At 59.9% G+C, this 42,089-nt stretch carries 55 protein-coding genes and 1 tRNA gene; 27 read left to right on the plus strand and 29 right to left on the minus strand.

Translation table 11 applies throughout. The features are described from left to right. Positions 1–241: 241 nt before the first annotated feature. The 3 genes from BRAS3843_RS07970 to BRAS3843_RS07980 form a co-directional block, all read right to left on the minus strand. The gene (locus tag BRAS3843_RS07970; protein ID WP_008968294.1) at positions 242–1,183 is read right to left on the minus strand and encodes a hypothetical protein; all 942 of its coding nucleotides are present in this window, start codon (positions 1,181–1,183) and stop codon (positions 242–244) included. 69 nt (positions 1,184–1,252) lie between these two features. Then, positions 1,253–2,716: a DUF2213 domain-containing protein gene (locus tag BRAS3843_RS07975; protein ID WP_008968295.1), complete on the minus strand. Its 1,464-nt coding sequence runs from the start codon at positions 2,714–2,716 to the stop codon at positions 1,253–1,255. Between the two features lie 11 nt (positions 2,717–2,727). After that, a complete protein-coding gene (locus tag BRAS3843_RS07980; RefSeq protein WP_008968296.1) occupies positions 2,728–2,982 on the minus strand; it encodes a hypothetical protein in 255 nt (84 codons plus the stop codon). Between the two features lie 569 nt (positions 2,983–3,551). Here BRAS3843_RS07980 and BRAS3843_RS07985 point away from each other — a divergent pair. After that, positions 3,552–5,408, plus strand: a complete 1,857-nt coding sequence (locus BRAS3843_RS07985; RefSeq protein ID WP_008968298.1) for a pentapeptide repeat-containing protein — start codon at positions 3,552–3,554, stop codon at positions 5,406–5,408. A 150-nt stretch (positions 5,409–5,558) separates the two neighbouring features. On the opposite strand, the gene BRAS3843_RS07990 is transcribed toward BRAS3843_RS07985, so the two are convergent. After that, on the minus strand, positions 5,559–5,996 hold the full coding sequence (locus BRAS3843_RS07990; RefSeq protein WP_008968299.1) for a hypothetical protein: 438 nt from the start codon (positions 5,994–5,996) through the stop codon (positions 5,559–5,561). Positions 5,997–6,475: 479 nt separating this feature from the next. On the opposite strand from BRAS3843_RS07990, the gene BRAS3843_RS07995 reads away from it, so the two are divergent. Beyond that, the gene (locus BRAS3843_RS07995; protein ID WP_008968301.1) at positions 6,476–7,405 is read left to right on the plus strand and encodes a hypothetical protein; all 930 of its coding nucleotides are present in this window, start codon (positions 6,476–6,478) and stop codon (positions 7,403–7,405) included. Between the two features lie 239 nt (positions 7,406–7,644). Here BRAS3843_RS07995 and BRAS3843_RS08000 read toward each other — a convergent pair whose 3' ends face one another. From BRAS3843_RS08000 to BRAS3843_RS08020, 5 genes are read right to left on the minus strand one after another with little or no spacing between them, the layout of a single operon-like run. Further along, positions 7,645–8,451: a phage minor head protein gene (locus tag BRAS3843_RS08000; protein WP_008968302.1), complete on the minus strand. Its 807-nt coding sequence runs from the start codon at positions 8,449–8,451 to the stop codon at positions 7,645–7,647. Continuing rightward, on the minus strand, positions 8,451–8,693 hold the full coding sequence (locus tag BRAS3843_RS08005) for a hypothetical protein (protein ID WP_008968303.1): 243 nt from the start codon (positions 8,691–8,693) through the stop codon (positions 8,451–8,453). Before BRAS3843_RS08005 ends, BRAS3843_RS08000 begins: the two co-directional genes overlap by 1 nt. Next, positions 8,690–10,381 (minus strand): DUF1073 domain-containing protein, encoded by a 1,692-nt coding sequence (locus BRAS3843_RS08010; RefSeq protein WP_210161390.1) that lies wholly within the window; start codon positions 10,379–10,381, stop codon positions 8,690–8,692. Before BRAS3843_RS08010 ends, BRAS3843_RS08005 begins: the two co-directional genes overlap by 4 nt. A 2-nt stretch (positions 10,382–10,383) precedes the next feature. Further along, the gene (gene terL, locus BRAS3843_RS08015) at positions 10,384–11,835 is read right to left on the minus strand and encodes a phage terminase large subunit (protein ID WP_008968305.1); all 1,452 of its coding nucleotides are present in this window, start codon (positions 11,833–11,835) and stop codon (positions 10,384–10,386) included. Next, positions 11,822–12,298 (minus strand): DUF2280 domain-containing protein, encoded by a 477-nt coding sequence (locus BRAS3843_RS08020; RefSeq protein ID WP_008968306.1) that lies wholly within the window; start codon positions 12,296–12,298, stop codon positions 11,822–11,824. The genes terL and BRAS3843_RS08020 overlap by 14 nt, the downstream gene beginning before the upstream one ends. A 134-nt stretch (positions 12,299–12,432) precedes the next feature. Here BRAS3843_RS08020 and BRAS3843_RS08025 point away from each other — a divergent pair, with 134 nt between their 5' ends. The 3 genes from BRAS3843_RS08025 (at position 12,433) to BRAS3843_RS08035 (ending at position 13,611) form a co-directional block, all read left to right on the plus strand. Then, the gene (locus BRAS3843_RS08025) at positions 12,433–12,780 is read left to right on the plus strand and encodes a GrlR family regulatory protein (RefSeq protein ID WP_008968307.1); all 348 of its coding nucleotides are present in this window, start codon (positions 12,433–12,435) and stop codon (positions 12,778–12,780) included. A 100-nt stretch (positions 12,781–12,880) separates the two neighbouring features. Next, on the plus strand, positions 12,881–13,276 hold the full coding sequence (locus BRAS3843_RS08030; RefSeq protein ID WP_008968308.1) for a hypothetical protein: 396 nt from the start codon (positions 12,881–12,883) through the stop codon (positions 13,274–13,276). Positions 13,277–13,335: 59 nt separating this feature from the next. Beyond that, entirely contained in the window at positions 13,336–13,611 is a 276-nt protein-coding gene (locus BRAS3843_RS08035; RefSeq protein WP_035981102.1) for a hypothetical protein, read from the plus strand. Positions 13,612–13,618: 7 nt separating this feature from the next. Here BRAS3843_RS08035 and BRAS3843_RS08040 read toward each other — a convergent pair whose 3' ends face one another. Beyond that, on the minus strand, positions 13,619–14,734 hold the full coding sequence (locus tag BRAS3843_RS08040) for a GNAT family N-acetyltransferase (protein WP_008968310.1): 1,116 nt from the start codon (positions 14,732–14,734) through the stop codon (positions 13,619–13,621). A 523-nt stretch (positions 14,735–15,257) separates the two neighbouring features. Between BRAS3843_RS08040 and BRAS3843_RS40595 the strand changes: the two genes are divergently transcribed. Further along, positions 15,258–15,854, plus strand: coding sequence for an SLATT domain-containing protein (locus BRAS3843_RS40595; protein WP_008968312.1), 597 nt, complete (start codon positions 15,258–15,260; stop codon positions 15,852–15,854). Positions 15,855–15,946: 92 nt separating this feature from the next. On the opposite strand, the gene BRAS3843_RS42480 is transcribed toward BRAS3843_RS40595, so the two are convergent. Next, the gene (locus BRAS3843_RS42480; RefSeq protein ID WP_277996474.1) at positions 15,947–16,078 is read right to left on the minus strand and encodes a hypothetical protein; all 132 of its coding nucleotides are present in this window, start codon (positions 16,076–16,078) and stop codon (positions 15,947–15,949) included. 28 nt (positions 16,079–16,106) lie between these two features. Here BRAS3843_RS42480 and BRAS3843_RS42075 point away from each other — a divergent pair, with 28 nt between their 5' ends. Further along, entirely contained in the window at positions 16,107–16,757 is a 651-nt protein-coding gene (locus BRAS3843_RS42075; protein ID WP_050886386.1) for a hypothetical protein, read from the plus strand. 117 nt (positions 16,758–16,874) lie between these two features. Here the strand turns inward: BRAS3843_RS42075 and BRAS3843_RS08050 are convergent, their stop codons facing one another. From BRAS3843_RS08050 to BRAS3843_RS08070, 6 genes are all read right to left on the minus strand, one after another. Continuing rightward, the gene (locus BRAS3843_RS08050; RefSeq protein WP_008968315.1) at positions 16,875–17,066 is read right to left on the minus strand and encodes a hypothetical protein; all 192 of its coding nucleotides are present in this window, start codon (positions 17,064–17,066) and stop codon (positions 16,875–16,877) included. Then, the gene (locus BRAS3843_RS08055; protein ID WP_008968316.1) at positions 17,063–17,890 is read right to left on the minus strand and encodes a hypothetical protein; all 828 of its coding nucleotides are present in this window, start codon (positions 17,888–17,890) and stop codon (positions 17,063–17,065) included. The genes BRAS3843_RS08050 and BRAS3843_RS08055 overlap by 4 nt, the downstream gene beginning before the upstream one ends. A gap of 506 nt (positions 17,891–18,396) precedes the next feature. Beyond that, complete coding sequence (locus tag BRAS3843_RS40605; protein WP_139024770.1) at positions 18,397–18,663, minus strand: hypothetical protein; 267 nt, start codon at positions 18,661–18,663, stop codon at positions 18,397–18,399. A 9-nt stretch (positions 18,664–18,672) separates the two neighbouring features. Continuing rightward, the gene (locus BRAS3843_RS08060; RefSeq protein ID WP_008968318.1) at positions 18,673–19,119 is read right to left on the minus strand and encodes an NUDIX domain-containing protein; all 447 of its coding nucleotides are present in this window, start codon (positions 19,117–19,119) and stop codon (positions 18,673–18,675) included. A 47-nt stretch (positions 19,120–19,166) separates the two neighbouring features. Beyond that, a complete protein-coding gene (locus tag BRAS3843_RS08065) occupies positions 19,167–20,240 on the minus strand; it encodes a di-heme oxidoredictase family protein (protein ID WP_139024771.1) in 1,074 nt (357 codons plus the stop codon). A gap of 8 nt (positions 20,241–20,248) precedes the next feature. Beyond that, positions 20,249–21,385 (minus strand): beta-propeller fold lactonase family protein, encoded by a 1,137-nt coding sequence (locus tag BRAS3843_RS08070; RefSeq protein WP_008968320.1) that lies wholly within the window; start codon positions 21,383–21,385, stop codon positions 20,249–20,251. A gap of 623 nt (positions 21,386–22,008) precedes the next feature. On the opposite strand from BRAS3843_RS08070, the gene BRAS3843_RS08075 reads away from it, so the two are divergent. Next, on the plus strand, positions 22,009–22,335 hold the full coding sequence (locus BRAS3843_RS08075) for a hypothetical protein (RefSeq protein WP_008968321.1): 327 nt from the start codon (positions 22,009–22,011) through the stop codon (positions 22,333–22,335). Positions 22,336–22,786: 451 nt separating this feature from the next. Here the strand turns inward: BRAS3843_RS08075 and BRAS3843_RS08080 are convergent, their stop codons facing one another. The 4 genes from BRAS3843_RS08080 to BRAS3843_RS08095 form a co-directional block, all read right to left on the minus strand. Beyond that, positions 22,787–23,506 (minus strand): hypothetical protein, encoded by a 720-nt coding sequence (locus BRAS3843_RS08080; protein WP_008968323.1) that lies wholly within the window; start codon positions 23,504–23,506, stop codon positions 22,787–22,789. Positions 23,507–23,736: 230 nt separating this feature from the next. Continuing rightward, positions 23,737–24,012, minus strand: coding sequence for a hypothetical protein (locus tag BRAS3843_RS08085; protein ID WP_008968325.1), 276 nt, complete (start codon positions 24,010–24,012; stop codon positions 23,737–23,739). Further along, entirely contained in the window at positions 24,009–24,563 is a 555-nt protein-coding gene (locus BRAS3843_RS08090) for a hypothetical protein (RefSeq protein WP_008968326.1), read from the minus strand. The genes BRAS3843_RS08085 and BRAS3843_RS08090 overlap by 4 nt, the downstream gene beginning before the upstream one ends. 113 nt (positions 24,564–24,676) lie before the next feature. Continuing rightward, positions 24,677–24,976, minus strand: coding sequence for a hypothetical protein (locus BRAS3843_RS08095; RefSeq protein ID WP_008968327.1), 300 nt, complete (start codon positions 24,974–24,976; stop codon positions 24,677–24,679). A 170-nt stretch (positions 24,977–25,146) separates the two neighbouring features. Between BRAS3843_RS08095 and BRAS3843_RS40610 the strand changes: the two genes are divergently transcribed. Both BRAS3843_RS40610 and BRAS3843_RS08100 read left to right on the plus strand, forming a co-directional pair. Continuing rightward, positions 25,147–25,374, plus strand: a complete 228-nt coding sequence (locus BRAS3843_RS40610; protein WP_139024773.1) for a hypothetical protein — start codon at positions 25,147–25,149, stop codon at positions 25,372–25,374. 69 nt (positions 25,375–25,443) lie between these two features. Continuing rightward, entirely contained in the window at positions 25,444–25,746 is a 303-nt protein-coding gene (locus BRAS3843_RS08100) for a hypothetical protein (RefSeq protein WP_008968329.1), read from the plus strand. An 82-nt stretch (positions 25,747–25,828) separates the two neighbouring features. Here BRAS3843_RS08100 and BRAS3843_RS08105 read toward each other — a convergent pair whose 3' ends face one another. Further along, positions 25,829–26,062, minus strand: a complete 234-nt coding sequence (locus BRAS3843_RS08105) for a helix-turn-helix transcriptional regulator (RefSeq protein ID WP_008968331.1) — start codon at positions 26,060–26,062, stop codon at positions 25,829–25,831. Between the two features lie 86 nt (positions 26,063–26,148). Between BRAS3843_RS08105 and BRAS3843_RS08110 the strand changes: the two genes are divergently transcribed. The 14 genes from BRAS3843_RS08110 (at position 26,149) to BRAS3843_RS08170 (ending at position 35,238) form a co-directional block, all read left to right on the plus strand. Then, positions 26,149–26,481 (plus strand): helix-turn-helix transcriptional regulator, encoded by a 333-nt coding sequence (locus BRAS3843_RS08110; RefSeq protein WP_008968332.1) that lies wholly within the window; start codon positions 26,149–26,151, stop codon positions 26,479–26,481. Between the two features lie 332 nt (positions 26,482–26,813). Beyond that, positions 26,814–27,209 (plus strand): hypothetical protein, encoded by a 396-nt coding sequence (locus BRAS3843_RS08115; RefSeq protein ID WP_035981113.1) that lies wholly within the window; start codon positions 26,814–26,816, stop codon positions 27,207–27,209. A gap of 123 nt (positions 27,210–27,332) precedes the next feature. Further along, the gene (locus BRAS3843_RS08120) at positions 27,333–27,716 is read left to right on the plus strand and encodes a hypothetical protein (protein WP_008968335.1); all 384 of its coding nucleotides are present in this window, start codon (positions 27,333–27,335) and stop codon (positions 27,714–27,716) included. Next, positions 27,716–27,868: a hypothetical protein gene (locus tag BRAS3843_RS41385; RefSeq protein WP_008968336.1), complete on the plus strand. Its 153-nt coding sequence runs from the start codon at positions 27,716–27,718 to the stop codon at positions 27,866–27,868. The genes BRAS3843_RS08120 and BRAS3843_RS41385 overlap by 1 nt, the downstream gene beginning before the upstream one ends. Before the next feature lie 14 nt (positions 27,869–27,882). After that, a complete protein-coding gene (locus BRAS3843_RS08125; protein ID WP_008968337.1) occupies positions 27,883–28,155 on the plus strand; it encodes a hypothetical protein in 273 nt (90 codons plus the stop codon). 3 nt (positions 28,156–28,158) lie between these two features. Beyond that, on the plus strand, positions 28,159–28,809 hold the full coding sequence (locus tag BRAS3843_RS08130) for a siphovirus Gp157 family protein (RefSeq protein ID WP_008968338.1): 651 nt from the start codon (positions 28,159–28,161) through the stop codon (positions 28,807–28,809). A gap of 9 nt (positions 28,810–28,818) precedes the next feature. Beyond that, positions 28,819–30,135, plus strand: coding sequence for a phage recombination protein Bet (bet, locus tag BRAS3843_RS08135; RefSeq protein WP_083841341.1), 1,317 nt, complete (start codon positions 28,819–28,821; stop codon positions 30,133–30,135). A gap of 101 nt (positions 30,136–30,236) precedes the next feature. Next, entirely contained in the window at positions 30,237–30,629 is a 393-nt protein-coding gene (locus BRAS3843_RS08140; protein ID WP_008968340.1) for a hypothetical protein, read from the plus strand. Between the two features lies 1 nt (position 30,630). Next, complete coding sequence (locus tag BRAS3843_RS08145) at positions 30,631–31,362, plus strand: hypothetical protein (protein ID WP_008968341.1); 732 nt, start codon at positions 30,631–30,633, stop codon at positions 31,360–31,362. Beyond that, positions 31,359–32,468: an AAA family ATPase gene (locus BRAS3843_RS08150; protein WP_008968342.1), complete on the plus strand. Its 1,110-nt coding sequence runs from the start codon at positions 31,359–31,361 to the stop codon at positions 32,466–32,468. The genes BRAS3843_RS08145 and BRAS3843_RS08150 overlap by 4 nt, the downstream gene beginning before the upstream one ends. A 28-nt stretch (positions 32,469–32,496) precedes the next feature. Continuing rightward, on the plus strand, positions 32,497–32,961 hold the full coding sequence (locus tag BRAS3843_RS38830) for a hypothetical protein (protein WP_008968343.1): 465 nt from the start codon (positions 32,497–32,499) through the stop codon (positions 32,959–32,961). Next, entirely contained in the window at positions 32,951–33,496 is a 546-nt protein-coding gene (locus tag BRAS3843_RS08160; RefSeq protein ID WP_035981115.1) for an NYN domain-containing protein, read from the plus strand. The genes BRAS3843_RS38830 and BRAS3843_RS08160 overlap by 11 nt, the downstream gene beginning before the upstream one ends. Continuing rightward, positions 33,493–33,672, plus strand: coding sequence for a hypothetical protein (locus tag BRAS3843_RS08165; RefSeq protein WP_008968345.1), 180 nt, complete (start codon positions 33,493–33,495; stop codon positions 33,670–33,672). The genes BRAS3843_RS08160 and BRAS3843_RS08165 overlap by 4 nt, the downstream gene beginning before the upstream one ends. Positions 33,673–33,948: 276 nt before the next feature. Next, positions 33,949–35,238, plus strand: a complete 1,290-nt coding sequence (locus BRAS3843_RS08170) for a putative Phage integrase (RefSeq protein WP_008968346.1) — start codon at positions 33,949–33,951, stop codon at positions 35,236–35,238. 64 nt (positions 35,239–35,302) lie between these two features. Here BRAS3843_RS08170 and BRAS3843_RS08175 read toward each other — a convergent pair. The 3 genes from BRAS3843_RS08175 to BRAS3843_RS08185 all read right to left on the minus strand — a co-directional run bounded on the left by BRAS3843_RS08175 (position 35,303) and on the right by BRAS3843_RS08185 (position 37,148). Next, positions 35,303–35,379, minus strand: a tRNA-Pro gene (locus BRAS3843_RS08175). Between the two features lie 154 nt (positions 35,380–35,533). Further along, positions 35,534–36,187, minus strand: coding sequence for a cold-shock protein (locus BRAS3843_RS08180; RefSeq protein WP_008968347.1), 654 nt, complete (start codon positions 36,185–36,187; stop codon positions 35,534–35,536). Positions 36,188–36,386: 199 nt separating this feature from the next. After that, the gene (locus BRAS3843_RS08185) at positions 36,387–37,148 is read right to left on the minus strand and encodes a Sir2 family NAD-dependent protein deacetylase (protein ID WP_008968348.1); all 762 of its coding nucleotides are present in this window, start codon (positions 37,146–37,148) and stop codon (positions 36,387–36,389) included. A gap of 375 nt (positions 37,149–37,523) precedes the next feature. Between BRAS3843_RS08185 and BRAS3843_RS41390 the strand changes: the two genes are divergently transcribed. Continuing rightward, a complete protein-coding gene (locus BRAS3843_RS41390) occupies positions 37,524–37,685 on the plus strand; it encodes a hypothetical protein (protein ID WP_175361094.1) in 162 nt (53 codons plus the stop codon). A gap of 62 nt (positions 37,686–37,747) precedes the next feature. Here BRAS3843_RS41390 and BRAS3843_RS08190 read toward each other — a convergent pair whose 3' ends face one another. Beyond that, positions 37,748–38,032, minus strand: a complete 285-nt coding sequence (locus tag BRAS3843_RS08190) for a hypothetical protein (protein ID WP_008968349.1) — start codon at positions 38,030–38,032, stop codon at positions 37,748–37,750. A gap of 989 nt (positions 38,033–39,021) precedes the next feature. Next, positions 39,022–39,324, minus strand: coding sequence for an HU family DNA-binding protein (locus tag BRAS3843_RS08195; protein ID WP_008968350.1), 303 nt, complete (start codon positions 39,322–39,324; stop codon positions 39,022–39,024). A gap of 688 nt (positions 39,325–40,012) precedes the next feature. Between BRAS3843_RS08195 and BRAS3843_RS08200 the strand changes: the two genes are divergently transcribed. Both BRAS3843_RS08200 and BRAS3843_RS08205 read left to right on the plus strand, forming a co-directional pair. Continuing rightward, on the plus strand, positions 40,013–40,465 hold the full coding sequence (locus BRAS3843_RS08200; protein WP_008968352.1) for a VOC family protein: 453 nt from the start codon (positions 40,013–40,015) through the stop codon (positions 40,463–40,465). Between the two features lie 283 nt (positions 40,466–40,748). Continuing rightward, entirely contained in the window at positions 40,749–41,390 is a 642-nt protein-coding gene (locus tag BRAS3843_RS08205) for a glutathione S-transferase family protein (RefSeq protein ID WP_008968353.1), read from the plus strand. Positions 41,391–41,416: 26 nt separating this feature from the next. Here BRAS3843_RS08205 and BRAS3843_RS39480 read toward each other — a convergent pair whose 3' ends face one another. After that, on the minus strand, positions 41,417–41,680 hold the full coding sequence (locus tag BRAS3843_RS39480) for a porin (RefSeq protein WP_008968354.1): 264 nt from the start codon (positions 41,678–41,680) through the stop codon (positions 41,417–41,419). A 51-nt stretch (positions 41,681–41,731) separates the two neighbouring features. Then, positions 41,732–41,986 (minus strand): PilZ domain-containing protein, encoded by a 255-nt coding sequence (locus tag BRAS3843_RS08210; protein WP_035981116.1) that lies wholly within the window; start codon positions 41,984–41,986, stop codon positions 41,732–41,734. Positions 41,987–42,089: the final 103 nt, after the last annotated feature.

The following is a 42,089-nucleotide window of genomic DNA, read 5'->3' on the forward strand; positions in this document are numbered from 1 at the left end:
GCGTCCATGGCCATCTGGATTTCAGCCGCCGAGTCCATCGCCAGCTGATAGTTATGGCCGAAGCCATCGGGGGTATAGCCGATGACGTCCGGCAGGAACACGCCGCGCTCGGCCAGATGAGCCTGGTCGGCCCGCCAAGCGGCAATTGCCTCTTGCAGATTCATGGTTCTCTCACTCCGCTTGCTGCCGGGCTTTTCTGGCCGGCGAGACTGTTACGATGTTGGGGGAAGGCCTTCGGCGGTTAGCCGTAGATCGTGGCGTCGATCTTCACGAGCTCACCCGGCGCGCCGGCCGAGCGGGCATAGAAGCCGGTCTCGATGGCGATGCCGACGGTGATGGTGCCGGCCGCAAAGGTCTGCGTCGGGTCGACCACGTAAGTGCCGAGACCACCGTTGCCGGTGATGAACGCGGTGATCGAAGTGCCGGCAGTGATGCCGGATGCGCTGATCGAGTCGCCGAGCGCCAGCTTGCCGGAAGCGACCGCAGTGACGCTCAGCACGCCATAGGTTGCGTTGATCGCTTCGCCCTGGACGTTCTGCTCGCCGATGTTCAGGGCATAATCGCCGACGCCGCCGGGAATGCCGTCCAGCTGCTCGACGATCTTGGTGCCCGCGGCAACGCCCGCGCCGCCAATCGTCGCGCCCGGGTAGAGCGTGCCATTGGTGACGGCCGACACGTTCAGGATGTTGTCATTGATCGAGCCGGTAACCGCCGCGGTGGCCGGGGCGATCGAGCCCGTCACCGAGGCGCTTTCGACGGTGCCCGACGGCGCGAACAGCACGGTGCCGTCAGCGAAGTTCGCATAGGCCTTCATGCCCGGCAGCGCTTCGGTGTTGCCCGCATTGCGCGCCCAGAGGCCCGCGCGAGCCATCAAGCTCATCTGGAAGCCCCGCGGAATGACCATGCTCGATTCCTGCAGATAGCCGGTGATCAAGCCCTGCTGTTCACGATGAACGAAGCCGGCCGGGCTGCCCGAGCCGAAGTTGTTCACGACGGCCGGCGCGTCGTTGGCGTCGACTTCCTCAAAACTGAGCCACGCGAAGCGACCGACAATCGCGCCCTGATCGCCAGCGACCAGGCCGCCGGGACCTGCGTCGACAGAGAAGCGCGGATTGGCGTTGCAGAAGTCACCTTCGACGGCGGGCGCCGGCTGAGTGTTCACGACAGTCTGAAAACCACCCATTGGGGTTTGTCCTTTCAAGTCAGATGTTTGCCAGACGAATCTGGCGCGTCAGTTGAGGGAGATGGCCCCTTAGGCGAGCTTGATGCGGCTGGCTTCGGGGAAGCGGTCGGCGAAGCCCTTGGCGCTTGCCGCGTCCATTGCGACGGTGGGCGTCGGCTTCGGCTTGCTGCCGGGCAGCGGCTGCATCTCGAGGATGGTCGGCAGCGCCGAGGCGTGCACACCCTTGATCTTGTCGCCGAGGCCCATTGCACTGAGCGCGGCGCGATAGACGCCCTCCGCGCTGTCGCATGCGATCGCTAGTTCGCCGACATAGGGGCGGACCTTGCGTTCGGCGTCGCGGATCTCGCGCTGAGTTTTCGTGACCTGTGCAGTGGTGTCGGCAACCGCCTTTGCGATCGCCGCATCCATGGCGGGCTTGTCGACCATTTCTTTATCCTTGTCTTCGTCGAGCGCCGGGGGCGCGGTGGTGGTGTCGTCGTCGAGCTCGTCGGCAGCGCCGCCGCCGTCGATCATCGCGCAGACCTTCGCGATATCCTCATCGGACAGCTTGCCCGTGAGAAACTGGCGGACGCCTTCAGCACCGGCGTCCATGGTGGTCTCATTCGGGCCCTGCCCGACCACCGGCAGGCCCTCGGTCGCGTCATTGTCGGCCGCGGCGCCTTCCGCCGGGTCGACGCCATCGAGGCTATCGAGCAGCGCCGCCACGTCATCGATCGAGGCGTCCTGCGCCAACTTGCCGGCCGTCAGCTTCGTGATGCCTTCGACGATGCCGGCTTTCTTTTCCTTGAAGTTCTTGGACGTGACGCCCTTGAACAGCGGTGCCAGATCGATCTTTGCGTCCATCGCCAGCTTGGGGCGCAGCGCGATCATCAGCGCGCCCATAGCGACGGCGCCCTTGCGGGTCAGCAGGTCTCTCTTCGACATTAGAAACAACTCCTCGAGTTTTGGGATTGCCGCATCACCGACGACGACATCGCTGCCGGCGCGGCCCTCGCGGACAGTCGCTACGTGATTTCCGACGATGTCCCGCATGACGCCGTGATAATCTTCACCCTCATAGGTGCCGGGCGTCATGTCGGCGCGGTAGCGGTACGCGCTGGACAGTTCCTTCTTGACGTCGTTCTCGACGTCGTCGATTGCATCGCGCGCCCAGATCACCAGGCTGTTGCGCAGAAACGGGGCTTGGAAAACTGCGTCCGTGCCGGTCGAGCCGATCACAAGATCCGGCTGATGATCATCAGCCGTGACGGGCTTGTGCCGCGACAACAGCGGGATGTTGTTGAAGGTCGGCGCGGCCTTCGCGAGCTCATCCGGATCGCGGAGAAGCTTATAGACCTTGTCCGGATCGAGCCCGAGCGATTGCCAATCCGGAATCTCGCGGCCGATGTACGGATTGACCGTCGCCTTGCTGATGTTCGTGATCTCGACGTGCAAGCGGCCGTCGCGGTCATAGGTCCGCACGCTCGCGCGGTCGAAGGCAAGCCCGTGCGGCCGCGCCTCCGCGCGGTGCTGGCGCTCGGAGACAGGCGACATAGGCAGGACTCTTACTTCTTCGCGGGCGCTTCGGGCTTCGCTGCGGCCGTGGGGGCCGCGGCCTTCGGCGTCTGCGCCTGCAACTGGTTCTGCAGCTCGAGCAGAAGCGGCGCGGCCGTCTCATACGGCAATTTCATGATGCCCTGCCCGATCGTCTGCAGATCGGCGCGCGTCACGTCGAGCTTGACGTGATCGGTCGGCGCCTGCGCGAAAGCAGCGCCGGCAGACGCGAGCGAGAGGGTGGCAGCAAGTGCGAGCTTCAGCATGTTGTCTCCGTGGCTATGGTGGTATCGAACGCGCGGACGTTCCAAGCTCGGCGGACTTATTGGTCAAGCAATAGAATCCGAGGTGACCGTCGAGCGACCGCGGCGATCCAGGAGGCGGTCGGCTCTGCGAATGGCAGCGCTAGAGGCGGGAAAGAAGCCGGCTATCTCGCATTAGTCGTGCTTCTTAAGTTGTGCAGTCATAAAGCGGTCGGCGCCGCTCCGCTTGTCCCCTGATGGCGGCGCAACAGCTCCCTTCGCCGAGGTTTCAGAAGGGCTACAATCCAACGTCGGCGTTCACATTTTACCGCTGCGCCACTATCGTCGCCGTTGTGGGTCCCCCATTTCGCCCCCCCGGCCCGTTGCCGATCTGTCGGACACCGTCTTACTAGCGTCACACGTCGCGCGCGATTGTGGTATCAATGGACGCAACGTGGAGTTTAAAGTAAAAGGTTCACTCGATGCAGTGTGTCCCACCAACAGGAGGGGCATCGGCCTTCGTCACTCGGCCCCGCTGAGGTGTCCAAGCGGCGACGCCAATGTCCGGGAAAACGGGAGTGCAATAGATCGACATGCCGACTGATCCCAAGGATATCGGTGAGCTACAAAAAGCTCTAAACGACGCGTCCGCTAAAGCGTCCGTACTCTGGATCACATTTGTAACCTTTGAACTCTATCTAGCGATTGCGTTCGGCTCTGTGACACATCGCAACCTCTTTCTCGAAGAACCAATCAAACTGCCGCTCTTGAATGTCGATCTTCCATTGGTCGGCTTCTTCGTGGTAGCCCCCAGCGTCCTACTTGTGTTTCAATTCTACATTTTCCTTCAGCTTCTTGCGCTCGCGTACAAGGCTACAGATTTCGATGGCCTCTTGAGAAGGGAATTCCCAAGCGAACATAGTAGCGAGCTTCTGCGGCAACGGCTTGATCCATTTTTGATCTTGCAATTCCTCGTTGGCACAAAGTCTCAGAGGAGAGGTCCGATAAGCGTCTCGCTACGTTTCATAGCGTGGATCACGCTCGCGGGCGCACCAGTCGTTATTTTGCTACAGGCACAGTTAGCCTTTTTACCTTATCACTTGGCCGAGGTTCAGTGGTTCCTGCGTCTTTGTGTGGTCGTCAGTCTCATCATTATCTGGTGTTTTTGGGACCCGGTCCGGGCCGACGATCAGCCGGTATTCAAGAATATTTCTCCACGGGCTTGGTGGATAGTCGGCGGCGCAGGCACTTTTCTTGTCGCTATCTTTAGCATCTTCGTAGCTACCTTCCCCGGAGAGTTCTTGAACGATCGATTTTCCGTCCCGTTTCGGGCTACACTCTTCGACGGAGACATGCACAATGGGCGACTAAGCAGCCCATTTTCAAATCGTCTTGTTTTAGCTGATCAGTCATTTATCGACCCCGATAAGCTAGAAAAGCTCGAAATCAGTCGGTCCTTCCGTGGACGCGACCTGAAGGGTGCTATTTTAGACAGGGCAGACCTGCGGAGAGCCGATTTCACCGGTGCGATGCTCGATCAGGCCAGTTTATCTGGTGCCCACCTTCAGCGGGTACGTTTCGGCTGCTATGGCGGGACAGCCGCACGACCGGATCCCATCCCATGGCCTCGTGATGAATGTACTTGGCTGCGCGATGCGGACTTACGATTTACGGAACTAGACGGAGCTAATTTTAAGTCTGCACGCCTTGATAGTGCGGCGTTCGATTTTGCAGCGGGACGGAACGTCGATTTCGAGTATGCACAATTGGCACACGCTTCGCTCCGGTCTGCTGATTTGCTGGAAGCCACCCATGATCGCGCACGATTGGAGGATGCGCATTTCGATGAGGCGAACCTAATCGGAGCGTCAATACAGTACGCTCATTCTAGTGATGCGCATTTTAACTCCGCTAAGCTTCAAGGAGCCAATCTTATGGATGCCAAATTCGAGAGAGCCAACTTTTTTGGTGCTAATCTTCAGGCCGTCAATCTTAGCTTAAGTGATCTCTCGAAGGCCACACTCGATTATGCACAATTGCAAGGAGCGTCGCTTTTCAAAGCCACTTTAGAGAGAGCGACTTTTGTTGAAACCGGCCTGCAAGGCGCATCAGTGATCGGTGCGCACCTTGCCGGCGTCAAGCTAGATAAGGCGTACCTGTGGCGCGCAAGCGGTTCGCCTGAGGACATCGATCCAACTGTGCTTGAAGGCGCGAATTTTTCAACACGGCCGTGGGGTGAGATATCCAATTTTGACCAATGGTTGCAACCGTTGATTGAAGCGATTCCGGATCCCAAACGCGCTGCCTTTGCAAGCACTTTATCGGGGCTTTCGCCCACCGCGGCCGAGCCGGAGTTTCCGCTAGGTAGACCCGTTGCTTTCCCGCGCAACAACTCGTCAACATCGATCTCTCACGAGGCGCCTCGTTCGGTCTCGAATAAAACTCGGTAAACTTCCGGCGCAAATAGCCATTCCGCTTTCTGCGCTCGCAGTAGTCGAGAAGTGCGGACAGTCCGAGGCTGGCTGGGGCGGCCGACACGCTTTGCCGGCCGGCTGAGGACTGCGATTACCTCGACCGTTCGCGCCACCGGCTCCTTGCCCTCAGAAAAAGCGTAGCTTGCTCTCGATCTTCGAGAGGCGATCCGAAATGATCGGGTCGACGGTATTTATAACGTGCTGAACCACTGTCGCGAACTTCGGCGCCAGCGTTTCTGCGAGCGCATCGCCGAGCTGCCGCAGCGCCTGCGGCGTGACGAAATCGGCTGCCTCGAGCTTGTCCAGCCGGGCGCCCTGCGCGGTCTGCGCGTCGAGCAGTTCGTGCAAATCACTGTGCAGCGGATCCACGTTAGTGCCCAGCTGCGTCTGCACCTCCTGGCGGAAGGCGTCTAGCTGGGCATTCACCTGCGCCATGAACTGCGCCGCCAGCTGGGCGAAACGCTCATCGATCGCGAGCGCGTTCACGGAGGCCGCGGGCGAGTTTGCTACGGGTACGACGGGTGCTTTGGCCGCCGGGGCGGCCGGCGCTTTTGGGTCAAGCATGGCTGTTTCCTTGGAGGGGCGTGCTCGTCAAAGAACCGAGGTCGGCTCTTGGGGCCTAAGCGGAATTCATTGCTTGATCAGACTATTGCGGCCTTTGACCCAAAGCAGATATCCGACCAGCAACGCGCAAGCCCTTCGTGTGCAAGGCAAGGAAAGCGAAGTCTGGATTGACGTCCACCGTTGTATAACCACTGAGCGCGAACGCGGTCGTCAGACTGCTCTATCCAAAGGCCATGTCGGCGATCCTTACCCACTCCGGCGGACTACAATGTCTGGCTGCGGGCTACAGAGGACGACGCAAACGCGCCGCAGCGGCCGTTGCGCGACCACTGCGGGCTGTCACCCTTAGCGCTCTAGGAAGATCCAGAGCCTACCTGACTTTTCTTATTGCGTTCTCTGTAAAGGCGCCCTTTGATATAGACATATCGTGAGATACTGCACACGGAGTTCGGTGGGCAGTATGTGGCATGGGGAATGGCATGTCGATTGCTGACGGCGATTTCAAAACCCTGCTTGATACGTTGGAGAAAAGCTCCAACCGGACCCGTTCAGTCTATTACGTGTTTGCCATCATCTATATCTCCATCACCCTTTATGCCGTCAATACATTCATGTTTTCCTTCCCCGATGAACGCCTAATACGCATCCGGCAATTCGTGGCTGAATGCGAAGATCCACAAAAACAAAAGCAGCGAGATGACCACTGCATCGCTATAGCCGTCGGGATTCAGAAACAACAGGTGGACTTGCCGCCGAGTTCCGGATTCTTGGAGAAATTCGCACAGGCGGAGGAGCAGCACCGCCGGGACACCTATCTCGACGAGATCGCCGCGAGCCGAAAATTCACTTTTCCGCTGTTTGGTGTGAGTGTGGATCGCGGTTATTTCTGGCTGATGAACTCTCTGATCGGCGTTGTCATCTATTTTGTCCTACTGTCGGCGCTAGCAAACGAAGCATATCTCTTCGGCTTCATGGTGGCCGCCGCCGGGAGCGATATTGCACGCCTTCAGCTTGTTCTTATGACCCAAATGCTGTCGTCGCCGTCCGATCAGGATGGCAATGCACCAATATCATATACTCTGACGAAGAGATTCTTGTTGCAATCCGTGATTCTGTTGCCGGTCGCGGCGGGTCTAATGTGGATCTGCGACGACTTTTATCTAACCGATATACTTCGGGCGCATTTTAGCCAGGTGAGCTTCGAAACGGCGGCAGCCGGCATTCGGGATGACTTCTACAAGTTGCCGATCCTCTTCACCGTCAGCCTCGTTGTCCAGGCCGCATCCATTGTCATCATGCTGCATGGATTTCGCAACATTAAGGTCAATCTCTCTCGAATTCACACCGATTACCAAACAGCTCATAACAATCTCAAAGCAGCTATTAGCTTCGGGTCGTCAAATGGGTGATCGTGTCATCGATTTCTTCCGTCGAATGAAGGCCTGATTGCTTAGCCGCCTTCTGTGAGGCCTTCGCGGGCATTGTTTAGAAGCGGCTCTATTGCCTGTATCGCGCTAGCTGGTTCAAGGGATCGGATCAGGTCAAAAGAGCATTTACCTCGCCAAGTCCGCTTGTGGCCCCGACTCGGACTTCCGGCGAAGTCCGATTTTCGTCCCGTGTTGAAGGCAGAGCGGACATCATTCCGCCCTCACGAGAACCCCGGAATGACTGGCCGGCTGATACACCGGCAGTTGATTTCCTCGCCTGGGAAGATCCAGCGCTGCACGGCAGAGTCCCACATACCTTTGTTCACGTCGTACTTTTTGCCGTCCATGGCGACATGCGTCGGGCGCGGATGCTTGCCGCCTCCGGAATGCACCCAGATCGCTTGCGTGATGCCCAGCTCATCCTGGCGCGCCCGCGTCATCGAGGCGGTGGCCTTGTTGTTCTGGTCGCGAGCAATGAAGGCGGCCCGCCGGCGGGTGACGCCGAATTGCTGTTGCAGATCCTGCGTCAGCAGCGCGAGATCGCGGCCCGTCTGGACCGAGTGCATCACCAGGCCCTCGATGTTCGTGAAATACCGGCTCGGAATCGACTTGATCAGCGAGACCTGCTGACTGACCGTTGCCGCCATGATGTCGCGCATCGCTGGCGTCATCTTGAACTTCACGGTGAAGCCCGCCTTTTTCAGGATGGCTGTCAGCGCGCCACTCGAGCGCGAGGCGACCGATTGGGCGAAGAATTCCGCCAGCTCCGGCGCGGCCTCGTCAAAGTTCTTCTGCCACCGCCTGGCCAGCTTCCGGATCGCGTCTCGGAGCTCGTCGGCCGGCGTGCGGTCCTGCGCCATGACCGGCTCATTGGCCCGGTACGCCGCGCGCAGCCAATACCGGACCGAGTTGTCCATCTCGGCAATCAAGGCCTGCATCTTCTTCCGATAGGCGTCCTCGATGCCGGCATTGGGCCGGACTGCCGATAGGACCTTGTCGGTTTTCTTCGTCTGCAGGCGCCTGGGCATCAAAGCCACTTCGCTGCCATGTGGCGGATCATGCCGGTGATGCCGCCGCGCTTCCAAAAGACCGACGACGGCAATTCGTCGAGCGTTTGAGCGGCCGTGATCAGCGATGCTCCAATGATCGCGTCACGGATATGCCCGGCCGGAATATGCCCGGTCTGCTCGTCGATCACGGACAAGAGCTCATTGGTGAGCACCTGGACGTCTTCGACATAGACGGCCGTCTCATAGCTGAACGCGGTCACGCGGCCTCGCGCTCCAACTCGGCGCCCTCGCCTTCATCCTGCTGCTCGTCGCGATCGCCGCCGGCTTCCTCCGCGATCCGCGCCGCGCCGCCCTTGGGCTCGAGCCCTTCTTCCTCCTCATCGAGAAGGTCCGGGACGTCATCGGGATCGATGCCCTGATATCGGGAGTCCGGCGCGCTCGCGACGGCCTTCCGCTCCTCTGCGGGATCGATCACGCCGCTATTGATCCGGATATCCGCCGTTTCGGCCTCGAGCTTGTCGACTTCTGCCTTTTCCTTCGGCGTCAGCTCGGTCAGCGGCACAAACGTGAACGTGATGGTCGGGTCGACCTGGCCCCAAAGCGACAGCATCACGAAATGCATCACCACTGTCAGGTTTGGCCGGATCTGCACTTCCTGCCCGGCGTTGATCGTGTCGTCGAACGTCTCGATCTCGCCCTCGGATGACGCGTTGAGGCCTGCCGGCGAGATGCCCAGCAGCTTCACCAGCGGGATGCGGCTCACGCTGGCCATGTGCTCTTGGGCCTGCGCCTGCAGCTGGTCCAGCGTGGTGAGCGGCGTCGAGACGTTGAAATATTCCTCGGTGTCCTTATTCAGGACCAGGAGGCCCTGGTTGTCTCGATTGCTGTTGAACAGCACCAGGCGCTTGAACAGCTGCTCGCCGCCGGCCGCGAGCATCTGCGCCATATCGGTCTTGATGCCGCTGGTCGAGAACGTGCCGACCAGGTCGGAAACCGACTGCCGCACGCGGAGCCAGTTGTCCACGTAGGGCTTGACCATCTGAGACATGGACAAGCCGCCGAACGAATAGGCAGGCTTGAGCAGGTCCGGGACCTCACGGCCGATGAAGGTCAGGAGGCGACTTGAATGCACCTCCTTGCCCTGCACGAACCATGACGACGGCTTGTACCAGTCGGGCTTGAGCGGATCCGCAGAATTGTAGCTCGACGGATAGGTCCACACCGGCTCAATGACGCGGAGGCGCTTGAGCGAGCCTTTGCCGACCTTCAGCTTGCTGGCTGCGCTTGTGCCGTCGCCGATCGGCAAGCGCAATTCCTCGCGATCGTCGGTGGTGCCCAAGTCAAGATAGAGATGAGACCGGCCAAAGAAGCCATCGACCTCAAGCGACTTTTTGAATGCCTCTTTCACTCCGAGGCGCGTGAACTCGTCCTCGAGCTCCTTGATTTTCGTGGTCTTGTCGACGTCGCCGACGGCCTGAAACTTGATCCATTTCCGCGTCATCTCCGTCGCGATGGTGTCGGTGATGACGCGATATTCCGCGCGCTGCGCCAGCTCGGCGAGGTACGGATAGCCGAGGAATTCGAGGCCTTCGGCAAAGACCTGGTTGGCGAAAGTGCCAGCCCAGCCGAGCGCGCCGCCCATAGCGCTGTCTTGCGCCATTGTCGGCGGATCGACATCGGCCGGCAGGACGCCCGGCGGCGGCACGGCAAATTTGAACGGGTTGAACTTTTGCCGCGCTGGTCCGGTACCGGCCGCGCGCAAGATCATCTCGTCGGTGATCTTCGGCAGGAACGCCGGCAGGTCGATCGCCGCCTCGGCCTTGGCGGGCGCGACCTTCTTCGCCGCCGGCTTCTTCCGCTTCCGCTTCGGCTTAGGCTTCTCGACCTTGGCGCGCTCGACCTCGAGCATCGTCTCAAGGACGAGTCTGCGGATTTCCGACGGTTTCAAAGTCAGCGCCTCGCGCCCATGGCCGGCGTGCCAGCGCGCCGCAAAACGTCGTCGCTGATGACCATTGGCCGTTTTCCAAGAAGTTCGTTAAACGCTTCGCTCGTCGAGTCCGCGTCGTCGTCATGTCCCGCGTTCTTCGCTGGCGGGAAGCTTTCCAGCGCCGTGAACCAGGCTTCGTTCCAGGGGCCGCGCAGCACCACCACGTTGCCGCCCTCCGCCTGCGCAGAGAACGCGCCGAAGCGGACCACCTTGTCGCCTGATGCCGGTGCGAAGCGCGCGCGGTAGCCGGCCAAGAGCTTGAGCAGATGCGCGGCCTGCGACTTGCCGGCCTGCGCCGGGTCCTGCGGCAGCGCGATCACACACGCGACGCCGTCTTGCGACGCCGTGTTCTTCAGCAGCCGCTCGACCTCCGAAGGCGTGCCGCGGATGCGGACCGAATGCGCGACAATGAATCGACCGTCGGGCATGCGGCCAATCTTAGTGCCGACCGTCCAGTCCGGGTCATTGCCTTCGGTCTTGGGCGTCGCCGCCAAGTCCCAGCCGCGAACGAATTGCGTCCCCTCCGGGAGCGCGTCGACCACCTGGCACCATTCGCGGCGAAAGAGCAGGCCCGCCGCGGCGCGGATCTTCCAATTGCCGCCGAGAAGCCGCTCGCGCTCGACCAGCGGCAGCGCCATCAGGTTGGCGATGTAGCCCGGGTCCGCGGCCATCAAGGCGCGGTTGTCCGTGAGCCTCGCCGGGATGAACGTCAGCGACTTCGGCGGAATCGGCGCCTGGTTGCCGTTCTCATCCGGCGCGGTGTATGCCGCCAGCTCCTCCGGGCGATCGGCCCAAACGATCTCATCGCCGACACGGACAAACCAGCGCAGCACGCCCGCGCGCTCGGGAATCGGATAGCCGGTGTCCTGGTTGATCCACCAGGCAATCAGCTGCGCAACCCAACTGTCCGCATCCGGGTTGCAGGTCGCCCGGATATACGGCCGCACGCCGCACATCGAGCGGTTTCGGCTGACCATGTACCAGAATTGCTTCTGGGTGAAATGCGTCAGCTCGTCGAAGCACATCAGCGGGATCTGCGATCCCTGCCAATTGAGCACCGTCTTGTCGTGCTCGAGGTGCTTGAACGATACCGTCGAGCCCGACGGGAAGGTCCAATAAAGGTCACCCTGGTTCGGCTTGGCGCCGAGCAGCGGGTAAAGCTTGACGCTCTCGTCCCAGAGCGCGCCTTCGTTCGTAATCTGCGGCGTGGTGCGCCGGAAGATGACGGCGCCAAAATCCTTGTTACTGACGTGCCGAAGCGGCTCGAGCAGTTCGGCGTATGTTTTCCCGCCCCCCGCACTCCCGCCGTAAATGGCGATATCCGCGGCACTCGCCAGAAATTGAGTCTGAGGACCCGGTTGCGGGCCTATCCGAATATTGAACGCCTGACGGACGTCCGCGCTACCCTCGCCCATTGTCTGGCAAAGCGAAGACGGTCACCGTCGCAGCGGACGTGGCTGGAAGGTCTTTGCCATCCTTCCCCGTCAGCTCATGCTGGTGCTTGTTCGTGAAGGCGCCGCCCACTTCCTTCGCCGCGAGCTCGCCGAGTTCGGCGGCCAAGACCATGTTGCCGCTTTCCTCGGCGCGAGCCGCCATGCGGTCGAGGCGACGCAGCCGGACCGCTTTGTTCGCGATCGGGATCGCCTCGAGGTCTTTCAAGAAAGCCTGGCGCGTCTCTTTGAACAGCGCCTTCAGCTCCTCGCTGAGGGCGGCGCCGGCCTTGCTGGTCGGATCGTAGAACAGGATGCGCGGAAGGCTCAGATTGAGCCCGTAATCCGTCTTGAATGCCTTCGCGACTTCAGTCGGCGTGTCGAAGCGAGCAAGCCGTTGCACGATTTCGCGTTTGTGGACGAAACTGAGCTGCTCGCCTTTCTCCATTTCAGTTAAAGCCAATTAAAAGTCGCCGCGCAGCCAGCACCGATTGTGGTGGATAAGTCATCTTCGAAATCTGCCGGTCATCCACCGCACGCATATGTTGTATCGTTCGAATCGAGAAACTCAGGAGACAACATATGCAGGACGGGCTCTATTCCGTCGAATTCCGCACGCCGTTCAGCTTCGGTTACGGCGTCGTCACTCTCGCCAACGGAAATCTCACCGGCGGAGACGCGGCCCTATATTATACCGGTACCTACGACCTGAACGGCGATGCATTCACCGCGAAGGTCAAGACAGCACGGCATGCTCCGGGAGCAATCAGCGTATTTCAGCGAGATCAAGTTACGATCGATCTCAACGGCACCGTGGCGGGGAACTCGATGACTGCTACCGGGACGGCTGCCGAAGCGCCGGGCGTGACATTTACTGCCAAGCTGACCCTGCTTGCCGCCGGACGCCTTCACAAACCGCCATCCGCGTGAACACCGATCCGAAATTGAAAGTCATTGACCGTCAATCGCAGCGAGGCTCGTCTTCAGCAAACCCTAGACCGCGCCGGATTACCCAAGAAAGGTTTTGATTATGACAGAGCTTCCCGATGGCCAGAAGGAGCGCCTCAGCATTTTCGAGCAACCGGCCGGCGTTGATTGGCTTCTCAATTACATCGTCGACCTAGTCGAGAAGGGCCTTAGTCTGCCTCTGACAGTGACGACTGAAGGATCGATGATTACAGGTACGGCAATCGGAGGCCGAGAATATTTCGAATCGATCGGTGGGTTGATCGCGCGATCGTCCCCGGAAGAGTTCGGCGCAGACCTTGGCCGCATGTTCTCGCAATTCCAAGAGATCTATCCGCGCCCAGAGGACCTTCAGGCTGAAGAAGTGCGACAGCGTGGTTTCCTGCACCTGCGAGACGCGCGCGTTCTACTCGACACGCGGCCGATAAAGGATAAGGGGAATCCGTGGCGAATTCAGTAAGATCAGCGGCTTCTGCCTCGGCCGCTACGATTTTTCCTGATGTCCGGAAAGGCACAAAAATGAACTGCTACATGCTTTACGTGCCGAAAAACGGCGTCGAGGCTATGAACGCTATTAGGGATTTCTCGGAGGTCGGATTGGTCACCTTCGAACTGTTCACCATACGCACCGAGAGGTCGGCTAGAGAGATTGTAGCTGCAATCGCCCCCACGCTGGGCGACAACCCGCAGTACATCCTCGCCCAGGTTGATGGCGTTGGTTATCAGGGCGGATCTCAGTTAGCTGGCGCGGCAAGATTTTTGAGAACAGATCCGCCAGACCCCACACGCCGATGAAATCTCGTCACGCGCCTTCGACGTACCGAAAGCCCTGGATCGCGCGGAAGTGCCCGCCGTATCCAGTTCCTTGCCAGTGTCCTTTGCCGGAGGCCTGTAGCGTCGCTTGCGACCGCGCCTTGCTTTCCCCGTAAAGCCGCGCCGAAACTTGGGCCCATAGCGGATCACGCCGGAGAGCCGCGGCAAGGCCGGGATGGCTGGTGTGAAACAGGGTCAGCATTGGCCGATCGTAGCGATTCTGCCCCCTCCTCCACGCTGCGCAAACGGCATTGAGAAAGCGCATGCCGACGCCGGCGCCTTGCCATTCCGGCATGACGACCAGGCGGCACGCCCGCGCCTCGACGAAACCCTGACGGGTCGAGAACGCAACATGGGCCACCGGCTCGTCATCGACGAACCCGACGTAACATGTCGCGGCGATCATCTTTGGCGCTTTCAGATAGTGATGCGGTTCAAAATAGGGCCACCATCGCCAGTCGGTTTCGACGATCCGCAGTTCGATTGGAGGGCGTCGCTGAAGCCACCTCCCGGAAAAGCTGCCGGTGCGGGTATCAAAGACCCAGTCCGGCTGCAGCCAATCCAAAATGTCATAGTGGCAGGAAAGGACGACGACTTGGCCACCAGTGCGGCGCCAGGCTTTCGCAAAGGCGTGCGCGCCAACCTTGGCAATCTGCCGGTCGACCACGCTGGTGAACTCGTCGACGACCGCCCTCGCCGGCGCGGCGCATACGAGGCGGGCGAGATCGGCGCGAAACCGTTCCCCGGTCGAGAGGACACGGTAAGGCCTCAACCAGGCGGGAACGGTGCCGAGCCCGACGGCAGAAAGCGCGCCCGTGACCTGGTCGAAGTCGGCGGCCGGCGCGATCGCGTCAATGATGGGCGCGTCAGTGGGCCAATCATCGGCTCCCCAAAGAGCCTCCGCGCCAAAGAGCGCGCGACCGATCGACGATTTCCCAGAGCCGGATGGCCCGACCACCGCTCCAATGCTCCACTCCAGACCGTCGATCGGAAGGTCCGCCTCGAGGTTGAAGGATGAGCCGTCATCGACATTGAACAGGGACTTTACCCGAGCGGCGCGATAGCTGGTCGCGTCGGCGCACTTATGATGTACGTCAACTCTCATGTCGTCACCACGCGAATCTTGCAGCTCGTGAGCGTCTGCAACGCATCGTAGAGCGACCGCTGAACTCCCGCATTCGGGCAGATCACGATCAGCCCATATTGCTCCCGATAGCGATTGTCCGGTGGCCTGCGCGTCGAGTTCGGCGCGAGTGCCGGTAATTTTCTCTTTCGCTTTTGCGCCGCTTTAACGACGCGCGCGACTTCGGACGGACGGAGGCCGGCCGGTGACTCGTGTTTGGGCATGGACTCTGGCACTTGTGGTCCCGCCGTGCGTACGGTGGCGGGGTGATCGCGGGCGCGATCGGCTCAAGATCATGCGAGTGACAGCTCGCGGTTCGGAGTGTGCTAGCACTCCGGACCCCGTCCCTTGGGGGTAGTTCTAAGAATTGGACGAATGGGATTGAAAACGAAACATCTTGTTGAGGCCAACAACTTCCGATAGAGTTTTTTATGAAGCAATCCTAGATGTGTCCAGGCGAGTTCATTTGACTGTGAAACGTAATTTTAAACCGTAGGGGGCGAACATGCCGCCGGGTGCGCTTGACGATTCTTGGCGAGCCAGGATTCGAGCTGAGGCCGCGAGCATTCAAAACGCGAGCCTACTTGCGGCGGAGCGGCACTACGCAGCTGAGACGCCCTGGTGGCACTGGAATTTAATAATAGGGATTCCCGCAACAGTCTTGGCCGCCGTTGCAGGCGCTGCAGCCTTTTCGAATATTACTCATAGTGAATTGGTAGCGGGAAGCATATCGATCATCGTCGCGATACTGTCCTCTCTAACCACCTTCATTGACCCAAAAAAGACATTCGCCGACCATCATGCTTCAGCCAAGGCGTACGAAGCACTCTATCGTCAAGCCGGTTTCTTCTATCGAATCGAATCGCTCGCCGAGAGCGCCGACGAAGGCACGCTGCAGACCAAACTCAGCGAACTTAGCCTGCGCTTCAATCAGCTAAATGAGCGTAGCTTACCGATTTCAGGTAGTGCCATCAGGCATGCAGCGGCCGTGATCAAGGGAGATAAGCCAGGCGAAGTTATACGAGATCCGGAGACCCCCAGCTCAACCAATCGATCTGAGTCATCGGCCGTTTCAACCGGGACGGTTACGGTAAGAGCCTGATCATCCACCAAAGGGGGGCGGGCCCGACCTTCGCGACAACGGACCAAGGATGAAAACCTGGTCCAGTCGCACAACGCGCCGGGGAAAACGCGCTATCTCGGAACAAAGCCGCCCAGAGGATCGGGGCGCTTGTTTCGCTGGAATTCATCCGCCGCGGCGATCATGCGCGCGGCCCATGCCTTCAATTCAGCATCTTCGGGGAATGGTCGCGTGACGATCTTCACGCGATCGGCCTCCGACTGAGGGGGCGGAATGCAGACCATGCGCGGATCAGTTCATGCCGGTGACGGGGATAGTGCGATCAACCACGTCGACGAACAAGCCCAAGCTTTCATTCGTCCGAGCGAAGCGTCCGAACAAAAGTCGCGCGGCCCGATCATATTGGCGCGCGGCAAGTATCTCCGAATTGTACCTACCGAGATCAACTCTCTCGCCATCATGAACGATGCCGGAGCGCCATTTACCTTTGTCGAAATGAACACCCTTAAATCTGGACGTTGCCGGCGTCGTCTGCTTCCGCCTATTCTGCATATTTTGCACCTGCAGGCATGGTCGAAGATTGCAACGTCTGTTGTCCAGCCCATCCCCATTTTGGTGGTCGACGACCTCCGTCGCCAACGGATCGGTCAGAAGACGATGCATCCCGATAGATTCGCCGTCGATCCAGGTATGAGCATAAAATGTTCCATGCCCTTTTATGGCGCGCCACTCATGCGCCAAGACGAGATCGAAGTCCTCGTCATCGACCAACGCAAAAAGGCCCCGCGAGAGGGACACTTGTTTCGTCGTACTGATTTCCGGGGAATGATGGTCGCAGCGACCGCGAAGTGGATGTGTCCAACCTCGAATTTCGGAAGTAATAGCAAAAAATTTTGGTTCGTCAACTCGCGCGGGGCCGCTTAGTTAACGGCAAGCGGGAGTCGCGGCGATCGCTCCGAGAAATTCGCGGGCAAATTCGTTAACAGCGATGTGGACAAATCGCGCGGTCCCAGCGCGCACACTGGCCGGGAATTTCGGAAATTATTCCTGCGGCATTCGCTGGACGATATGCTCCGGGAAAACCGGGACATAGTGCGATCGCCACGTCACCTCATCGTGGATCCGGCAATGCACCGTTCCGTATTCGCCGAGCGGCCGGCGCACCACCATCCGGACCAAGACGACATCGCCTTCCTGGAGCGCGGCGACTTCCTTTCGACTGAGCGCGTTCATGCCCTCGCCGCCTCTTTCTGCTTGCGGAAGTCCGCGCGCGCGATCAAGGCGTGATAGACGCCCCACGCCTGCTCAAGCTGTTCGTCGTCCAGATCGGGGCGCAGGATGCGCAGGGTCTGGACATAGAACGCCTTTCGCGGGTCGGTCCGCTTCGGCGCAGGCTCCGTCAACTCAACCGGCTTATCAGCAGCCTCCGCTTTCGCCTTCTTCGGTCTGTAGAATTTGACCTTTGGGGCGTCGGCATTGAATTTCTTGCTGCGTTTCGATCGGTAGTTCTTGTCATCGCGGAAGATCTCGAAAAAATATTGCAACACCATCTTCAGTACCGGCATCGATACTGGGTTGATGGGGCAGCTTGCCACGCAAACCTGCTCGACCAGGTCGCGCTGCGCCGCCGGCATGTAGTATTGCAGGACATCGAAATCCTCGCGCGCCTCGCGTTCGCGCATCTCGCGGTCAATGTCGAGATAGTCATCGGTCCTGCGCCGGCCGGTCTCGATCGGCTTCTCGAGATCCGCAACGAACTGGCGGAAGAACGAGGACCCCGCCGCCGATCGCGTGCGGCCGTGGAAGGTCTCGAAGGCGTGATAAATCTCGGCGATCCGGAAGCCAGCGGAGACCTCGGCCGATGTGAGTTCGTCATGGAGAGCGAGCCGACCCAGCTCAGTGCCGAGGCGCGGATCCAATCCGATCTTCTGCCCGTTCGTCTTGATGCGCTGCCAGAGCACCGGCGAGATCGGCTGTTTCGATGTTTCTCCCGGTTTCAATTTTCCGCAACCGTACCGCTCGCCCGCCTTCGCTGGTCGACCGCGCTTTGCAGCCATGATGCAATTCTCCCCCGTGCCATCATTTAATATATGATACGTTTCACGGGAAAGCGCTACACTACGATCAACTAATCAGTACACACGTCAACGTTCCGCGAGCGGAACGACCTCGAGCGCGCACTCCTAAGCAGAAGCGGGATTGACGCCCACTTAGGCCGTAACAGCAGCGCTAGAGCAGACATTCCAGCAGTGCTGCTTTAGGGCCACTAGCAGAGAGTGCAACAAGAGCACCGCTCATAGCGGTTTAGCCCCGAAGCTTCAGAACCTTTTGCTCAGCGGGACAGTTTACCCTTGTCGACGAGGACCTCGCATTGCTCAAGCTGGGCGCAGCTGCCTGGAAGCGTGGCGTGACGAGAACCCCAATGTTCGCCCTCTGGGTCAAACGCGGCGCTCCGGGCCCGCGTTCGCCTCACTTGAGACGTGCGGCAAGTATTTTTATCCCACTCGTCGATACATAGGCAAACCTTCCCCACTCAAGCACCCGATCGCCCTCGCGATAGGCTTTAGGCGACTTCAAGCTCTCCGGCAGGCGCACGGCCCAGATGAAAGTGCTTGTTCTCGATTGTTGGCGCTTGCAGTTTCTTGACGAGGAGGTCCTTGGGACGACCGACGCTTGAGAGCCGATCGAACCCTGATTGTCGAAATTGGCGGCCAATTCGAAGCAGCGAAGGTCTGCTGTCGCCAAGTAATGGCGAGCCGAAAAGCACTGGAAAGGTCAACTCGTCGCGCGCTTTACCTACCGGAGAGGCGCAGGTTTCAAGGCGTTGCACGTCGCTCCGTCATTTCTTTGCGAGCGCCGATTTGGCAATGCTGTTGTACCAGCCGCGATGAGCGACCTCGGAGTCGAGTGGCAGCTGACCGGCACTACTCCATCGCGTTTGACCGATGAATGAGGCCATGGTCAGCGCGTTTCGATCCGCAATGTCCGCCCGGAAGTGAAAGCATACGTGCCAGGTGCCGTCATGGCCCTCGAACGACTCAACGTCGACCAAATCTGGCTTATTGATGTCAACACCTGCCTGCTCCTTGGCCACGCGCTTGGCCCCAGCATAAGGATCCTCACCGAAATTAAGGACATCATTGGGGAGGAACAATCCAGTCTGCGCATCTGGGCCGTCCTTCATATGGACGTACAGCACGTGGCCGCCTTCGATCAAACTCACTGTTACGATCGGTTTGACGGGGTGGGTCATAGGTTGGGATTGCGCTGCCGAAGATTGAGCCATTTGGACCCTCCTTGTTTACATCAGTTACGAAAGCACGCTTCAACTCGTCACAGACTTTCAAGAAAGCACAGCAAGGCGCGACGCTCGTCGTCCTGCAGCGCCTGCCACCGCGAACGTGTCGCTCTCGCCTCTCCATCGTGCTCCTCGATTGCCTGGGCTAGATTATCAGCACGACCGTCATGCAGATAGGGCGGTCCGAACGAAGTTAGCCCCCAAAGCGGCGGCGTTCGGAAATCGGAACCTCCGGCCGCTCCGTCACTTATTCCGTCACTCAGTCCAGGTCCCATGTCATGCAGAAGCAGGTCCGTGTACGGGCGAATCTCAAACTCGACTGCAGTGCCATTGCGGTTGAATTTGCCGGAGAAGATCGAAACATGGCATTGGGAACAACCGATTTTCTCGAACAGCTCCTTCCCCGTAATTTCAAGAGGGGAACCGCGGCTTTTTCCGGGAGGCGGGCTCAGCATTTCGACAAAAGTCGTCACCTGGTCTAACGCGTTCTCAAGATCAACCCGATCTTTGCCTTCTTGGACTTTTGCTCCGAAACCAAGCTCGACGGAAAAGGCGGTGCGGACGAAATGGGCGAGATCCGGAATGCCGGCCTTCCAGCCGAAGCGACCGAACTCGCCCGGCGTGCCGCCCGGCCGTCCTTGTATGTGATCCGGGCCGCCTCTCGGTCGCACGAGAGTCTCTTGCGGTATTTTTTCCAGCAGGCCGAGACCAAACAGTGGGGGCGCCTTGCGACGGCTGAAGCCATCGGGCGGCGGCTGTTCGAATATGCCGCTACCGGTTCTCCTGAACCGCTGGAATACGTGTCCACCCATCTCGTCCACAACCCTGGCCGATACGAAGACGAACGTACCCGTCGTCAATCCCGCGCCTCCGGGCATCGGAACGGCGTGGCACGCGAGGCAGCTTCGTTCGTTAAATGTCGCGCCCACGCCGTCCAACTCACTCCAGACCCGCGAGAACTGCCGCAAGCCTCTGCGAAACTGGTCCCAATCTGCGATCGAAGAGAGCGCCGGTTCGCCAAAATATCCGGCCGCTGGCTCAGCAGCCAATCCCATGGTGGGACCGGCCGCCAGAGCGCACGCCAAGGAAATGACAAGCCGAGGATTCACGGATTCGCTCACTGCTCGTTGGATGTGACCTTCTTTATTCCTTGGGGCAGGAAATCGATACCATAGGGTGCATGACCGACACGTATTGATTGCGTCAGAGTATTGGTGTTGAGATCGAACGTGTTGACGGTGTTGCCGGCGAGATCGGTGAAGACCATCATGTCGCTGGCCAACGCCACGTGCTTCGCACGCATAATGCCGTCCTGCGGCTCCTCCACTGCCGCGATCGCCCCGTCGGTCGGCTTTTTGGCACTGGCCTGAGGTTCGACACGATCGCCGGGTCGCTTGCCGCGCAACTCATAGGTCCTCACCGAATAGCCGTCCCTCGCGGACGGATTGGTCACGGTAATGATCGAAATCGAACTCGAGTAAAAATTGGCGACGGCAAGCTTCGTGCCCTCGTGATTCAACGCGATGCCCCATGGCGATTTACCTACCGGCAGTTCTTGCGACACCGTTCGCGTTTTGAGATCGAGAGCCACGACCTTGTCGTCGCCGAAGGCGGCCGTGAATGCCAATCCCTGCTTTTCGGATACGGCGACTGTATAGGGCAGATGTCCTACCGGGACCCGCTTTACTTCCTTTTGCTCGACGAGATCGACGAACGAGATGGTTCCCTCGCCCCAGTTGGAAATGATGGCCGTGCGATCGTCGTCAGCCAAGCCCACCCCGTAAGGCACGAGTCCGACGGGCACCTTGAAAAGCTCGCGCCGGCTTGCGAGGTCGACAACCGAGATCGAATTGCTGCCGGAATTGGCGACAACCAGGCGGCTGAAATCCTTGGTCATGGCCATGTCACGCGGACTTTCGCCCACCTGAATCCTATAGGCCTCCAGATTTGCCTGCATGTCGATCACGGAAATCTTGTCAGCGCCGGAAAGACTTGCGTAGACGAATCGGCCGAGCTTATCGCTCTTGATGTCGTAGGGTTTTGCGCCAACCTCGATGCGGCTCTTTTCGCCGCCGCTATTCAGGTTGACGATCGATACCGTGTTATCGGCCCAGTTCGTATCGATCGCCAAGTCGGCCACGTCAGTACGGGAATTTCCCGCAAGTACGGCGGGAGCAAAAAGGAGCAAGGCTGCGACGACTCCAATCGCGCTTTTGCTGTCGTGTAGGCGCGGCTTACGAATGTAATTGTACATGAGCTGCCTCCAAGTCGTTTTGAGAACGGGGACAAGCAATTTGAAGGCTGACACCATTCGTGTCGCCTTTAGCTTACTGATCATGCGCCACCTACCAACCGAGGGGCCTGTGGTGGATATTCCCTGCGATCCCAACCGCAGTTCCGATAGGAGGCGCGCTCGCACGGACCGTTTTCCTGGGTTCGGCCCTTGCTTGCTAGGCATATTTGAAAGTAGGACACATCAGAGAACAAATTAGAGAACGATTAGGACAATACGGACTACCTCAAGTTGGAGAACCACTTGGTAGATTTGGGAACGCGTCGCCGAATTCCATTAGGCAATGTTAGCTTCGGGTGAAGAGCGACGCTTCGAGATCCCTATCACTGACTTCCGGTTGAGCTCGGGGAGCGGACATCCACGGTAAAGATCGCGAGGCCCGGAACGCGGCTAGAACCGGAAGTCAGCCGAACGGCTTGATCTATCCTATTAGCTCAGCTGTGCTCTTTTGGAAAGCGACGATGTGAAAGGAAAGATTCACCCGCAATTTCGTTGTTGTCGGATAAAAATGCTTGTTCTCGTAAATGGATTCCAGAGGTGGTAGATCACAGTAGCACAACTTAAAACTAAAAGAAAGGGAAAATATGGCAGACAAGGTTTGGGAAATTTCGCTATCGGTGAAGGTCGAGACTGACACGGAAAGCAAAGCGCGACTAATCGTGCAGAATGCCTTAGGGGCACACGCGAAGGTACGGTCCTATGACTTGAAGAAGGGCAACGAGAAGTTGCTCTATCACTGGAATCCGATCGGTGGGGCACCTAAGGATCGAAAAATACTCGGCTGCGAAGCCGACATTGGACTTGTCTACTCAGCAGAGTGGGCTGGCGATCGCTGGATGAACCTTGCGTCGAACGATGAAGCGGAGCACATGACGCACTGGATGGACCACCCCGACACTCAAAATGACTAGTTGCATCATCCGCCAACGACAAAGCTCTTTCACGTAGCCCTAAACCCTGGTCAACAGATGATCGGTGAGACCTTGCATACCGCGCGATACTGGCCGCTATTTCGCGGGAATTTCTTCTAAGATTCGGATTAGATGCATTTATTCACATGATGGAGCAAGCGATTCAGTTCTGTGCGCCCAACGACGTGCAAAATACCGTCGGCGATTTGCGCTTACGCTGAGCGCTTTGTGAAGGATATTTTGCGTATCGCGGACGCCGTTCGGGATGCGAAAGGTTAGAGCCTTATAGTCGCCGCCTTCGGCATGAGGGTGGCGGCCAGCGGCATCATTCGCAGACAGTCTGTCAAGAGCAGATCGAAGTTCAGCTTTCGGGGCAAAAGCGGTGAGGTTCGAGCAAATGTTTTCCGGTTTGTACCTAAAAGCAGACGCAACGCGTTTGTGAGCACACGCCCTAGCTCGCCGATCCGACGGCCACGAAGCCAAGCGGCAGAGGCGGACCAACCGTCGCTTCCTTCCTTGCTAGCGCGAGCATCTGGCCGACCCCGTTGCGGAAAGCGTCACCTTTCAGGCCCTGCTGGTCCGCGGCCCCAACATATTCGGCGAGCTTCGCCACCAATGGGCCGGCTTCCCGAATCCATCTCGCGATGGTGAGCTCGGCAGCGGTGGCCGTAATGCCGAGCCTGCGGATCGCGACCGCTTTGCCCTCCGTCGTTAGCCAATAGCGGGGCGCGTCGCGTTCGGTGAATTGTCGATCGCGCTCGGACTTCCCTGCCCTCTCAAGCTTAAGCTTTTCGCGGCGACGTCGCTGGCGGTCCGCGGCGGTTGGGTCTTCCCTGTCCGGCTGCCGCTCGTCCCATGTCGCCAAATAATCGTTCTCGATCCAGCCCAGCTCCTCGAGCTTCCGGAAGACCTCGGCGACCTTCTCCGGATCGATGTCGAGCGCCGCGCCGCAATCGATAACCGAGAAGTCGCGCACCCATCCCCGCGGCTTCGATCGGTTCGCTGTCCGCAGCAACGCGAGCGCAATCATAGACACCTCGGACACCGACATCGAGCACTGTCGCGCGACATAGCGGAATTTCGGATGGCCGAGGAAATCGTTATAAAGGCGAAACCAGTCGTACCGCTTTTGCCTGTCGGACCACGGCTTGCGGGGTAGCTTCTCGCTCATTCAGAGAACCTTGGGGAGTGTCACGCGCGCCCGATACTCATGAGGGCTGTAGTAGACGCCGCGGGCAGCGTCGAAGCCGCCGACGTAATCAGTGACCAGCTTGGCGGTGCACAAAGTTTCTAATTCCAAGCCGACGGTGGAGCGGCGCGAAGGGGTTCGAGTCCTTATTACCGAACGCCACCTTCGCTTTGGGGATCCCGCCCATATTCCTCCGCCGCTTCATTCGATCGTCATGCCCGCCCCAGCGGCTCTTGCTGCGCCATCACGAGCGGCGTCTTCTTCCAGCGCTTGATGTATTCGAGGACGTTGAAATAGAAGGCCTTGGCGTCTTCCGGCGGGTGATGCGCAAGGATCTCGCCTGCGACTTTGCAGAGCACTTCGAGCGCCTGGTCGCTGAGAACGGGGATTGAACCGTCTTCGGACGGCGGCGCGCCATCGGCGCGCAACGCCTCCCGAATGCGGCATTCCATGCAGTTGCGGCCGAAAGTAGGATGCAGATCGGTCACGCCAATCCCCGGTGCCCGCGCTCGCGCCGCCGCTCCATTCGCGTCTCTTGCAGGAACATCGGCATGCCCTCGGGCAGAGTCCCGCGCGGTGCGCGCGCCTCGATCGAGGCAACAGCCGTTTCCATGAGCAGGCGCGAGCGTAGCCGATCGGATGCCGTCGCCTCCTGGATGATGCGCCTCATACCGTCATTCCGTCCGGTCAAAGCGGGATTGAGAGGCACTTCGGCTTCGATTTCGCCCGACGGTTCCGTCGCGGCGCGGTCACCTCCGGATGCGATATCGCCGGCGGTCGACGCCGGCCCGGCGACCGGCCGGCGGGATGTGCGCAGCATGGTCAGCGCCATGTTGGCGATTTTGTCCGTGACCTCTCGCGTGTCGTCGACCAGCAATTGCATGTCGCTCTGCCTGACCTCGAGATCGTCTTTCTCTGCGGTCACCGCCGCCAGCGCCTTCGTCAAAGCCACCTTCTCGGCCTCGAGCGATTCGATCTTGGCGAGCGCTTCACTCAGATCGTGCTCGATACTGGCAACTTGTTCAGCAATTGCAGGCATATTCATTCCTTTCGTTTGAAGCGTGATTTTCCGTGGAAGTAATCACTTCGTTGCGGCTCGACCGCAGCCATGCGCCGCGGTCGCGGTCGCATCAGCTGCGCTCTGTGCCCTGCTCATCTTTCCCCCGCCCCTGCAGCACTTTGCGTTCGGCGTCTCTCAGTTGCTCTTTCGAGTAGCTTTCGAGCAGCTTCGATCGCAGCCGCTGCCTCTGCGAACGCATCCTCACGATGGTCAAGGCCAATCTGGTTAGAGATATCGATTTCATGTTGTAGTGACCGGATCTCCGCTTGCAGCACTTCGATCATCACAGCTCGGATGCCGGCCATCAGGAAGTGAGGAACGGTCTTCCGCCTTTTCTGGCGGATGAGCCGCAGCGTTTTGACCGATACGGCGAGCTTGTTCGCAAAACTCATACGAACATCTCCCTCTGAGAGACCCGTTTGCCGCGACCTAATAGTCTCGGCGATTTCAAGCATTCTGCTTGCACTGGGAATGTCTCTTGCAAATGCGGTCACGTTGGCTTGCCCGAAAAGGGCCTCCTCAAGTTCTTTCCTGGTCGGCGTCCTCGTCCATGGTGATGGACATGAGCGAAGACGAAGATCCGTACACACACGACACTTGGACGCCTCTAGGAACAGTGGCGGCCGGGTTAGTTTCAAAGCTCCGCGGTCAAATGCAGCCGAATTGCCGCGCGGAACCGCACGAGGAAAACAGCAATACAAAAGTTGTTGATGCAGCTTTCGAGCAACGTTCGAAGGACGGTTTTCACCGAGTATCCAAATACCGGAAAACCGCAGGGCCGGGCACGTGACTCCTGACGCAACTTGTAGAAGGGTCGGTTCCGTTGAAAGGAACGCGCTTCATGCGTTTGGGAATCAGGATGAACGAACCACAAGAAGACAAAGCGGGGCCGCCTCTGGTCGAGGCATACCCCGTGGAAGACAAGTATGTAGACGGAATCGGCCGGGTCGAAGTAACCGGGCACAATGTGAGATTTGTTTTTTACACTGGCAGGCCGAAGGACGGCGGCGAATACGATCGCGAGATCGCGACGCGTGTCGTGATGCCAATGGAGCAAGTCATGCCGCTGCTCACAATGATCGTGTCGACGCCGCGGATCTTCGGATCGCTCGACGCGAGCCAGATTTTCAAGGCCGTCTCGGTCTTCGGTTTGATACACTAGGGTCATGCCGCGGCCTCCGGCTGCGGCGCACCCAATTTCGTTGCCCGGCCGAAATAGACACAGGGGCCTGTCTGCTGACTCTTCACCGGACGCCCCTCTTCCGCTTCGCCGGATTGGTGCCCGCCGTCAGTTGCTCAAGCGAAATTCCTGCGGCCTCGCTGATCTTCGCCCCGGTCTGGATCGGCAATCGCCAAAACGGCCTCTTGCCGCTCAAGATGTTGGACAGATATGGCTCACCAATGCCTACCTTGCGGGCAAATTCCGCGCGCGTTCCCGCGGCGTCGATTTTTGCTGCAAGCTCTTCCAAGGCATCCATGAGCGATTGGCCCCATTCCGTTGGCCAATCTTTTCCATTGGAAAAGCAAAAAGTCAATCAAGAATCTTTTCTGATGGAAAATGGACATGATTGCGCCAAGCGAAAACTATGAGCGCATGCCAGCGACCACCCGTCCTCAGTATAAGAAACTTCATCTTGGCGAATGGCTTGCGCGCCTTAACGTCAAGCAGGCCGATTTGGCGCGCGATGTCGGGGTTACCGAGTCGTACATCTCGAATTTGATCTCCGGAAAGAAGGTCAATCCGTCGATTAGCCTGCTGCTGGAGATCTCGGACCGGCTCAAATTGTCGGTGAACGATCTTTACAAGCAGCCCCCGAGCATTTCGGCGCTCGATGACTTGAAGGACTTTTCGCCTGCTGTTGTGCAACAATTGCTCGATCAGCGAAGCCGCAAATGATCGGTTCGCGCGTAGCTCAGGAAAGATTTGAAATTATATATCTGTGTCTGAGTCTGAGGCGTGACATGTCACGCTGAACCGCGTGAGTCACGCTTGTCACGCGTGACACCCCCAAGCTAGCTCAATTCAGCCGCCGCGATTCCCGTCGTGGCGACTTTTTTTGTGCTCGACCGGTCCCGCCCGCTCCTGCGATCCTTACAAATTTCCTAGGTAGTTCGACGCTTTTCCATTGGAAACGATTTTCCTTGACGGAAAACTTTTCTGATGGAAAAGTACACCTATCGGCAATTTCATCGTCGATGGGGAACACAATGGGACGCACTACCGATCGAATGTTCTATTTCGTGCTGGCCGACTACGGGAACCGTGGTCATGCGTTTGTCGAAACCGATGTCGCGCGCAACTCGCTGCGACAGGTCATCGTGGACATCGCCACCGGCGAGATCGCCGCGCCGCCGCTCCAGATCCTCGAATGCAATCCGGTCGAGCACGTCTGTAACGACGTGACGCAGGATATTGCGCGCGAGGTTCACGCCCGCCTTGCGGATGGTGGCGAGGGATGCCCAGCGCGTCTTCGCGACTTCCTTGACGAGAACCTGATCGCCGGCGCCGCCGACTACCTGGACCGCGCCGCGGGCACGTTCGATGCCGCCGCGGCCAGCTCGGACGGTCGGCGTAAGCGCCTTGTGACCGATCTGGCAACGCGGGTTCGCCAGGCTGCGGAGTAGTGGCGGCGTGCTGATGCATTTCGCCGCCGCTCACACCTCGATCATTTCGGCCTGCTTCGTCACCATCGGTTTCGTCGTGCTCACGGCCGTCGCTTCGATCGTCTTTGCAAGGGGACCAAACTGATGCCGGCAGGTTTTCGCGTCATTGAGCAGGTTGCAAGCCTGCTTTCCGAGACGGAAGCCCGTCTCGTGTCGGAAATCGCGCCCGCGGTCGGCAAGACACCGCGGGCCATACGCTACGCGCTCGCCGCGCTGATGGGTGCCGATCGCGCCCGTCGTCACGGGGACACGTACTATGCGTGCCAGGACATTAGAGTCGACGTTATCGACGTCGCTACCGGGAACACGCTCTCGTCAACCGTGCTGCTGCGCGAATGCTTCCCGGGCGATTTCATCGCCTACGGCATCGCCCGCAGAGCCCTTGCACACAAGCTGATGATCACCGTCGGCGGGGGTGTTTCCCCCCTGCTCGAGATCAGGCGCACGACGCAAGCGGAGGCGGCGTGATGCTCCGCATTGAAGCTTTCGCGAACGCTGTCGCTCGCTACACGGCCACCATCCTGATCATCGTCTTTCTGATCATCGGCGAATTGAGAGTCGGCGTCTGGCCCACCACGCCGTCGCCTCAAGAGTGCATCGCCATCCTTCTCGACCGTTAACCGGAGATTCTCCGATGTCCAAACGTGAACACGATCCGTTTATTTTTCTTTCGTCACGCGTTGCGAGCGCAGGCGCCGACATGATCGAGCGTATCGGCGAGATCAAGACTCACATGGCATTGGGCTCCTCTGCGTCCATGATGGCCTATCCCATGGAGCAATTGCGTCAGGCGATCGGCGAAGCCGCAGCGGCTCTCGCCAATTACGAACGCGTGACTGCCGCCGGTCGCGAGCGATTGACTGCGGAAGAATTTCACAATGCGGCGCGCGTTGCGGAAGGAGCCTGACTTATGCCAGCCCCGAAGAAAGGCCCCGCCCCCGACGCGCGCCGCGACCTGGCGAAGGAATTGGCCGCAGCCGACGCGCTTAAGCTTCAGCTTGCCGAACTTTGCGGTGAGGGCGAAACCGACACGGTCCTTCTCAAAGACATGATCGAAGGCTCGACCAACCTGATTGAAACGGTCGACGCCATGCTGATGCAGATCATGATCGACGGCGCGAACCTCACCGGCCTAGACAAGGCTAAGTCGACCATGGATGCGCGCAAGAAGCGCCTCGAGGATCGCGTCGACACGATGCGGACCATGCTCGCGAGCGCGCTGGAAATCCTTGAGGAGAGGCGTTTCGAGCGTCCGGTCGCGACCATCACCTTGAAGCCGACGCCGCGGAAGGTGCTCATCACCGAGGAGTCAGAGATCCCGGAACGGTTCTGGAAGCGGCCGGATCCTGTCCTGTCCAAAAAGGATTTGGCCGACGAACTGAAGGCGCACGAGCAAACCCTTCAAGGCAAGCTCGATGAGATCAGAGCCGCCGTCGAGGCCGGCGTGATCAGCGCCGAGCAAGCCGAAGAACAGCGCGAACGCGTGCGTGCTGCCTTTCCGAACATTCCTGGCGCCGAGCTCGATGGCGGCGGCACCACTGTTCAAATCAAATTTTCATAGGAGTTTGTCGTGGGTGCACTCGCTCTTTCATCATCTGCATCTGATGCCGCCGTCCGCACTTTGGTGAATTCGGCCCGCGGCTGGTGGCTGGACAAGAATCTCGTCAAGCTTGCCCGGCGTACCGCCTTCAAGGAAACCAACGAAGACGAATTCGACCAGGCAGTTGCCTTCTGCCGGGAAAAGAACTTGTCGCCAATGAGCGGCCAGCTTTACGCGTTCGTCTTCAATAAAGACGATGCGAAGAAGCGCAACATGGTGATCGTCACGTCGATCATGGGTTATCGCGCGATCGCGAACCGATCCGGCGATTATATGCCCGGACCAACGAAGGCGTTTTTTGATCCTGGCGCCAAAAACAGCCTCATCAATCCGCGCGGTCTTGTCCGGGCCGAAGGCGGCGCCGATCGCTTCATTCACGGCGGTTGGAAGAACGTAACCGAGGAGGCCCTTTGGGAGTCCTTCGCGCCGATCATCAAGTCCGGCTCGGATGACGACGCCTATGAATGGGTCGACACCGGTGAAGTCTGGGCGGACAGCGGCAAGCCGAAGAAGAAGCGCCGGCTGCGCCAAGGCGCGGAAGTGCAAGAAATCCTCGATCCGAAAAAGGAAGGATGGCATCGGATGCCCGATGTCATGTTGAAGAAGTGCGCCGAAGCGGCGGCGCTCCGGCGCGGCTGGCCAGAAGATCTGTCTGGGCTCTACGTCGAGGAGGAAGTCCACCGGTCGCAGGTCATTGATGCCGACTACGTCGACCTGACGCCCTCCGAAATGGTCGCGAAAGCGGAGACAGATGCCCGCATAGAGAAGATCGGCGGCCCGTCCATCTTCGCCGCGTTCGATGCCGCCGGTACCCTCGAGCGCGTGGAAATCGGCAAGTTCTTCGATCGGGTCGATGCCCACACGCGCAATCTGAAGCCCGAAGACGTCGCGTCATTCGCGGTGCGCAACCGCGAAGCCCTGCGCGAATTTTGGGGGCGCGCCAAGAATGACGCCCTCACGCTGAAAACCATCCTTGAAACGCGCTCCAGCGCCGCCACGCCCGCGTCCCAAGCTAACGGGCATGATGGCGCTGCGGGGACGGCCGCCCCGCGATCAGAGTCACAGACCGACTCGGGTCCTGACACCGGGGCGGCCGATCCCAGCCTTTCCAGCGACGCAGCCGCAAAACTGAAATCGGCGCTGCTGGCCGATGTCGCACAGCTGCGCACGCGATCGGATTTCGACAGCTGGGAACGTGATGCAAAGGCGCACCTAGAGAAGCTTCCGGAGCAGATGCGCTCCGAGGTCCAAGCCGAGCTCGACCACCGACGCGCGGACATCCGGTGAAAGCGCTTGTCCTGCGGCATTCGTTCGCAAACCCGATGTGGTGGGGCTTTCACCGCTTCCTGTGGTGGGAACATGAGCGCCGCGGGCGGAGGCATTGAAAAATGAGCAGCACCCACACCATCATAGCCGAGATCGAAGTCCGGTTTTCGTTTCCCGGACTGGCCGACGGCGAGTATGAAACCGATTATCCCGTCATCGAGATTGAATATTCCTTTCTCCGCGGCAGCCCGGCGACCAGGCCGAGCTTTTCCAGTCCCGGCGAGCCAGCTGATCCGGATGAGATCGACCTGATCAGCGCGCGCCTCATCAATGGCGGGAGCATCGATCCGACAGAGGACCTTGTCCAGACCTGGGCACGTGAATGGCTCCATGGCGACGGCTATTTCGAGGCATGCGCGCACGCCAAGCGCGGCCCTGATCCGGACGATCTTCTCCAGCAGCGCCGGGACGACGCCGACTTTCACGCTCAGTCATTTTACGGGGATGATTTCTGACATGACCGCCAATCCGCGCGTAAGCGACGACGACAAAGACTCGATCACCGTTTCGCTCGACGGCGTCGAGCTTCGCGGCTGGACCTATGACAATGACGAGATGCACCGGCAAAAGATGGCGCAAGCCCGGGAATACGTCGAGGGATGGTGCAACGGGCGCGACTACGTTGCTCGACCCGTTCAGAGCCGGCCTCCGCAACAACTCGACCCCAGCCCAATAACCGAGGACTGGCTCAAATCGGCCGGCTTCAAATGGCATCAGCTCGAGCGCCAGCCCGATAAGCATTGGCTCCTGTGGCTCGGTGATGCCAGCCGCGAGCGCCATTCGTTTACGAGCTTTGAAGACATCGGCATCGAACTGGCGCCATGCTGGTGGAAGAACAGCAAGAGCGACGATGCCGGTGACGTCGGCAAGTGGTTTTGCTGGTTTCGCTCCGATGCTTCCGGGCGCTATTGCCGCTTCATCCATATTCGCCACCTGAGAACGGTGGGCGATCTTGTCCGCCTGGTCGAGGCGATCACCGGCCACCAATGGGACCCGGCCAATAACCTCTATGGCTCCACGCGGAAGCCAGAGGATGCGGAGCTCATCCGCCAGGAGGATCAGCGCCTCGATCGACGGTTCATGCGGGAAAGTTCGCACAAATGGGCGGATGTCGAGAAAGACGATACGCGCGGCCGCGCCCTGCCCGAGCAAATGACGGCAGCGATCAAGGGAGGCGGCGCGAAATGACCTGGTCGCCGCAGCAAGAACAGGCCCTGATTGCCGTCCGGAAATGGTTCATTGATCCGACTTCACCGCAGATATTCCGCCTGTTCGGCTACGCGGGAACCAGCAAAACCACCATTTCGCGCGAGGTCGCCGACCTCATCGAGGACGATGGCGACGGCAAGGTGCTCTATGGCGCCTTCACGGGTAAGGCCGCGCTTGTCATGCGGCAGAAAGGCTGCCGGAAGGCGTCGACTATCCATAGCCTTATTTATGAACTCGACGATGACGGCACGGACATTCCGAAATTCATTCTGAATGAGGAGAGCGCCGTTAAGGACGCGAAGCTCGTCATCGTCGACGAATGCTCGATGGTCGGCGCCGAGCTGGCGCATGACCTGTTGAGCTTCGGCACAAAGATCCTGGTGCTCGGCGATCCCGCGCAGCTGCCGCCCGTCCAAGATGCGGGCTTCTTCACGAACCACAAGCCCGATTTCATGCTGACCGAGGTGCACCGGCAGGCGCAGGACAACCCAATTGTTCGGCTGTCGATGGATATCCGCGAGGGCAAGCGGCTGGAATATGGAGACTTCGGGCAGTGCAAGGTCATTCCGAAGGGCAGTCTAGATCCGCAAGTCGCTCTGAACGCTGACATGATCCTGGTCGGCAAGAACGACACCCGGCACAAATGCAACCGCCGGCACCGCGAATTGAAGAAGATCGCCAGCCCGACGCCGATCAAGGGCGAGCGCCTGGTGTGTCTGAAGAATGACCGCGCAAGGAGCCTGTTCAACGGCGGCACCTGGACGGTCGAAAAGGTGCGCAAGAAGAACGGCGCGGCTGTGCGAATGGTGGTCGGGCCCGAAGATGCCGGCGACGTGCGCCGGTCGACCGAGATCAAGGTCCACCCCTATTTCTTTGAGGGTCGCGAAAGTGAACTCACATGGGATGAGATCAAGAAATTCCAGCAATTCACGTTTGGGTACGCGCTGACGGTCCACAAGTCGCAGGGATCGCAGTGGGACAATGTTGTCCTGATCGATGAAAGCGCGGTGTTCCGCGAAGATCGCCAGCGGCATCTGTATACGGCCGTCACCAGGGCAGCGAAGACGCTGACGGTGGTTGCATGAGACCGGCCGGCCGCCGGGAGCGCCGCCGATGACGCGCCCGCTTGTGAAGGACGTTCGCAAGGATATCCCGCTCCGCGTAAAGCTCGCGGTCGCGCTCCGGATGCTCGGCTTCGTCAAAGGCCAGCGCGTCGATTTCGACCACGATCCCGCGCTCGGCTTGCGGGACTGGGACGAACAAAAACGGGACTTCATTCCACCCCAGCTAGATCCGGACTTTATCGTCATCCGGACGAAGCCGGATCACGGCCTCAAGACGAACGGCAACGGCGCAACCAGCTACGGCAGCGACAAGCATACGATCGCGAAAATCAGACGCGTGAGCGCCGAGGCCGAGGCCTTCCGGCTGCGCATGCTGGCGAAGAAAGACCCCGACATCGATGCGCCCCCGCGGGAGCGGTCGAGAATCCCATCCCGAGGGTTTTCCCGCGATCACCGCCCGCTCAGAAGCCGCAGCACGTTCCAAAACCGTAAGGACCAATTCGATGCAGAATAGAATTGCCGTGTTTATCGACGGCGCCAACCTATATTCGACCACGCGCGCGCTCGCCTTCGATATCGATTACAAGCGGCTTCTTTCCGACCTTGCAGGCCGCGGCAATCTGGTGCGCGTGCTCTACTACACGGCAACCCTTGAAGAACAGGAATTCAACACCGTTCGGCCGTTGATCGATTGGCTCGATTACAACGGCTATTCGGTAGTGACCAAGCCGGCGAAAGAATTCACCGACGCGGCCGGCCGCCGCAAGATCAAAGGCAACATGGACGTTGAGCTTGCGGTTGACGCCATGGAGCTCGCCGAGCACGTTGACCAGATCATCCTGTTTTCCGGCGATGGCGACTTCCGGTCGCTCGTCGAAGCGGTCCAGCGGCGCGGAGTGCGCGTCACGGTAGTATCGACCATAAAGACGCAGCCGGCGATGATTGCGGACGAGCTGCGCCGGCAGGCGGATGTCTTCACCGACCTGGTCGAGCTTAAATCGACGATCGGTCGCGATCCGGCGGAGCGCGCGGCGCGGGGTGCCGCATGATCGACCGGCAGGCCGGCCAGATCATCTGGCAGTGCGACAGCTGCGAGGACGTCCTCGAGACGGGGACGCCCGATTTCGACGATGCGCGCGCGATCATGCAGCGCAAGCAATGGAAGGCGCAGAAGATCGGACGGGATTGGATTCACGCCTGCCCGGAATGCGAGATCGACCGATGAGCAGCAGTGACCCGACTTCAAATAAGACCGCTAAGTCTAAGTCGGATCACGGACTTTTCGTCTCGGATCGGGAACTGCATCAGCTCATCAGCCCACACATGGGCTGGGACCGGTTTCGGGCAAAGCTCCGCGTGGCAGAACTCCAGGGTTTCCCGAAATTCAGCGAGTTTTGGGGCGGAAGATATTGGCCGAAAGTCTGCGCTTGGCTGGACAAAGACAACCGGCTCAATGACCATGCCACCGCTCCCTTAGCAGAAGACGGCCCGGAGAACTTCGATGCCCCCCCGCGGCGACTACCCCGGTCTCAAGCGAAACAAAACCGGCAAGCCCTATTGGATAGCGCGTCAGGTGACTCGAAACCCGCTCGGCTTTCCGGATCTGTGCATTCCATTGCCCGAGGACGCTGAAGAAGTGCAGCTCGCCGAAATCTGTCAGCAACATACTGCAAGGCTTCAAGCCTGGATCGAAACGGTCAGCAAGGAAGAACCGTCGCTGACACGGACGCGATATGACGGCACGATGCGGACGGCCTGCCAGATATACCAAGAGCATCCGCTCTCTACGTTCAATAGTGTCAAGCACAACACACGCCGCGGCTATCTGGCTGACCTTACTGTCATCGTCGAAAGCGTCGGTCAGCGCCTGATCCGGAACGTCACCGTGCTGGACGTAAAAAACTGGTACCAGCAATGGCGAAAGGGTGTGGTCTACGTCGACGAGGCAGGCAACCAGACGATCGGACCGGAGCGGGTCGCTCGCGCTCACAATGCAGTGGCGATGGTGCGGATGGTTCTTCGCTTTATGGCGGCACTTCGTCATCCCGACTGCAAATTGCTCGCCGAGGAGCTTGCGAACGTGCAATTCGAGCGCGAAGGCGCGAGAGAACAAGAACTCACCTACCAGCACGTGCGCGCCTTCATTCGAACCGCCTTCGATCTCGCCGAAAAAGGCGTCATGCCGCAAGATCGCGCGCTCTACATGGCTATTGGCACTGCATCGCAATTCGAATTGATGCTTCGTCAGAAGGACATCATTGGCGACTGGGCGCCGCGCAACGCCACCGCGCGATTCCCGGCGGGGATCTCCATCGTCCATCTCGATGATGAGACCTGGTCTGGTTTTTTCACCTGGGAAAGTGTTCCCGGCTGGCGCTGGCGCACCCGAACCTCAAAATCGAAGTATCGGTCGCCGGCCGAATTCGACCTCACACTCTATGACCTGCTTTTCCCATTGCTCGAAATGGTCCCGATGGATCAGCGTCACGGCGCGATCGTGAAGGGCGAACATGGGTTGCCGATTCGGTACCGGTCCTATGCCAAGTGGTGGAGACAGATTGCGACAGCCGCCGGTATACCTGTCGAGGTCCAAAGCATGGATGCGCGCGCCGGCGGCGCAACCGAGGCGGAGGAAGCTGGAGCCAATCTCGAGGGCATCCAGGCCAACCTTACTCATACCAAGAAGGAAATGTCGCTGCGCTACATCCGCCGACGGACAAAGAAGATTGCCGCCGTCGCAGAGGTTCGCAAGCTCGCGCGCGGCGCTGGCGAAGGCGACGGAACGGCGTAAGAACCGAACGTCAGAACACCGTCAGAACACAAGCTGAAAACCTAAAGGAACTCAAATGCTTAACTGGTCGGGGCAGCTGGATTCGAACCAACGACCTGCAGTACCCAAAACTGCCGCGCTACCAGGCTGCGCTATACCCCGATGCCTTGATGGCCCGACGTCCTACACGCTCCCGGCGTCCGCAGCAAGGCGATACGGACCGGCGGGTTCGGCAGGGGCCGCCGGCTGCGGCTCAACCTGAAGGAGACGGTATCAGCAGTTCACAACTGCGTCATTTCGCACCATGCCCGCAGGATCAGTGCGAGGACAGCGCGGGCGATCCCGTCTCCGGATGGATCTCCGCCGCCATCATGCCCTTGGAGCCCGGCCCATAGCGGACGAGTACATACTGACCGGGACGCAACTCGGTCATCCCGAAGCGGCGCAGCGTTTCCATATGAACGAAGATGTCCGGGGTACCTTCGCCGCAAGTGACGAAGCCGAAACCGCGCAACCGGTTGAACCATTTCACCTGCGCACGCTCCAGCCCGCTGGTCGGCGTGACCGTGACATGCGTTCGCGGTGGCAGCATCTGTGCTGGATGGATCGCGGTCGACTCGTCCATCGAGACGATGCGGAAGGCCTGATAGCCCTTGGCGCGCTGCACACACTCGCAGACCAGCCGAGCCCCCTCATACGCCGTCTGATAGCCGTCGCGCCTAAGCACCGTGACGTGCAACAGCACGTCCGGCCATCCATTGTCGGGAACGATGAACCCGTATCCCTTCGACGCGTCGAACCATTTGATCACGCCGCTAATTTCGACAAGATTCTCGCCGAGACCTGACAACGCATCGATCGCCGAATCGCGTGTGGTACCGCCTGGAAACTCTCCCCCGAGCCGGCTTGGTGCTGATCCACCAGGCACCGGTACCCCGAGCTTCTTGGACTCAAATCCGTCCGACCCCATAACCCCGGACCTCACATATGATTGTGAGCCGCCACCCCTGCAACGGCGCCCCCATGACGCGCGCTCATCACCACTACTCACGATGATTCACGCGAATCTCTCGAATCAAAAGATAACATTCCCTTGCCTCGCGCATAGATAAAAATCGGAGTGGTTAGAACCTATGAACAGCCTTGCGCAGGCGCGAATCAGTTTCGGTTCAGTTGCGGACGAAGGGCGACAGGGTTTCTCCGATGTCGTGACGAATGACGAGATCGGCAACGTCGTCTTGTTCGGTAGGTTCCCGATTGATGATCACAAGCTTCGCACCTGCGTTCTTGGCCATCAACGGAAAGCCGGCAGCGGGCCACACCACGAGCGAGGAGCCGATCGCGAGCAACAGATCGCAATGCTGCGCGAGCTCGGTGGCGCGCTGCATCGCCTCCTCCGGCATCGCTTCGCCGAACGAGACGGTCGCCGTCTTCACCGGATCGCCACAGGCTGGACAATCCGGCGCGGCCTTTCCGGCCTCGAAATGCTGTTTGACCCAAGCCAGGTCATATTCTTGCCGACATCCGATGCATCGCGCATAAGTTGTATTGCCGTGCAGCTCGACAACGTGATCGGCGGCAAAGCCGGAGGCCTGGTGCAGATTGTCGATGTTCTGGGTGATGAGCGCGGGAATCTTGCCGGCCCGGTAGAGCGAGGCAAGCGCGCGGTGGCCGCGCCCCGGCTTGGCTTGCGCGAACACCGCCTCCATGGCGAAACGACGCCGCCAGGCCTCGTCACGGGCATCCTGGCTCATCACGAACTCATCGAACGGAATCGGTCGGTTGCGGGTCCATAGCCCGCCCGGCGAGCGGAAGTCTGGAATGCCACATTCCGTCGAGATTCCCGCCCCGGTAAAGGGCACGATAACGCTGGCAGCCGCGATCATGTCGCCGAGCACGGCGACACCGCTCTGGAGATCCGTTGCAATCATGGACGGCATTCCAAACGACAAAGGCCGTAGCAATCATAGCACGGCCCCACACGTTGCAGCCTTCCCGCCGACCGCGGTCTGCGGAGCCCTGTCATGCAGCTTCGGGGACGGAGCCCTGAGCCTCATCGCGAGCGAGAAGTGACGAGCCTCACAAGAATCGACCCTGCCCTTTCCTTCATCAACGGCGCGGCCAGCTCTCGAAGCCGAAATCCGGTTGCGAGCTCGGCGTGAAATACGGTGCATTTCCGGCGCTCGCACCCGCCCCCGGTGGGCGAAATCAGTGAGCAACATTTCAGTGCGCGGACCGTGTCCGCACTCGTGCCCCAATCACGACCGCTCATCCGCGCATGCGATTCGCGGATTTGGAGATGACCCATGACAAAAAATGAAAAGCACGAGCGCCTTGTGCGGGAGCGCGAGGAGATCACGGCGCGGGTCGCCAGGTTCAAGGCGACGCAGGAGCGATTCGCCCGTGAGCGCGAGCAATATGCGACCGTGACCTGGGCGAAAGCCGGGAAGAACGAGCGCGCAGAATAGCGTGGGGCGGCAGCCAGTCCCAAATGCAGAAGGCCCGGAAGCTGCGCTTCCGGGCCTTGCCGTTACCAGTGGTGGCGCCAATAGTGATGGCGGTAGTAGTAGGGGCCGCCGCCGTAATAGGCGTACGGACCGGGGCCATAAGCGTAGCGCGGCCCATAGTCGTAGCCATAGTCCGGCCCATAATAGTGCGGATGCGATGCCGCGATCGCGCCGGCTGTCAGCGCGCCGGCCGCAAGACCGAATGCCAAGCCCGGCCCGATGCCATGGGCTTCAGCCGGTGCCGACGTGGCAAGCGGCGTCGCGGCCACGGCGCCGACGGTCGCCAAGACTGCAAGTGTTTTCCTCATGTACATGTCCTCCACTTGAACCCGCGCCATCAACGCGAACGCCCTGCTTTTGGTTGCGGGAACTGCGCGAACTGCCGCGGCGGAACGAGCGGGCCATTCGATCGTTCTGGTTGGATGCGAGGTGCCCAAATGCCGTCATGGTTGGAACTGGTGTTGAATATCATCGGCTATGGAGGCTTCGTCGTGATCGCCTCCCGGCATTGGCCGCAAGGCGCCGATGGCGCCTCAGAGGAAGTTCGCCGGGACGAAGGATGATCGGGCGGACCTTCGACGCGCCGCGTGCAACCCGTCTGACCGCGCTGACCGCGCGGTTGCTCACCGTGCTTCGCTCCCCAGGCTGTCCACCGACTTATCCGCAGCAAATCCACAGCCGCCCGATGACTCGAATCTTCCGTCCGACCCGGAGCTTGCTGCGCAAAATACCATAGCTTATCCCCAATACGCGCCAGGCCAACCTCGATCACCCCCGATGTTCCGGCGCGACTCGGCTCCTTGGGAAGCCACCTCAGCCAACATGGCGCGAAAGGTCGCGGGTGCTCCCGCTCTCCCGCTTGGCGAAATTCCTTTGAACCTTTTGCCGGGCATGGGGACTTACGGATGCTGGGGATTTCAGGGCCCAGTCTTCGAGGCAGCGTCACGCGGCGAGCATATTCCGCCGTTGTGGCGCTGCTGTCGTTTTCGCCACCCGCAGCACGGCTTGGCGTGCTCGATGCGCCGTGACGGCTCGCGACATCGGTCCATTCTAATTTCCCGATCCGTCCGAACACAGCAGCAAGCCGGCGCGCGTTCACTACGACCCGGCAAAAAGTAAAAGGCCCCCTTTGCAGGAGGCCTCTCACGGAGCGGATTTGACGTTTGCGACCTTCCTGCCGGAAGATCGAGATGCGAACGCCAGATCCGAAGCTCCGCCCGCATCAGCAAGATCGCTCGACCCGTTGGACGCCAACATCCGCCAATGGAATGCGAATGTTGGCGCCGGACCGTCGATCTCAGGCCACCGCGTCCTTGGCAGCCTTGACGGGGCGCGCCCGCACGATCTTGCGTGCCGGCTTGGCCTTGAACATCATCTCCTCGCCGGTGAAGGGATTGGTGCCCTTCCGCGCCTTCGTGGCGGGCTTCTTGATCACCACGAACTTCGCAAAGCCGGGGACCAGGAACACTCCGGTCTTCTTCAGCTCCTTGTGGCCGACATCGGTGAGCGTCTCCATGACGTTCTTGACGTCGCGCTTGGACAGCTCAGTCGTGGTCGCAATCTTCTCGATCAACTGCGACTTGGAAAGTTGGGTAGCCATCGTATCTCCTTTGAGTGGTACCGACGAAAGATTTAGACGACTGCGCGGCTCTCGCACGCATTTCAGCGCGGATCGGTCGGGGCTTTCTGGCTGCATTGCGCAGCCGGGACTTTCAGTCGTCTGGTGGTATGACCCCGCGTTCTTTCGGGAATCTCCTGGTTTTTAAGGGCCCCGAAGCACCCACAGCGCCGCCAAAATTCCAACGGCGCGCGCAGAAGTCAAGGATGGATGCTCACATATCGCGCCCTGTGTTTCATTTTTCCCTATGTTTTAAGGCATTTTCGGCTGTTGCGCGTGATTTCAGCGACACTTTCCTCACGCAATTGCGGCGAAATGACCTGGAACGGACGCTGCCGGCACCACGGCCGATGCGCGAATCACTGCCAAAATAGGCCTTTGCGACACATGGACGCGTGCCGCGGCGGCGCGAGATCCGGCCCCGTCCAAGCTCGCGACGGCGGCTTCCAGCCGGTACTTCTAGCCCGTAAGGAGATTCGTCCGGCCGTGTTGCAGCTGCACGCGAACGTCCGGCACCGCGGCCAAATCTGACGCGGGACAGATGAACAAATCCGCGCGAGCCTATTTAAAGCCCAGTCGGACCCACTGCCTGACATTACCTTTTGCTGCTATGGACGGCGCGGCCGACAGTCCCCGTCGAGCACCAGCTTTCGTCAAGGAGACAAGAACAATGCGCTATCTCCACACCATGCTGCGCGTGCGCAATCTCGATGTCGCGCTCAAATTCTATTCCGATGCGCTCGGGCTGAAGGAGGTCCGGCGGATCGAGAACGACAAGGGCCGCTTCACGCTGGTCTTCCTGTGCGCGCCGGAAGATGAACATCTGCTGAAGAGCCTGCCGCCGACGCGCGGTGCGCCGCTGGTCGAGCTCACTTACAATTGGGATGAAGAGACCTATGGCGAGGACCGCTTCTTCGGCCACCTCGCCTACGAGGTCGACGACATCTACGCCACCTGCCAGCAGCTGATGAAGCTCGGTATCACCATCAACCGTCCGCCCCGCGACGGCAACATGGCGTTCGTCCGCTCGCCGGATCTGCATTCAATCGAGCTGTTGCAGAAGGGCGAGCCGAAGCCGCCGCAGGAGCCGTGGCTGTCGATGCCGAACACCGGCCACTGGTAGTTCGCCCGAGAACCTCCTTGAAGCCGGAACATCACCGCCGCCACTGCGTTGTCCCTCCGATTGAATGGAGAGGAATGCGAGGAGGCGGACATGGGCCGAGGACTTCTGTTGTGGCTGTTGGGCGTGCCGATTCCGGTGATCATTCTGTTGTGGCTCTTCTTCGGCCACTGATCCCGATATCGATACGTGCCGCGAAAAGCCCCGCCCCGCCGGCGGGGCTTTTTGCATGTGCAGCACGCACCGGCTATTCAAGGCTTCAACAACGCTGAAGCAGGAGAGCCACGTGTCAAACGCGAACCGGCTGACGATCTGGGGCCGCCCTAATTCGGTGAACGTGCAGAAGGTGCTGTGGTGCGCAGCCGAGCTCGGCGTGGATTATGACCGCATTGATGCCGGCATGCAGTTCGGCCGCAACGGTGACACCGACTATCTCGCGATGAACCCGAACGGGCGGATTCCCACCTTGGTCGACGGCGATTTCGTATTGTGGGAATCAAATGCGATCATGCGCTACCTTTGCCTGGCCTATGGCTCTGAGACGCCGATCTACCCCAAGGAGCCGCGACAGCGCGCCGGCGTCGAGCAATGGCTCGACTGGACGCTCTCGACGGTGCAGCCGATCGAGCGGCCTCTGTTCTGGGGTTTGATCCGCACGCCGCCCGAAGCGCGCGACATGGTCGCCTTGCAGAGATGCGCAGACGAAGCCGGAGCGCTATGGCGGATCCTCGATGCGCATCTCGCGACCCGGCGCTACATCGAGGCCGAGACCTTCACCCTTGCCGATATCGCGCTCGGCGCCTTCGCGCGGCGCTGGTTTGGCGTCGAGGGCGTCGAGAAGCCCGACCTGCCGCACCTGGCGCGCTGGTACCAGACCCTCGCCGGCAGGCCGGCCTTCATCCGCTACGTCGCACCGCCACTTTCGTAGAGTGCGTCACGCCGCAGTCGCGATCATCAGCGGCGGAGTGAACTCCCCGCCTCGACGCTCACGGCACCTCCGACCTTCACGCAGGTATCGGTTCCCGGAACACGCGCGAAGCTTGGGCCATAGGCGGCACACGGATTGGCCCTCGTGCGGGTGCGTGGAGCCGGCTTTGCAATGGTCGTGTTCGCCGTCGGATTGTCGGGCCTGAGCAGAGATGGCCCGGGCGATTGCGCAAGTGCCGCCGTCGCCCATGACAGGCAGAGCACCGCGCCGAGGAAGAACAGCTTGGACATGCGCGACGTCTTAGTCGCATCGGCGGCTATTCGCCAGCCCACTCCTGACGTTCAGCCGATGAACTTGACCCCGGCCGAGGTTCCACGCCGCCACACCACCTGGCAAAGCCGACCGGTGCGCGCGTCGCGCGCGAATGCCAGCCGGATCGTGGCAGGCAAGGCAACCGCGTCATCGAGCGTAATCCTGGCGCCGGCGCTCGAGATGTTTTGCACCAGGCAGTGGCGCACGGCGAAGCCGCCGTCCAGCGTGACCCACGCCGGTTGCTTCATCGATTTCCGCGCTTCGCGTTTCTTGGGCGCAGGCATTCTTTTGGGAGCAGGCATTTCGCATCGATCTCCTTCGCGCGATCCCTATCGCAGGAGCTCCTAAGATCGAGTTGATATCACTCAGGAAAGGTCGTTAAGCCAG

This window comes from Bradyrhizobium sp. STM 3843 (genome assembly GCF_000239815.1).
Taxonomy (GTDB): Bacteria; Pseudomonadota; Alphaproteobacteria; order Rhizobiales; family Xanthobacteraceae; genus Bradyrhizobium.

What these genes read in the sequence shown, in the direction of transcription:
- BRAS3843_RS07970 (WP_008968294.1), bottom strand. Translation starts at nt 1,183, where the DNA reads ATGGGTGGTTTTCAGACTGTCGTGAACACTCAGCCGGCGCCCGCCGTC.
- BRAS3843_RS07975 (WP_008968295.1), bottom strand. Translation starts at nt 2,716, where the DNA reads ATGTCGCCTGTCTCCGAGCGCCAGCACCGCGCGGAGGCGCGGCCGCAC.
- BRAS3843_RS07980 (WP_008968296.1), bottom strand. Translation starts at nt 2,982, where the DNA reads ATGCTGAAGCTCGCACTTGCTGCCACCCTCTCGCTCGCGTCTGCCGGC.
- BRAS3843_RS07985 (WP_008968298.1), top strand. Translation starts at nt 3,552, where the DNA reads ATGCCGACTGATCCCAAGGATATCGGTGAGCTACAAAAAGCTCTAAAC.
- BRAS3843_RS07990 (WP_008968299.1), bottom strand. Translation starts at nt 5,996, where the DNA reads ATGCTTGACCCAAAAGCGCCGGCCGCCCCGGCGGCCAAAGCACCCGTC.
- BRAS3843_RS07995 (WP_008968301.1), top strand. Translation starts at nt 6,476, where the DNA reads ATGTCGATTGCTGACGGCGATTTCAAAACCCTGCTTGATACGTTGGAG.
- BRAS3843_RS08000 (WP_008968302.1), bottom strand. Translation starts at nt 8,451, where the DNA reads ATGCCCAGGCGCCTGCAGACGAAGAAAACCGACAAGGTCCTATCGGCA.
- terL (WP_008968305.1), bottom strand. Translation starts at nt 11,835, where the DNA reads ATGGGCGAGGGTAGCGCGGACGTCCGTCAGGCGTTCAATATTCGGATA.
- BRAS3843_RS08020 (WP_008968306.1), bottom strand. Translation starts at nt 12,298, where the DNA reads ATGGAGAAAGGCGAGCAGCTCAGTTTCGTCCACAAACGCGAAATCGTG.
- BRAS3843_RS08025 (WP_008968307.1), top strand. Translation starts at nt 12,433, where the DNA reads ATGCAGGACGGGCTCTATTCCGTCGAATTCCGCACGCCGTTCAGCTTC.
- BRAS3843_RS08030 (WP_008968308.1), top strand. Translation starts at nt 12,881, where the DNA reads ATGACAGAGCTTCCCGATGGCCAGAAGGAGCGCCTCAGCATTTTCGAG.
- BRAS3843_RS08035 (WP_035981102.1), top strand. Translation starts at nt 13,336, where the DNA reads ATGAACTGCTACATGCTTTACGTGCCGAAAAACGGCGTCGAGGCTATG.
- BRAS3843_RS08040 (WP_008968310.1), bottom strand. Translation starts at nt 14,734, where the DNA reads ATGAGAGTTGACGTACATCATAAGTGCGCCGACGCGACCAGCTATCGC.
- BRAS3843_RS40595 (WP_008968312.1), top strand. Translation starts at nt 15,258, where the DNA reads ATGCCGCCGGGTGCGCTTGACGATTCTTGGCGAGCCAGGATTCGAGCT.
- BRAS3843_RS42075 (WP_050886386.1), top strand. Translation starts at nt 16,107, where the DNA reads ATGCAGACCATGCGCGGATCAGTTCATGCCGGTGACGGGGATAGTGCG.
- BRAS3843_RS08050 (WP_008968315.1), bottom strand. Translation starts at nt 17,066, where the DNA reads ATGAACGCGCTCAGTCGAAAGGAAGTCGCCGCGCTCCAGGAAGGCGAT.
- BRAS3843_RS08055 (WP_008968316.1), bottom strand. Translation starts at nt 17,890, where the DNA reads ATGGCTGCAAAGCGCGGTCGACCAGCGAAGGCGGGCGAGCGGTACGGT.
- BRAS3843_RS08060 (WP_008968318.1), bottom strand. Translation starts at nt 19,119, where the DNA reads ATGGCTCAATCTTCGGCAGCGCAATCCCAACCTATGACCCACCCCGTC.
- BRAS3843_RS08070 (WP_008968320.1), bottom strand. Translation starts at nt 21,385, where the DNA reads ATGTACAATTACATTCGTAAGCCGCGCCTACACGACAGCAAAAGCGCG.
- BRAS3843_RS08075 (WP_008968321.1), top strand. Translation starts at nt 22,009, where the DNA reads ATGGCAGACAAGGTTTGGGAAATTTCGCTATCGGTGAAGGTCGAGACT.
- BRAS3843_RS08080 (WP_008968323.1), bottom strand. Translation starts at nt 23,506, where the DNA reads ATGAGCGAGAAGCTACCCCGCAAGCCGTGGTCCGACAGGCAAAAGCGG.
- BRAS3843_RS08090 (WP_008968326.1), bottom strand. Translation starts at nt 24,563, where the DNA reads ATGCCTGCAATTGCTGAACAAGTTGCCAGTATCGAGCACGATCTGAGT.
- BRAS3843_RS08095 (WP_008968327.1), bottom strand. Translation starts at nt 24,976, where the DNA reads ATGAGTTTTGCGAACAAGCTCGCCGTATCGGTCAAAACGCTGCGGCTC.
- BRAS3843_RS40610 (WP_139024773.1), top strand. Translation starts at nt 25,147, where the DNA reads ATGAGCGAAGACGAAGATCCGTACACACACGACACTTGGACGCCTCTA.
- BRAS3843_RS08100 (WP_008968329.1), top strand. Translation starts at nt 25,444, where the DNA reads ATGAACGAACCACAAGAAGACAAAGCGGGGCCGCCTCTGGTCGAGGCA.
- BRAS3843_RS08105 (WP_008968331.1), bottom strand. Translation starts at nt 26,062, where the DNA reads ATGGATGCCTTGGAAGAGCTTGCAGCAAAAATCGACGCCGCGGGAACG.
- BRAS3843_RS08110 (WP_008968332.1), top strand. Translation starts at nt 26,149, where the DNA reads ATGATTGCGCCAAGCGAAAACTATGAGCGCATGCCAGCGACCACCCGT.
- BRAS3843_RS08115 (WP_035981113.1), top strand. Translation starts at nt 26,814, where the DNA reads ATGTTCTATTTCGTGCTGGCCGACTACGGGAACCGTGGTCATGCGTTT.
- BRAS3843_RS08120 (WP_008968335.1), top strand. Translation starts at nt 27,333, where the DNA reads ATGCCGGCAGGTTTTCGCGTCATTGAGCAGGTTGCAAGCCTGCTTTCC.
- BRAS3843_RS41385 (WP_008968336.1), top strand. Translation starts at nt 27,716, where the DNA reads ATGCTCCGCATTGAAGCTTTCGCGAACGCTGTCGCTCGCTACACGGCC.
- BRAS3843_RS08125 (WP_008968337.1), top strand. Translation starts at nt 27,883, where the DNA reads ATGTCCAAACGTGAACACGATCCGTTTATTTTTCTTTCGTCACGCGTT.
- BRAS3843_RS08130 (WP_008968338.1), top strand. Translation starts at nt 28,159, where the DNA reads ATGCCAGCCCCGAAGAAAGGCCCCGCCCCCGACGCGCGCCGCGACCTG.
- BRAS3843_RS08140 (WP_008968340.1), top strand. Translation starts at nt 30,237, where the DNA reads ATGAGCAGCACCCACACCATCATAGCCGAGATCGAAGTCCGGTTTTCG.
- BRAS3843_RS08145 (WP_008968341.1), top strand. Translation starts at nt 30,631, where the DNA reads ATGACCGCCAATCCGCGCGTAAGCGACGACGACAAAGACTCGATCACC.
- BRAS3843_RS08150 (WP_008968342.1), top strand. Translation starts at nt 31,359, where the DNA reads ATGACCTGGTCGCCGCAGCAAGAACAGGCCCTGATTGCCGTCCGGAAA.
- BRAS3843_RS38830 (WP_008968343.1), top strand. Translation starts at nt 32,497, where the DNA reads ATGACGCGCCCGCTTGTGAAGGACGTTCGCAAGGATATCCCGCTCCGC.
- BRAS3843_RS08160 (WP_035981115.1), top strand. Translation starts at nt 32,951, where the DNA reads ATGCAGAATAGAATTGCCGTGTTTATCGACGGCGCCAACCTATATTCG.
- BRAS3843_RS08165 (WP_008968345.1), top strand. Translation starts at nt 33,493, where the DNA reads ATGATCGACCGGCAGGCCGGCCAGATCATCTGGCAGTGCGACAGCTGC.
- BRAS3843_RS08170 (WP_008968346.1), top strand. Translation starts at nt 33,949, where the DNA reads ATGCCCCCCCGCGGCGACTACCCCGGTCTCAAGCGAAACAAAACCGGC.
- BRAS3843_RS08180 (WP_008968347.1), bottom strand. Translation starts at nt 36,187, where the DNA reads ATGGGGTCGGACGGATTTGAGTCCAAGAAGCTCGGGGTACCGGTGCCT.
- BRAS3843_RS08185 (WP_008968348.1), bottom strand. Translation starts at nt 37,148, where the DNA reads ATGATTGCAACGGATCTCCAGAGCGGTGTCGCCGTGCTCGGCGACATG.
- BRAS3843_RS41390 (WP_175361094.1), top strand. Translation starts at nt 37,524, where the DNA reads ATGACAAAAAATGAAAAGCACGAGCGCCTTGTGCGGGAGCGCGAGGAG.
- BRAS3843_RS08190 (WP_008968349.1), bottom strand. Translation starts at nt 38,032, where the DNA reads ATGAGGAAAACACTTGCAGTCTTGGCGACCGTCGGCGCCGTGGCCGCG.
- BRAS3843_RS08195 (WP_008968350.1), bottom strand. Translation starts at nt 39,324, where the DNA reads ATGGCTACCCAACTTTCCAAGTCGCAGTTGATCGAGAAGATTGCGACC.
- BRAS3843_RS08200 (WP_008968352.1), top strand. Translation starts at nt 40,013, where the DNA reads ATGCGCTATCTCCACACCATGCTGCGCGTGCGCAATCTCGATGTCGCG.
- BRAS3843_RS39480 (WP_008968354.1), bottom strand. Translation starts at nt 41,680, where the DNA reads ATGTCCAAGCTGTTCTTCCTCGGCGCGGTGCTCTGCCTGTCATGGGCG.
- BRAS3843_RS08210 (WP_035981116.1), bottom strand. Translation starts at nt 41,986, where the DNA reads ATGCCTGCGCCCAAGAAACGCGAAGCGCGGAAATCGATGAAGCAACCG.